The following is a 42433-nucleotide window of genomic DNA, read 5'->3' as shown; positions in this document are numbered from 1 at the left end:
ACCTCCGCTTCACGCAGCTTGCCGATAATCTCTTCCGGGCGATGCTTCTTGCTCGGCATTCCTCGTCTCCTTCGTCATCCAAATATCATCAATTTTGGACCACTCAGAAGGGGGCAGATCAACGAAGCGAGATCGAACCGGAATGGATGATTTTGGGGCGGCGTTGATCGAGGCGAATGCCGCTTAGCGACGTTGACAGGGGCAGCGAGCGTTTGCACCAAGGATTATGAGCGCAATTCATCTATTTATCGACACCTCAACCTTCCTGACGTTCTACGCCTACACGTCAGACGACCTAGAAGAACTGAAAAAGGTCGCTGGCCTGATAAAGACGGACAAGCTCAAGCTCTACATACCGGAACAAGTAGCAGACGAATTTCATCGCAATCGCGAAGGAAAGTTAGCCGAGTCTCTTGGCAAGTTCACTGGCGTTGGCGTGTCCAAAGCTATACCGCGTTTCATGGCCGATTATCCTGAGGCAGCAGCTTTCAGTGAAGCGGCAAAGGCATTCCAGCAAGCACGAGACGTTTTAGCTGCGAAAGCGAAAGTGGATGCTATTGCCCAAGCGTTGCCGGCGGATGATGTTTTCACGAAAATTATCGAAGCCGCTGGCTTGCTGACGGCGAGCGATGCCCTTTTGCTTCGCGCCAACAGACGCCGGCTGAGAGGCAACCCGCCGGGAAAGAAAGATTCGTTTGGTGATCAGATAAATTGGGAAGTGCTGCTTGAAAACGTGCCGAGCGACACAAAGCTGCACATTGTCACCAAGGATGGTGACTATGGTTCAGCTCTCGATCCCGACAACGCCCAGCAGTTCCTCAAAGCCGAATGGACGGCAAGGAAGGGCGGCACACTCCACCTACATCGCGAACTAAAGCCGTTTCTTAATGCGCATTTTGCGAACATCAAGCTTGCCGTGGATATCGAGAAGCAAATCGCTATCGATGCTCTTATTTATAGCGGAAGTTTTTCAGCAACTCACGACGCGATCGAAATCCTAAACAATCTTATTGATGATTTACATTGGAAAGAAGTTGAGCAAATATTCGAAGCTGGCGTGTCAAATAGCCAGATAAACTGGATTGGAACGGACGGTGATGTAAATAGTTTCTTCCGAAAGCTTATGGTAAAGTTCTTCAACAAAGTATCTACCGAGATGGATGAATTGTTAGAAAAATCCTTTCCAAACCCCAACCTGCATGCACACGACCTCGACGACTTGGATGATAACGCGCCATTTTAATATCCAGCTGGCACTACCGATCAAAGGACTGCCCGCCGGTGCTCAGCGAATACGCCCAATCCATATAAGGCAACCGCACGATGATCCGATCAGTTGGACCGCGACCCATCGCCATGCCCCGACACAGCAACGACACGTAGCCGACGCGCTCAAGGCACAGGGCATCAGCGGAGTTGAAGAAAGGCTCGCCAGATTCGCGCCAGACAATTGCCGTGGCACCATCAGGAAGCGCACCGATCGGCTGGACGGTGTAGAAACCGCAGAAGAAATAGAAGGCTGCACAGATTGGCAGGGGTATCAGCCACAACCATCCCCGCCGGCCAGATGCCTTGGGCGCTGCCCATTCAGCTACGCTCTCCATAATCGCCTCCCCCAATCTGATGCGAAGCTAGGGCCTATTTGCGCGCAGTCATGAGAAATTTGTGCCAAATTTGATGCGATATTTCGGCTTGGGTCATCGACGCTGGATCTGCCTCAGCGATTGATCTGGACCTCGAAGTCGTTAGCCGCATCCATGCCGATCCGCATTCGTGGGCGGCTATTCGCGAACTCACGCGCCAACGCGGCAATTCGATCGTCTTTGCGATCGGCGAAAAGAACCTCTTCGGCGTGGGCCGCGCGCATGCGGTTTAACTGCTCGACCTCCCGCCATCCAACTGCAAGGGCGTCACCCTCGCTTGTGCGGCCTCCGATCAAAAGCAGCTTGGTAGAAGAAAGCGGAAGCGTAACTTCCCCCCTTCCGTTCTTGAACCCACCATCGCCATATATCGGGTGCACCGTGTCCGGCGGCACCCAACGATACACAGGATTGTCGCAGGTAATGAAGGCATCGCCAACGGCGGTTACGATGTTCCAATACCGCCTGAACAGGATGGGCGCGAGTTCATCGGCTAAAGCGACGCTTTGCAATCCGAGCTTTTCGCTGACCCCGATGTGATACCGCGACGGATCGTTGACAAACGCCATCAGCGCGTCGCGATCCTCGACCACAAGGCCAGTGTCGCGCTGCATTTCATCCATAAGCCGGTTGAATCTCGCCGGCTTGGTCGCTTGCAGCCGCAGTTCCAACACATTCATCCGCGCCACGCTTTCCGCGTAGCCTCTGACCATGGCCGGCGAACGAGAATAGCAAGTCGCAACGAAGGAAGCGAAGTCGGCGCGATCCTGCCCTTGTGGAATCTCACCGGCAAGTAAGCGCTCATATACCGGAGCTGCCTTGTTCTCGATGTCGCTCAAGGCGTTGTCTAGGTCGTCGTTATACACGCCGTCATCGGTCTGGACCGAGTAGAAGTTGCGCTTGAACCCCGTCTCCTCCACCCGAGAGGGGCGCACGGTCCCCCGGCTCTTGCTGTAGGTCCACACCATGTTCTTTGGTGCTTCGCCGCGAAAGTGTCTCAGGTGGAGCCGCGGGACGTAGTGCTGATCCTTAGTGCGCTTCACGCCCGCTTTGTTATTCATGGGAACATGGTAGCAACATTCAGTGCAGCGGGCCAAACGCAAATCTTCCGGCTAGCCGATAACGCGCGCGCGCGAACATGCCGGCGCCGAACGCGCGTCACCTCCCGTCGTGCAGCGCCATGATCAACCCTCGCCACGGCGGGCCAACTCGCCTCAACGCCACGCGGGCCGTCTCAAAAGTTGTAGCTTTTCAGACCCCCGAAATACCGCACCGATACCGCCTCAAAAGATATCATATTGACTTATGATACAGTCTCGATATGTAAGGGTATCTTTTGAGACTCGGAGGCCACATGACCCGCATTGCCTACTATCGTGTCAGCACTGGCGATCAGAGCGTGGAGGCCCAACGCCAAGCGTTAGGTGGCGGGTTCGATCGGGAGTTCGCCGACGAAGGGATTAGCGGCGCCACGCCGGCTGCCACCCGCCCCGCGTTCGCCAAGCTGCTGTCCTATGTGCGTGAAGGCGACACCATCTATGTCTATGCGCTCGACCGCTTGGGCCGCGATGCGCTGGACGTGCAAGCCACCGTGCGCCGACTACTGGACATGGGCGTGACGGTGGATGTGAGGGGGCTAGGCCCGATAGGGGGGCGGGGGGTAGGCGAGATCATTGTCGCTGTTCTCGCTCAAATTTCCGACATTGAACGTCAACGAATAAAGGAACGCTGCGAAAGCGGTCGCATGGCTGCCAAGGCATCTCTCGCCGCGACTGGACGCACGCACCGGGGCAAGGCGAGCTTGGGGCGTCCGAAAGCAGCGGACGCGGCTGAGGTGGCAACGTGGCGGCGTGAGAATAGCGCGAGCATCCCCGCGACGATGGCGCAGTTCGGGATCAGCCGTGCAACGGTGGCGCGCTATTGCGCATCGGCGTAACGCAGCTCGCGCAGTGCCTCGCCGCAAAATCATCGCCCCTCTCGGCGCCACAGTGGACGTGTGAATCGCGGGCGGGAACTATAGGCGAGACGGGCGCAGCGCCGACGATGTGGTGGCGCTGGAGCGATGCCCGAGCTTTCGACCTCAATTCGAGATCGTGTCAAGCGGTTGCGCTACCTGCCCCGGAAATGGATTGCGCTCCCCACGGCTGATCGAGCCGCCGTGACCAGATGAATGGCTGGGCCAGCTCAACCACCATAACGGCCGCGATCGGCCTGAAGCTATGAGTGGCCTTTACTCAGGCAGAAACCCGAACTCGTAAACCTTGGGCCGCAGCTTGGCCGTCAGCAATGAATAAGCGGCCTTGAACGGATCGAAATCAATCGGTTCGCTATCGCCATAAGCTTCGAGCGCGCGGCGAATCTGATACCATCCGGCGTCGGGGCGCCCAAGCTTGTATTCGTCGCGAATCCTTCGGGGGAAGCTGGCGGCGTGGAAGCGCGCCCAAAGCTTGCGCCCCTCGTCGAGCACCGCTTCCGCCTCGGGCGAGAAGGTTAGACCCGCCATATAGCGGACCATGAAGTCGCTCTCGAACCTCCCCTTGGCGCCGACCTCGACTTCGGTGAAGGGAATGAAGTGATTGACAAGACTCCAATCACGATCGTCCCAGCGCAGCCCGTCGGCACCGACGGTCAGGTTGCTCCCGTTGAACAGCATCCAGACTAGGCAGTCGGACGTGAACTCCTCGGTTATCGGTTCGCTGGGCTGGAGGAACTGGTCGCGGTCGTTGAGCCAAGTCGGCTTGATCAGGCGACGGACGCTGAAGACGATCGCGGAAGGCTCAACATTTTCGGGAAGAACGTATGACCCACCACCATTTCTGCCGGTATAGATGGACGAAGTGAGAGCCGTGCCTGTTGAGGCATTTTGCAGGTCGTTGTTGCCCGCGAACAGATAACCCAGCGCTCCATCACACCAAAGCTTTCGTCGCGGATTTGTGGAAACGCTGAGGGCGTTCGACAAGGGAAGCGCGAGCGCCCCCTTGGCGGGAGGAGCCGAAATCCAAGCGTTGAGCAGCGCGGAGGTTGGTCGCACCGCAATGGTCTTTTCGCCGACCAGTTCGCCTGCGCGATCACGAGCCACGAGCGTAAGGTCTCGCACAATCTCCGGTCTGCTTTGGTCCCAAATCAGAAAACCGATGGGGAAATTGCCATTCAAGCCATCGAAGGCTCGGCTGTGGACTACGAAGCCATCAAGATACTTCGCCTGCCACACCCGCCTGAATGGTTCGAAATTCGGCGCATTGACATACTTGAGGGTGCTGAACATCGCGAGCGTCGCATCGGGTAATTCACGCGCGATGCGGACGAGGAACTGAGCGAAAAGCTCCTTGCTCGCATAACCGAGGTTCATCTCGCGCATCCAACCGTTGATACGAGTCTTCTCGACGCCGATTTTGTTCTCGTCGCCCTTACCGATGCCGGATCCGCTCTCCGCATAAGGCGGATTGATCAGCACCAAGATCGGCTTCGCACCCTTCTTGCAGTCCCTCGCATCGGCGATTGCTTGACGCAGCGCCATCGGCAATTTGTTCGACAGATCATAATCGATTTCACTGAAATCGGTGATGTCGTCGTTCAAATAATCATACTGGAAGATTTCCGCGCCGGCGAAGGCGGGGTTCGACCGCATGATGGTCACATCGGCTTGGTCGAGCGTGGACATGAACACGTTGCGCAGATTGCTGTGCTTGGCCTCCAGATTACCAACGCCCGCGCACATGTCCCAAACCAGATAACGGTCCTGCCAGTTCTCGCCCAGCGTCGCGCGAAGTTGGTCATAGGCTTTGTCAACAATATGCAGCGGCGTGTAATAGGCGCCCTTGAACTTCTGTTCATCGACAGGGAGAAGGCTGTCGCGCCGTTCGAGCAGATAGTGGCGGTGCTTCTGTTCGGGCGGGCGGTGATAGATCGCCCAGAAATTGCGATAGCCCTTGTCGTTCGCCAGCTCATAGGTTTCGCCGTTGAGGAAGAAGGTCGGCCCGGCAGCGGTCATCAGCATCCGGGCACCGGCGGGCTGCTTCATTGCCTCGTGCGTGCCGTCGTGCATGATGTCGGCAAAGAACAGCACGGCGTAATCTGGCTGCGCCGTCACGCCCAGTTCCTCGCCGATCATCGTCACCCAGCGGTCGAACACCTGCCGCAGATTGTCGGGCGTAATTGGCGTGCGGATGATGCGGCGTTCGCGTATGGCGTCCTGCACCGCCTTGACGAACGCCGCCTCGTCATGCGCGATCTCATATTCCACTATGTGTGTCTGAACATAGGGCGCGATCTGCGCGCCCAGTTCCTTGCCCGCGGCAGACCCCGATTTCGGCCAGACGATGCCCTTGTCGTCGAGCAGCGGCAGTGCCCTGTCGGTCGGCATGATCGCCGCCTTGTCGCGGTCGATAACAGCGAGGAAAGCTGGCATCGGCTCGCCCCGCCGTTTTGCCGCGCGAATATAGAACATCAACTGCGCGAACATGATGATCGGCGGTGTGGAAACCGCCTTCGCCTCAAACCAGATTTCCTGTGTCTGGATATCAACTAGATTTTTGGAAACGCCTTTTAGCCCCAAGGCTGAGATATAGGCGTCTTTGACGTCTTCCTCGGTTCGGGCCTTGGCGAGCGACTGTGCCAGAATCATAGAAGGTATCGGCCCCATTCTTTCATTCAAACCAAGACTGGCGGGTATAGGACGGTTCAGTGAATTGGCGATGCCAAAGCGGAGAATCTGCTGCCCCCTAAATTTGCGCGCCTCCGCGCCAGACCGGCTTGAGTCCTTGTTCTCCATATGAGCTCATAGGGTGTGATCCGAATCGCCGAGCCTCCGCCGCCCGTTTCCGATTCGCAACTCGCCGAGTCGATCGCCAAATGGCTGCGCCGAGTGCCGAAGCGGACGCTTGTGGAACTGGCGGATATCGAAGCTCGCGACAGGGCGGCGGCAGCGCTCGGCGAGATGATCGCCGCCGAGATGACTATGGCTTACCCTGAGCTTGTGGAGTCGAGCGCGCCAACGCTGCCGTTCTGATCGAACAGCGCAATTTCGCCTGTATATTTCGCTGTATATTTTCGAGCGTCAAAATTCAGGTAAGTTGCTGAATTTTCGATATTTTCTTGGAATGGTCGGGGAGACAGGATTCGAACCTGCGACATCCTGCTCCCAAAGCAGGCGCGCTACCAGACTGCGCCACTCCCCGACGCGAGCCGCGCGGTTAGGCGCTAAAGGAGGGGGGCACAAGCCCCGGCGCTGCATTTACACGTTAAGACGTGCGCGCATTTCCTTGCCGGGCTTGAAATAGGGCACGCGCTTGGCCTGGACGTCGACCGCTTCGCCGGTGCGCGGGTTGCGGCCGGTGCGGGCGTCGCGGGCGCGGGTCGAGAAGGCGCCGAAGCCGCGAAGCTCGACGCGGCCGTCCGAGATCAGGCGGCTGGTGATTTCGTTGAAGAAGGTGTCGACGATCGATTCGATCTCCGCCGCCGACAGGTCCGGATTTTCGCCGGCCAGCATCTGTACGAGTTCCGAACGGATCATCCCGGGTCCCCAAATGACCGGCCCGAAGCGCCGGAGTCGACCGCGTCGCCCTCGCAGCCACCTTTTCAGGGGCCGGTTTAGGCCGGATTCCTTATCTGCATCAATCGAATCTTGCAGCGTTAACCATGGTTTCGCAGCATTAAGTGCGAAATCCTTGAAATGATTGGCGGGGCGGACGGCAAATCCGCCCGCCCCGCGTGCAATCACTTCTTCTCTTCGCGCGCCTTGAGGGCCTCGCCAAGGATGTCGCCGAGCGACGCGCCCGAATCGGACGAGCCATACTGTGCGACGGCCTGCTTCTCTTCGGCAATCTGCATCGCCTTGACCGAGAAGGTCGGCTTCTTCGAACGGTCGAGGCCGGTGACCATCGCGTCGAACTTCTGGCCGACCTGGAAGCGCTCGGGGCGCTGCTCGTCGCGGTCGCGGCCGAGGTCGGTGCGCTTGATGAAGCCAGTCGCGCCATCGTCGCCGACCTGAACTTCGAGGCCCGCGTCGCGGACTTCGAGCACGGTGACGGTGACGACTTCGTTCTTGTTGACGCGCGAGCCCGCGCCGCCCGGGGTCGCAGCCGCGCCGGTGGCGACGCCGCCACGCTCGAGCTGCTTCATGCCGAGCGAGATGCGCTCCTTGTCCGGCTCGATCGCGAGTACGACGGCCTTAACGGTCTCGCCCTTGCGATGCAGGTTGAGCGCGTCCTCGCCCGAGATGCCCCACGCGATGTCGCTCATGTGGACCATGCCGTCGACGTCGCCGTCCAGGCCGATGAACAGGCCGAATTCGGTGGCGTTCTTGACTTCGCCCTCGACCTCGGTGCCGACCGGATGGGCAGCCGCGAAGGCTTCCCACGGGTTCTGCTGGGCCTGCTTGAGGCCGAGGCTGATGCGGCGCTTGTCCTGATCGACCTCGAGCACGACGACTTCGACTTCCTGCGAGGTCGAGACGATCTTGCCGGGATGGACGTTCTTCTTGGTCCAGCTCATCTCCGAGACGTGGACGAGGCCCTCGATGCCGGCTTCCAGCTCGACGAACGCGCCATACTCGGTGATGTTCGTGACGCGGCCCGACAGCTTGGCGCCGATCGGATACTTCGAACCCGCGCCATCCCACGGATCGCTCTCGAGCTGCTTCATGCCGAGCGAGATGCGCTGCGTGTCGCGGTTGATGCGGATGATCTGAACCTTGACGGTGTCGCCGATGTTCAGGACTTCCGACGGGTGGTTGACGCGCTTGTAGCTGAGGTCGGTGACATGCAGCAGGCCGTCGATGCCGCCCAGATCAACGAACGCACCGTAATCGGTGATGTTCTTGACGACGCCGTCGATCACCTGGCCCTCGGCCAGCGACTGGATCAGGCCCGAACGCTGCTCGGCGCGGTTCTCTTCGAGGACGGCGCGGCGCGAGACGACGATGTTGCCGCGCTTGCGGTCCATCTTGAGGATCTGGAAGGGCTGCGGCAGGTCCATCAGCGGCTGCACGTCGCGCACCGGACGGATATCGACCTGCGAGCCGGGCAGGAACGCGACGGCGCCCGAGAGGTCGACGGTGAAGCCGCCCTTGACGCGGCCGAAGATCACGCCCTCGACGCGGTTGCCCTGGCTGAATTCGAGTTCGAGCTTGTCCCATGCGGCTTCGCGGCGGGCGCGGTCGCGGCTGAGCATCGCTTCGCCATTCGCATTCTCGACGCGGTCGACATAGACCTCGACTTCGTCGCCGACCTTGAGTTCAGCGGGCTGGCCCGGCGCGGCGAATTCGCGCAGCGGCACGCGGCCCTCGCTCTTGAGGCCGACGTCGATGATCGCGAGATCGTTTTCGATGCCGGTGACGGTGCCGATGACGACGCGGCCTTCAAAGCTTTCTGCGCCGCCGAGGGTCTGGTCGAGAAGCGCGGCGAAATCGTCGCGCGTGGGGTTTGCCGAAGTGGCCATAAAGAGTTCAGTCCTAACTTACGTTTTCCGGCCGGCTGGTTGGGTCCAGCGGTCTTGAAGGCCGAAATGCCGTGGCGGCCGACTGCCGGTCACGGCATCCGATGGGCGGGCATATTTGGAGGCAGTGACGCTATCGGATCGAAAGCGAAAATGGCGCGTGAGAATAGATCTCCGCGCCTCCCTCCGCGAGCACCCGCTCGCCGGACCGGGCGCCCTTACTGCGCGGCGGTCGAAAAGGCAAGATTGCGAGTCGCTTATTGACCGTTGCCGTCGGGCGGGCCGCGCCTAATGTGACGGGATGGGTCGCTCACACATCGTCGCACTGGTGCTGGCTATCGCCGGTGCGATGCTGCCCGGCGGCGGCCGGGCGGCACAAGCAGTCCCGGCCACACCGGATGCGGCGGCCTGCCTGATGCTGCCGAGTCCGCCGCCGGGCTGCGTGGACGCGCTGGTCCAAGCCGCTCAAGCGCAACTGACCGGTGATCCCCGCATCGATGAGGCGTACCGGTACGCGATCGGCGAGCGATATGCCCGCAAGCTGCTGCAATTGAGCATGGCAAGCTTTGGCGAAATCCACGAACACACGGCGACAGCGTATAATTTCGTCGCGATCTTCGTGCAAAAACGCGATCCGGCCGAGGCCGAGGCAGCTTATGCGCGCGCCATCGAGATAGCGCGACAAGCGCCGGACAACCGCATCCGGTTGACGATCTATCTGCGCAATTTCGGCATCTTTCTTGGTAGATTGAGTCGGCTTGCGGATGCGGAGGCCGTGCTGCGGGAGGCGCTGGCCGTGGCGACCGTCGCGCGCGATGTTGACCAGCAACTCAAGGCGAGGCTTGAGCTGGGGTGGCTGCTGACCCGGATGGGGCGAACCGACGATGCGCATGAAATACTGCTCGCCGGGGTCGCCCTGGCCGAGGATAAACGCGTCCTTAGCGATGTCAGCGCATCGATCTACCTTGCGCTGGGCGATAATTTCCAGAGTCAATCTCGCTACAGCGATGCGCTCGCTTACTATCGTCAGGCCCTGGCCATGACCGTCAAGGTTTCCGGCGAGAACAGCCGCGCGGCCGCGGACGTATATGTGGTGTTGGGCGAAATCGCAGCAAGGCAAGGAAACAGCGCGGAGGTCAGGCGGATGCAGCGACGGGTCTACAGGATACGGCTGAAAACGCTCGGTCCGCGCCACCCGACGATCGCGGCGAGCCGCTTTAATATGGCGATGACGAAATGGCGGACTCGTGGCGGGAACCCACTGCCTGAGCTCCGCGTCGCGCTCAAGGATATTGAATCAGCCTATGGCGCGGATAGCGAAGAGGCGTTGAACTATGCGCTGGCGCTTACTCATCCGTTGCATTCACAGGGCGCGCATGTGGAAGAACTTGCGATCGAGGCCAAGGCCGTAGGCGCGCTCGAGAAACGGCTGGCTCGCACCGATCCGGGCATGATCTCGAAATGGATCGAGCTTGCGTTGTCATTGCGCAATCATGAGCGGCCGGTCGAAGCGCTGGTCTATTTCCGGCGGGGAAATGGGGCACTCATCGAGCGCATCAGGGACTCGTCGCGTAGCCCGGCGCTGCTCGATGAATATGGTAGGAAACGCGGCTATTTTCGCTGGCAAGTCGCGACGGAATGGGCCGTAGCAAACCCGGAATAAGGGTGCCCGCCGCCTCAGGGAGGGAGGAGAGACGGCGGGCTGGGGGGCAGGCTCGCGCTTAGCGCTGCCAGGTCTGAAAGGGGAGACTGAGCGCTTCGGCCACGGCCTGATGCGTGATCTTGCCCTGATAGACGTTGAGGCCGGCGGCGAGATGCGGATCGGCGGCCATCGCCTTTTCCGCGCCGAGATTGGCCAGCTTCATCACGAACGGCAGGGTCGCGTTGTTGAGCGCGAAGGTACTGGTGCGGGCGACCGCGCCGGGCATGTTGGCGACGCAATAATGGATCACGCCGTCGACCTCATAGACGGGATCGTCATGCGTGGTGGCGTGCGAGGTTTCGAAACAGCCGCCCTGGTCGATCGCGATATCGACCAGCACGCTGCCGCGCTTCATCGTCTTGAGCATCTCGCGCGTGACGAGCTTGGGTGCGGCGGCGCCGGGGACGAGCACCGCGCCGATGACGAGATGCGCGTTCTTCACCGCCGCTGCGATCGCCGCCTTGCTGGCATAGGCGGTCTTGATCTGGCTGCCGAAATGCATGTCGAGTTCGGCGAGGCGGCTGTTGTTGATGTCGTAGATGGTGACGTCGGCGCGCAGGCCGGTGGCCATCTGCGCGGCGTTGATGCCCGACACGCCGCCGCCGAGAATGGCGACGCGCGCCGGCGCGACGCCGGGGACGCCGCCGAGCAGGACGCCGCGGCCGCCCTGCTCCTTTTCGAGATAGTGCGCGCCGACCTGGACCGACATGCGACCGGCGACTTCGCTCATCGGCTTGAGCAGCGGGAGCGAGCGGTCGGCGGCGGTGACCGTCTCATAGGCGATGCATGTCGCGCCCGACTTGATGAGGCCCGCGGCCTGTTCGGGATCGGGGGCGAGGTGGAGATAGGTGAACAGCGTGTGCCGCGCCTCGAGCATCGCCACTTCCTGCGGCTGCGGCTCCTTGACCTTCACGATCATGTCGGCCTGCGCGAACACCTCGGCGGCGGTGCCGACGATGCGGGCGCCGGCGTCGGTGTAGTCCGAATCCTCGAAATCGATGCCCGAGCCGGCGCTGGTTTCCACGATCACTTCATGACCGGCTTGAGTCAGTTCCGACACCAGCGGCGGGGTCAGGCCGACGCGATATTCGTGGTTCTTGATTTCCTTCGGGACACCGACGCGCATGATTCTCTCCGATTTATCTTGTGCGACGGCAATAGACCGGATCGGCGCCGTGAATCTCTGCAAAGGCATGCGCGCTGCGAGATCAAATCGCATGGATATGCTGACATTGATCAAGATATCGCATAATCATGCGTCATGGACCGAATCGACGCCGCAATCCTGAAGTACCTTTCGCTCGACGCTCGGGCGCCGGTGAGTCACATCGCAGGTGAAGTCGGATTGTCGCAGTCGGCTTGCACGCGGCGCATCCAGGCGCTCGAGGCGTCCGGGCATATTCAGGGTTACAGCGCTCGGCTCGGGCTGCGGCATCTGGGGTTCAGCGTGACGGCAATGGTCGACATCACGCTCAATACCGAAGTCGGTGAGGATCTGGCGCTGTTCGAGGCGGCGGTGTCCGAAATCGACGGCATCGTCGAATGCGCGCTGGTCTCGGGCAGCTACGACTATCACCTCAAGATATTGTGTCGCGACCTCGACGACTATGAGCGGCTGCACCGCGAGGAGATGGGGCGGTTGCCCGGCGTACTCAAGATCAGTTCGAGCTTCGTGCTGCGATCGGTGCCGACCAAGAGCGAAGCCGATGCGCTGTTCAAGCCCCGGGACTGAGGGGCCAATGGCGGCGCCCATTGCGGGGCCATGTTGCGCGTGCTAACGGCGCGACCGTTTCAACGGACAGGTAGCCGGTCGATCATGACCACTGCATTGCTCGCCACGGTTCGCAAAGACCGCCTGTGAGCGCCAACGGAAGCCCCGAGCCGGCGACCGACTCGATCTCTCCCGAACACGACCAGCATCATCCGCATGGCCGCGAGGCCGCGCTGTGGAAGCTGGGGCTGGGCGCGATCGGGATCGTCTTCGGCGATATCGGCACCAGTCCGCTCTATGCGTTCCGCGAGACGTTCGCGGGGCACCATCCGCTCGCGCTCGACCCGCCGCACATCATGGGCGTGATCAGCCTGATGTTCTGGTCGATGATGATCGTGGTGACGCTGAAATATGTCACCCTCATCATGCGCGCCGACAACAAGGGCGAGGGCGGCAGCCTGGCGCTGCTGGCACTGATCAACCGCGAGAGCGGACAGAAGCGCTGGACCGCGGGGATCGTGATCCTCGGCGTGTTCGCGACCGCGCTCTTCTATGGCGACTCGATGATCACCCCGGCGGTGTCGGTGCTGTCGGCGGTCGAGGGCCTCGCGGTCGCGGCGCCGGGCTTCTCCAACTGGGTGCAGCCGATCGTCATCGCGATCCTGGTGTTCCTGTTCTCGATCCAGCGCACCGGCACGGCGCGTGTCGGCGCGATGTTCGGGCCGATCATGCTGATCTATTTCGCGACGATCGCGACGCTCGGCGTGATCAGCGCGGCGCAGACGCCCGAAGTATTGTGGGCCTTCCTGCCGACCTATGCCCTGAATTTCTTCCTGATCGATCCGGTCGCGGCGTTCCTCGCGCTCGGCTCGGTCGTGCTGGCCGTGACCGGGGCCGAGGCGCTGTATGCCGATATGGGGCATTTCGGGCGCAAGCCGATCCGCTTCTCGTGGCTGTGGTTCGTGCTGCCGGCGCTGATGTGCAACTATATGGGGCAGGGCGCGCTGCTGATGCGCGACGCCTCGGCGGTGCACAGCCCCTTCTATTTCCTCGCGCCCGAATATCTGCGGCTGCCGCTGGTCGGGATCGCGACGATGGCGGCGATCATCGCGTCGCAGGCGGTGATCACCGGCGCCTTCTCGGTCACGCAGCAGGGAATCCAGCTCGGCTTCATCCCGCGGCTGCGCATCTCGCACACCAGCGCCGACACGGCGGGGCAGATCTACATCCCGCTGATCAACTGGGCGCTGATGATCGCGATCATCCTGCTGGTGCTGACGTTCCAGACCTCGTCCAACCTCACCGCCGCCTATGGCATCGCGGTGACCGGGGCGATGCTGATCGACAATTTCCTGATCGCGGTGGTGCTGTTCACGCTGTGGAAGTGGAAGAAGCGCTATGCGATCCCGCTGCTGGCGGTCTTCTTCCTGGTCGATCTCGCCTATTTCGCGGCAAACCTGACCAAGGTGCCGGACGGCGGCTGGTTCCCGCTGCTGGCGGGCATCGCGATCTTCACGCTGCTGACCACCTGGGCCAAGGGCCGCCGCCTGATGGTCGAGCGGATGCGCGAGGGCGCGATGCCGATCAAGGTGTTCATCCAGTCCGCGGCGAGTTCGGCGACGCGGGTGCCGGGAACGGCGGTGTTTATGACTTCGACGCCGGACGGCGTGCCGCATGCACTGCTCCACAACCTCAAGCACAACAAGGTGCTGCACGAGCGGGTGATCCTGCTGACGGTGAAGATCGCCGACGTGCCGTTCGTGCCCGACGAGAAGCGCGTGAAGCTCGACGATTTGGGGCAGGGCTTCCACCGCATGCTGATGTTCTATGGCTTCATGCAGGAGGCCGACGTGCCCGCCGCGCTCAAGGAGGCCGGGGCGTGCGGGACGGCGTGCGGCGGCACGTTCAACATGATGGACACCAGCTTCTTCCTCTCCCGCCAGACGCTGCTGGCGTCGGACCGGCCGGGGATGCACATCTGGCGCGAAAAGCTGTTCGCGTGGATGCTGCGCAACGCGGAAAGCGCGATGGAGTTCTTCCGGCTGCCGACCAATCGCGTGGTGGAACTGGGCAGCCAGGTCGAAATCTAGCGTGGCATCCGCGCCGATCATCGTGACGGCGCTGCTCGGGCGGCAGGAGCAGGGCTGGCTGGATGGCTTGCGGCGCGAGCATTATCCGCCCGAGCGCAACGTGCTGCCCGCGCATCTGACGCTGTTCCATCATCTGCCGCCGTCGGTCGAGGACGAGTTGAAGCACCGGCTGAACGAAGCGACGCGCGGCCAGCGTGCGCCGGTGGCGAAGGCGGCCGGGCTGATGTCGCTGGGCCGGGGCGTGGCCGTGCGGATCGAGTCGCCGGGCTTGACCGCGATCCGGCGCGATCTGTGCGAGGCGTTCGCCGGGCTGCTGACGCCGCAGGATGCCGGCGGGTGGCGGCCGCATGTGACGATCCAGAACAAGGTCGCACCGTCGATGGCCAAGCTGTTGCTGGGCGCGCTCGGCAAGGATTTCCGCGCGCGCGACGTCGAGATCACGGGGCTTGCGGCGTGGTGGTATCGCGGCGGGCCGTGGGAGCCGATTTCGCGGCACATGTTCGCTTGACCGCTTGCGGAACGCCACTTATGTGCGCCGCTCTCGCTCGCCCCGGAATGGGGACGGGCCGCCTTGGTAGGGCGGAGTAGCTCAGTTGGTTAGAGCACGGGAATCATAATCCTGGGGTCGGGGGTTCAAGTCCCTCCTCCGCTACCATTTTTCATCCTCTGCACATTGCGCAGCATGGCTTGGCAGACGTTCCAAGCTTGAGCGAAATTGTGGGCATGTTGGACCAAGACAGCGGCTGGCGTGGCATGAAATAACGGGCCAAATAGTCTGGCCCGGAGAGTCCGTTCCCCATGAACATGCCCGTCAATCGCCGCTCCCTCCTCGCTTCAGGCGCTGCGGCGCTTGCTTGTGGTCCGCTGTTCGCCGCGACGCGCAAGCTCGACGTCGCGCTGGTCAATGGCCGGGTGTGGACCGGCGTGCGCGGCGGGCGGAGCGATGCGGTGGGAATCGCGGGCGGACGGATCGCCGCGTTGGGCCGGGCTGCGGTCAAGGCCGCGAGCGGGCCGGGGACCAAGGTGATCGATTTGAAGGGCGCATTCGTGATGCCCGCCTTCATCGATTGTCACACGCATTTCCTGCGCGGATCGATCAACCTGTCGCAGCCCGATTTTCTGAGCCTCAAGACCAAGGCCGAGTTCGTCGAGCGGGTCGGCGCGGCGGTGCGCAATCTGCCGGCGGGCCAGTGGCTGACCGGCGGGCCGTGGGACGAGCAGCGCTGGGGCGGCGAGCTGCCGCGCAAGGAGTGGGTCGATGGCGTGACCGGCGGTCGGCCGATCGCGATCCCGCGCACCGACCTGCACTCGCTGTTCCTCAATTCCGCCGCGCTCAAGCTGGCGGGGATCGACCGCAACACGCCCGACATCGCCGGCGGGGTGATCGAGCGTGACGAGAAGGGCGAGCCGACCGGCGTACTCAAGGACAATGCGCGCGATCGCGTGCTCAAGATCATCCCGCCGATGACCACGGCGATGGTCGACCAGCAGATGAAGAACGGCATCGCCTATGCGCTGAGCAAGGGCGTGGCGCAGGTTCACAATACCGAGGTCGACTGGTCGGTCCAGGATTCGGCGCGGCGGTTGCGCGCCAAGGGGCCGACCGGCATCCGTTTCTATTCGATGGTGCCGCTGGCCGACTGGGAGCGGATGGCGGCGCTGGTCAAGGCCGAGGGACGCGGCGACGATTGGGTGCGCTGGGGGACGCTCAAATGCGTGTCGGACGGCTCGCTCGGCGCGCGGACGGCCAAATTCTACCACCCCTATGCCGATGCGCCCGACCAGCGCGGCGTGTGGGCCGTGCCGGTCGACAAGATGAAGCAATGGATCCCGGCGGCGGATGCCGCGGGGCTCAACATGACCGTGCACGCGATCGGCGACGAGGCCAACGACACCGTGCTCGACATCTTCGCCGCGGCGGCACGCAAGAACGGCGCGCGCGACCGGCGCTTCCGTATCGAGCATGCCCAGCATCTCGCGCCCGGTGCGTGGACGAAAATGGCGCGGCAGAAGGTGATCGCGTCGGTCCAGCCCTATCATGCCGCCGATGATGGCCGCTGGGCGGTCAAGCGGATCGGCGAGGAGCGGCTCAACCGCACCTATGCGTTCAAGTCGCTGCTCGATGCAGGGGTGAAGACCTGTTTCGGGTCGGACTGGCCGGTCGCGCCGCTCGATCCGATGACCGGGGTGGATGCCGCCGTGCAGCGGCAGACGATCGACGGCGCGAACCCCAATGGCTGGCATCCCGAGCAGCGCGTGAGCATCGAGGACACGCTGATCGCCTATACCAGCACTGCCGCCTATGCCGGCTTCCAGGAGAACCGGCTGGGGCGGCTCGCGCCGGGCTATCTCGCCGATCTGGTGGTGCTCGACCGCGACCTGCTGACCGTGGCGCCCGACCAGTATCTCAAGACCAGGGTATTGCGCACCTTCGTCGACGGGGTGGAGCGCTACACGGATGCCGCCGCCTGACGACGAAAAAAAGGGGCGGAGATTGTCGCGTCGCGCGTCTTATGGCCGTCTGACAGCGATGTGAGTGCCGCGTGAACGCTGCTTTGGGAAGAGAAGTCGTTGAACTCAGCCGGGAATTTCGTCCCGCGCTGATGGCGTTCTTTTTGCGCCGCGTGCACGACCATGCCGAAGCCGAGGATCTGACACAGGAAGTGTTCTCGCGCATCGCGGCGCAGCCCGACATGCCGGTGCGTTCGGGCAGCGCCTATCTGTTCCAGGTCGCCGCGAACCTGTTGCGCGATCGTGCGCGGCGGCAGCAGGTGCGCCGCAATTATCGCGAGACGCTGGGACAGATCGATGGCGAGGCGATCGAGCTGATCGATCCCTATCGCGTGACCGCGGCGCGCAGCTCGATGGCGGCATTGCGCGCGGCGCTCGACGAACTCGATCCCACCACCTCGGCGATCTTCGTGCTGTATCGCCTCGAACATATGAGCAAGGATGTGATCGCGGAGGGGTTTGGCATCACGGTGCGGACGGTCGAGAAGCATCTGACGCGGGCGATGGCGCGGCTGACGGCGCGGCTGGGAGATGCGATTTGAAGCCGCGTTCGCCCTCGCCCGAGCAGTATCAAGCTGCGGCGGAATGGTGCCTGCAACTGGCCGAGGGTCCGTTGCCGGACGAGACGCAGCGCGCGTTCGACGCATGGCTGGATGCGCATCCCGATCATCTCGTCGCGTTCGAGCGTTCGAGCAGCCTGTGGCGGCAAATGGGGGAGGCGGCGGCCTCGCCCGAGCTGGTCGATGTGCGCGAACGCGCGCTGGCGACCTTCCGCCGCCGCAACCAGTGGCGCTGGGCACGGCGCGCGGTTGGCGGACATGCGGTGGCGGCTGCCGCCGCGATGCTGCTCGCGCTGGCGGGCGGCGCGTGGTGGTGGCAGAGCGCACCGGACATCTACCGCACCGGCGTCGGCGAGCGGCGCGTGGTGATGCTCGACGACGGCTCGCGCGCTTCGCTCGACGCCGCGACCGAGGTCGATGTGCGGATGCGCGGTGACCGGCGCGAGCTGCATCTGGTGTCGGGCCGCGCCAAGTTCGACGTCGCCAAGGACCCGTTGAAGCCGTTCAGCGTGCGCGTCGGTGAAAAGCTGGTGGTGGCGATCGGCACGTCGTTCAGTGTCGAGATGATCAACGGCAAGCTGCGCGTGATCCTGTACGAGGGCCGCGTCGCGGTGCTCGACCGGCCCGAGGGCACTGCGTCTGCGGCGGAAGTCCTGCCCGCGCTGAAGGGCGGCGGCGAGGAAGCGGTGCTGACGCCGGGCCGCGAACTGGTCGTCGGCATGACCGGCGGGGCGGCGGCGCAACTGTCCAGGGCCGACCCCGTGCGGTCGCTGTCTTGGGAAGGCGGCCAGCTGGTGTTCGACGACGAGCCGCTCGGTCTCGCGGTCGGCCGGATCAACCGCTATTCCGCGCGGCGCGTCGAGCTCAAGGGCGCCGCCGGACGGATGCGCGTGAACGGCGTGTTCAACACGGGCGATGTCGAGGCGTTCGCGACCGGTGTCGAGGAAACGCTGCCCGTTCGCGTGACGCGCGAGCGCGATGTGGTGACCATCTCGCCGCAATGAAGTTACGCCTTTTCTGGTCCGTTTGTTTTTTCCGGATTGGCCCGGGCGGCAATTCTGCCGTGGCGCGTCTTACTCCTCCAGGCGCGAAAAACGCCGGCTTCAGGGGGACGTGACGATGATCATGACGCGACACATCAGGGCGGTGGCTTGTTCGGTGGCGGCGATTGCGGTGACGGTGCCGGTGGCGGCGATCGCGCAGGCGCAGACTTACAGCTTCAACATCCCGGCGCAGGATCTCGCATCCGCGCTGCGCCAGTTCGCGCAGACGTCGCGCCAGCAGGTCTCGTTCAACGGCGCCGCGGTGCGGGGCAGGCGCAGCGTGCCGTTGCTGGGCGCGCACAGCGTCGATGGCGGGCTGTCGATCCTGCTGCGGGGTACTGGCCTCAGCGTCCGCCGCGCGGGCCGCGTGCTGGTGATCCAGAAGAACGAGCCGGCGATGTCCGCCGTGTCGACTCAGCCCGCGGTGAGCCGCGCGCAGGACGACGCCGCTGGCGTTCAGGAGAGCGCGGAGTCGGGCGATGCCGAGATCGTCGTTTCGGGCTCGCGCATCGACCGGCCGGGCTTTGAATCGCCGACCCCGCTTACCCGCGTGAGCGCGGAGGAGCTTGGCGTTGGCAGCCGCGCCAATGTCGGCGCCGCGCTGGCCGATCTGCCACAGTTCAAGGCTGGCCAGTCGCCGCAGACCTCGGGCACCAATGCGCAGGCAGGGCGCATGCCGGTCGATCTGCGTGGTCTGGGTGCGGCGCGGACGCTGGTGCTGATCGACGGGCGCCGCTTCACTAGCGACAACGACCTGAGCACCGTGCCGTCGATCCTGGTCAAGAATGTCGACATCGTCACCGGTGGCGCATCGGCGGCGTGGGGGTCGGGCGCGGTCGCGGGCGTGGTCAACATCCTGCTCAATCATGACCTCAAGGGGCTGCGCCTCGGCGCCGAAGCCGGCATCTCGACCTATGGCGACGCCGGGCAGCGGCGGCTGGAAGCGGCGTTCGGCACCGATTTCGACGGCGGTCGCGGCCATTTCATGATCGGCGGCGAATATCTCGAAAATGACGGCCTGATGACCAAGGTCGCGCGGCCGAATACCGGGCGCTGGGTGCTGCTGACGCAGAACGGCGTTTCGACGCTCACGCCCAATGTCGGCTACGCCAATGCCGTCATCGGCGGCATCATCCTGAGCGGGGTGAATGCGAACAAGGGGTTCAACCCGGACGGCACGCTGCGCAACCTGGTGCGCGGCACGGTGGTCGGCGCCAACATGATCGGCGGGGAGGCACCCTCCGACGACGATTACAGCCCGCTCGCGACGCCGCAGACCCGCGTCGCCGGGCTGGTCAACGTCTCCTACGAGCTGTTCGACGACGCCAAGCTGACGATCGAAGGCCGCTATTCGCGCTACTGGGGCAACTATACCTGGTTCGGCGACCATAATCGCGGTGGCATCACGATCCAGCGCGACAACGCCTTCCTGCGCCCCGAAATCCGCCAGCAGATGCTGCTCGCCGGCCAGACCAGCTTCACCATGGGCCGGTTCAACTCGGATCTGTCCTACACGACGATCGATCTGGAGCGCGAAGCCTTCCAGACCACGGTGGCGCTCGATGGCAGCTTCGACGAGGGGCGGTGGCGCTATGGCGTGTATTTCAGCCATGGCCAGTATCAGAACAACATCGACACGCCGGGCTTCCGCAAGACGGTCGAGTTCGCCAACGCGATCGACGCGGTGGTCGGGCCGGCGGGCACGCCGGTGTGCCGCATCGCGCTGACCAACCCGACGACCAACTGTGTGCCACTCAACCTGTTCGGCAATGGCGCGCCGTCTGCGGCGGCCATCGCCTATGTGACGGGCACGCCGAGCCTGCGCTCGACCACACGGCTGCACACCTTCGGCGCCGACCTGCGTGGCGAGCCGTTCGAGCTGCCGGCCGGGCCGGTCTCGATCGCGGTTGGCGTCGAGGGCCGGTGGGAATCGATCAACTCGGTCGCCGGTGCGCTCGACCGCGCGCGGGTGTTCACAACCTTTCAGTTCGGCGATCTGGCGGGCAAGGATTCGGTCAAGGAAGCCTTTGGCGAGATCGTGATCCCGGTTCTCAAGGACGTACCGTTCTTCAACAAGCTCGAGCTCAACGGCGCCGCGCGCTATTCGGATTATCGCAACAGCGGCGGCATCTGGTCGTGGAAGCTCGGAGCGACCAACGAGTTCCTGCCCGGCGTGGTCGGCCGCGTGACGCGCTCGCGCGATATCCGCGCACCCAGCCTCAGCGATCTTTATACCACTCGAACGCAGAGCTATGTCGGCGTGGTCGACGTCAATCCCGTGACGGGTGTGAGCCAGAGCGTGACGGCGCTGATCATCGGCGGCGGCAATGCGAACTTGCTGCCCGAGGCTGCGGATACCTGGACGGCGGGCATCACCACCTCGCCGTTACGCGGCCTGACCGCGTCGCTCGACTATTTCGACATCACGATCAACGGCGTGATCGCGTCGGTCGGCGCGCAGGACGTGATCAACCGCTGCCGGGCCGGCAATCAGGATCTGTGCGGCCGCATCAGCCGCGACGCCGGCGGCAATCTGATCGAAGTGCGGGCGGTTCCGGCCAACCTTCAACAGTACAAGACCAACGGCGTCGATGGCGAGATCGCCTACACGACCTCGCTGGGCGGTGATCCGACGAAGAAGCTCAACTTCCGGCTGGTCGGCACCTGGGTGAACAGCCTGACGATCAACGACGGCATCACCAACGTCGAATATGTGAAGAACACCAGCTATGCCTTCGTCACTGGCATGCCCGACTGGCGGATCAACGGCAGCGTCGGCTATTCGGACGACGGCTTCAACGCGGTCGTTCGAGCGCGCTACATCGGGCCGGGCTATTACAACCGGAACCAGGCCATCACCAACAACCGTGTGCCGGCCTATACCTATGTCGACTTGCAGTTGAGCAAGACGATCGCGGCGGGCGGGCGTGAATTCGACATCTACGCGAATGTGTCGAACCTGTTCGACAAGGATCCGCCGATCGCCTCGCTCTTCTCGCCCTTCTACGATACCGTCGGGCGGTTCGTGACGGTCGGCGCGCGCGTGCGGCTGTAGAGGGGGAGTCGGGCATGCGGGGGCGCCGTTCGCGGGTTCGTTCGGCCATCCTGGGAACGGCGGTGTTCGCCGCCGTTCCCGGCATGGCCCAGGTACCGCCGCCGGTGGAGCGGCTGACCTTCGAGGCGCGCGAGGGAACATGGATGGCCCCGGACGTGTCGCCGGACGGGCGGACGATCCTGTTCGATCTGCTTGGCGACATCTATGCGCTGGATAGTGCGGGCGGCACGGCGCGGCCTGTGTTGACAGGCGATGCGTTCGAGACCCAGCCTGTCTTCTCGCCGGACGGGAAGCAGATCGCCTTCATTTCCGACAAGTCGGGCGCGGCCAATCTGTGGGTCGCCAATGCCGATGGCAGCAATGCGCGCAAGCTGTCGGGGGACACCGAACCGGCGATCTACACGTCGCCCGCCTGGTCGCCGGACGGGCGCTTCGTGTACGTCTCGCGCACGATCCACAACATCCTGGCGTTCGAACTCTACGCCTATGATCCGCGCGGCGGGTCGGGGATCAAGGTCAGCGCGGCGCGACCGACCGGCAACGAGGGCAATGCCGACCGCATCAACGTGATGGGCGCCGCGGCCTCGCCCGACGGCAAATATCTCTATTACGCGCGCAAGACCGGCGGGCTGTGGTCCGACAAGGTGCTGCCGCACTGGGAGATCGTGCGGCGCACGCTGGCGACCGGGGTCGAGGATCGCATCATCACCTCGCCCGGCGCAGCGATGCGGCCGGCGCTGTCGCATGACGGAAAGCGGATCGTCTATGCCAGCCGGTCGGGCGCGCAGACGGGATTGCGGGTGCGCGATCTGGAGACTGGCGCGGATCGCTGGCTGAGCTTTCCGGTCGATCCGGACAGCCAGATGGGCGGTTATTACAACGATCTGGTGCCGCGCGTGGCGTTCCTGCCGGGCGACAAGGAAGTGCTGACCGCGATCGACGGCAAGCTGACGCGCATTCGCGTCGCGGATGGCGTGCGGACGGCGGTGCCGTTCAGCGCGCCGGTCGATCTGGCGGTGCGCAAGAATACGCGCGTGGAAGTGCCGGACGAGACCGGACCGGTGCGCGTGCGAGTGATTCAGGCGCCGCGGCTGTCGCCGGACGGGTCGCGGATCGCCTTTGCGGCGCTCGGCAAGCTGTATGTGCAGGATCGTGCCGGCGGGTCGCCCCGTGCTGTAGCGGGCGTCGATGGCATGGCGTTTCAGCCGGCCTGGTCGGCGGATGGGCGGACGCTCGTCTATGTGACGTGGAGCGGTGAGGGCGAGGGTGGCGGCGCGCTGTGGGCGATTCCGGCGGCGGGCGGCAAGCCGCGGCGGCTGTCACAGGCCTCGGCCTATTATAGCGAGCCGACCGTGTCGCCAGACGGGCGCTCGGTTGCAGTGTTGCGCGGGACCAGCATCGAGCGGTTGCAGTCGGCTTCCGATCTGCAAGCCAGCCGACCGACCGATATCGTCCTGCTGCCGCTTTCGGGCGGCGAGGGACGGGTGGTCGCGAGCAAGTCAGGGATCAAGGCGCTATCGTTCGACGCGAAGGGCGAATGGCTGCGTTACATGAGCGGGCCGTCGGTCGAAGCGGTGGCGGTGCAGGGGGGGGCGCCGCGGCGCGTGTTCGACCTGCGCGTGCCCAACTCGAACCGCTATTTCAACAACATCCAGACGCCGCCCGAGGATATTCGCCTCAGCCCCGACGGCACGCGGATGCTGGTCAAGGCGGCGTCGCAGGCGTGGTTGCTCGATGTGCCCCCGGCCTTCTCCGCCGATCCGCAGGCGCTGGATCTGGCCAAGCCGGCAGTGTTCGGAATGCGGCTGACCGATATCGGCGCGGACTATGTCGACTGGTCGCGCGACGGGCGGACCGTAATGTGGTCGCTCGGCGCAACGGTGCGGACGATCGACGCGGGGCAGGCGGCGGGCTTGGCCAAGGGCGTTGCCGAGAAGCAGGCGACGAAGGTCGAAGCGGTGGTGCAGTTGCCGCGCGACGTGCCGCAGGGGACGGTGGTGCTACGCGGGGGTACCGCGATCACGATGCGCGGTGACGAGACGATCACGGGCGCGGACGTGGTGGTGACCAACAACCGCATCGTCGCGGTCGGCAGGACCGGCGAGGTGACCGTGCCGGCGGGGGCGAGCGTGGTCGATGTGACCGGCAAATATCTGACCCCCGGCTTCGTCGATACGCATGCGCACTGGTTCGAGCTGCCGCGCCAGGTGCTGGAAGCGAACCATTGGAGCCTGCTCGCCAACCTCGCTTATGGTGTGACCAGCGGGTTGGATGTGCAGCCCTTCACGGTCGATGTGTTCGGCTATCAAGACATGATCGACGCCGGCATCATGACCGGGCCGCGCGCCTTTTCCGTCGGGCCGGGGATATTCGTGAACAGCGAGATCAACTCGGCGGCCGAGGCCGAGGCAGTGATGACGCGGTACCGCGACTATTACCGCACGAACAACCTCAAGGCGTATCTCGTCGGCAACCGCACGCAGCGCAAATTCGTGGTCGAGGCGTCGGGCAAGCTGGGGATGATGGCGACGACCGAGGGTGCGAGCGACTTCAACCTCAACCTGACTCACGCGATCGACGGCATGGCCGGCAACGAGCACAACATGCCGATCACGCCGCTGCGCGAGGATGTGGTGAAGCTCTACGCCGGCTCGCGGATCAGCTATTCGCCGACCTTCGGCGTGCTCTATGGCGGGTTCGCGCCTTACGACAATCAGGTGATCGCGGGCGCGATCGACCAGGACGCCAAGCTCGCGCGCTTCATCCCGCAAGGGATCATCGAGGGCAAGCTGCGCAATCGCGTTTGGACGCCGCCGATGGACCGCACGGTCGCGTCATTCGCCGCCGATGCGCTGCGCATCCGCAAGGCCGGCGGGCTGGTCGGGATCGGCAGTCATGCGGTGATTCAGGGCCTCGGTTATCATTACGAGATGCGCGCTTACGCCGAGGGTGGGGCGACGCCGCATGACGTGCTGCGCGCCGCGACGCTCGACAGCGCCGAGGTGATCGGGCGCAAGGGCCAGATCGGCAGCATCGAGCCGGGCAAATATGCCGATATCCTGATCCTGAGCGCGAACCCGCTCGACAGGATCGAGAATGCGGCGCAGATCGACAAGGTGATGAAGAACGGCCGCATCTATGACGCGGCGACGCTCGGCGAGGAATGGCCACGCAAGAAGGCGTTGCCTGAGCCATGGTTCGCAAAGTCGCGGCCGAATTGAGGAAAAGAGGATGAAGATGACCCGGCGCAATCTGCTGGCGGCTGCTCCGGCGGCGGTGATCGCGACTCAGGCGGGCGCGGCACAGCGCCGTGCGGCAGGGAAGGGTAGCGATATCCTCGCGCTGACCGCAGTCGATCTGGCGGCGGCGATCCGGCGGCGCGATGTGTCGAGCCGCGAGGTTATGGCGGCGCATCTGGCGCGGGTCGATGCGCTCAATCCGCAGTTCAACGCGATCGTCTCGCGAGTCGATGGCGATCAGCTGCTGCGCGAAGCCGCAGCGCAAGACGAGGATGCGGCCAAGCGCCGGTTCCGCGGGCCGCTGCACGGCTTTCCCCATGCGGTGAAGGACACCGCGCCCGCCAAGGGCATCGCCTTTACCCAGGGTTCGCCGCTGTTGCGCAACAACATCGCGGCGGCGGACTCGCTGGTCGTCGGCCGGATGCGCGCAGCCGGCGCGATCTTCACCGGCAAGACCAATGTGCCCGAGTTCGCGCTGGGGTCGCACAGCTTCAACCCGGTGTTCGGCACGACGCGCAACGCCTATGACCCGAGCCGGTCGGCGGGCGGGAGTTCGGGCGGCGCAGCGGTGGCGCTGGCACTGCGCATGATGCCGCTGGCCGATGGGAGCGATTTCGGCGGTTCGCTGCGCAATCCGGCGGCATGGAACAATGTGTTCGGTTTCCGCCCCTCGTTCGGGCGCGTGCCCTCGGCACCGTCGAGCAACGTGTTCGGCCAGACCTTCGCCACCTCCGGCCCGATGGCCCGGACGGCGCGTGATGTCGCGCTGCTGCTGTCGGTGCAGGCGGGGTCGGACCCGCGTGTGCCGTTCTCCCTGAAGGATGAGCCGGCGATCTTCGCCCGTCCGCTCGACCGTGAGTGGAAGGGCAAGCGCATCGGCTGGCTGGGCGACCTGGGCGGTGCGCTGCCGATGGAAGCGGGTGTGCTGGAGACGTGCGAGAAGGCGCTGGCCGCATTCCGCACGGTCGGCATGACCGTGGACGCCGCGACGCTGGAGGAGCCGGCCGAGACGATGTGGCGCACCGCCGTAACGCTGCGCCACGGCTCGGTCGGGCCTGACCTGATCGATTTTGCGGACAAGCCCGAGCAGCGCGCTCAGATGAAGCCCGAAGCGCTGTGGGAGGTCGAAGGTTATCGCAGGCTCTCCGCGATCCAGATCAACCAGGCACAGATGGGCCGCACACGCATTTACGAGGCGTTCCGCAAGGCGTTTGCGAGCTTCGATTTCCTGATCCTGCCGACTGCGCAGGTCTTCCCGTTCGACACCGATCTGCGCTGGCCGGCGGAGATCGCTGGCAAGAAGATGGACAGCTATCACCGCTGGATGGAGGTCGTAATGCCGGTGACGATGGCGGGATTGCCGGCATTGTCGGCGCCTGCAGGCTTTGGCGGGGCGCGGAAGCTGCCGATCGGGATTCAGATCATCGGGCCGACGCATGCCGATCTCGCGGTGCTGCAAATGGGGCATGCCTATGAGCAGGCATCGCCGTGGATCGCCACGACGCTGCCGCCGGCGTTGCGCATACGGCGCTGAAAGCGCAGATATCGACGCTTCGCGCTTGCCTCTCGCCGCGCACGCGCCTAGATCGGCGGATGTTACGGCCGCCCGGTGAGGGCGGCCCTTATTGTTTCTGGAGACTTGACGTGGCCCAGCCGCTCATGCCGCACGCGACCGCTTCCTGGCTGGTCGACAGCACCGCACTTTCGTTCGAGCAGATCGCCGAATTCTGCGGACTTCATATCCTCGAGGTGCAGGCGATCGCCGACGACACCGCCGCCACCAAGCTGACCGGCCGTGATCCCGTCCGCGCGCACGAACTGACCATGGAAGAGATCGAGAAGGGGCAGGCCGATCCCGACTATCGCCTCAAGATGATGAAGGGCCCCGAGCAGATCCGCCGCACCAAGGGGCCGCGCTACACGCCGGTGTCCAAGCGCGCGGACAAGCCGGACGGCATTGCATGGATCATCCGCAATCACCCCGAGATCACCGATGGCGCGATCGGCAAGCTGATCGGCACCACGCGCAACACCATCGCCGCGATCCGCGACCGCAGCCACTGGAACATCGCCAATATCGTGCCGAAGGACCCGGTGACGCTGGGCCTGACCAGCCAGCGCGAGCTGGATGCGGCAGTGGCCAAGGCTGCCAAGGCGGCGGGCCTCGAAGCGCCTGTCGATACGCGGCTGGAAGGCGACCGCGAGGCGCTGATCGAGCAGCTGCGCGCCGAGCGCGACGCGGCATCGCGCGAGACCGACGAGGTCAGCACGGGTCTTGGCTTCGAGAATCCGTTCAAGAGCTGACACCCGGACGTTCCAATGCGGGTTTGACGGCGCGGCAGATCCTCGGGTCTGTCGCGCCGTTGCATTTTGCGCGCGGGCGATCGGAACGGCGAACACGCTCTGGCGGGGCGAGGCGCCTCGCGTTAGGCTCGTTGCGGGGGCCGTTGGAGAGTGATGCGATGTGCGATGATCTGACCGACCGCGACAATGAAGGGCTTCAGAATGGCGTCTCGCGCCGTGACTTCGGCGTGATGGCCGGCGCGGCCGGGCTGGCAGCGCTGTTGCCCGCGCCTGCCGACGCCAAGCCGATCAAGGGTCGCGATGTGAGCTTCGCGACGCCGGACGGCACCGCCGACGGCTATTTCGTCGCGCCAGCGGGCGGCAAGCATCCCGGCGTGCTGATATGGCCCGATATCATGGGGATCCGTCCCGCCGCGCGGCGGGTGGCCGACCGGCTGGCTCAATCGGGCTATGCGGTGCTCACGCTCAATCCCTTCTACCGGTCGGTAAAGGGCCAATTCCTCAAGGAAGGCGAGGGCTTCGGCACGGCGTCGGTGCGCGAGAAGATCGGTCCATGGCGCGCGTTGCTGACGCCCGACGCCGTGACGCGCGACGCTGTGGCGAGTGTCGCCTGGCTGGACAAGCAAAGGGAAGTGAACGTCAAGCGCGGTATCGGCACCACCGGCTATTGCATGGGCGGGCCGTTCACGATGCGGACCGCTGCCGCGGTGCCCGCCCGGGTCAGGGCCGGTGCATCGTTTCACGGTGGCGGGATCGGCACGGACAAGCCGGACAGTCCGCACCTGCTCGTCCCGAAGATGAAGGCCGGGTTCCTGTTCGCGGTCGCGCAGAATGACGATCAGCGGAATCCGAACGAGAAGGAACTGGTGCGTACCGCCTTCGCGCAAGCGAAGAGTCCCGCCGAGATCGAGGTCTATCCCGCCAATCATGGTTGGTGCATGCCGGACAGCCCGGCTTATGATCAGGCGCAGGCGGACAAGGCGTGGGGAAGGTTGCTGGCGCTGCTGTCGGCGAAGCTTTGACCCGGGTTGACCGCTTAGCGCGTTTGTTCGATATTTGTTCCTTGCATTGACTGGGAGAGATACGATGTCGCTGACGCTCTATACCAACCCGATGTCGCGCGGCCGGATCGCGCGCTGGATGATCGAGGAAACCGGCGCCGACTATGAGACGGTGGCCGTCGATTGGCGTGCAAAGAGTGCCGACTTTCTAGCCGTCAATCCGATGGGGAAGGTGCCGGCGATCGTGCATGACGGCGTGGTCGTGACTGAGTGCGCGGCGATCTGCGCCTATCTCGCCGGTGCCTTTCCCGAGGCGAGGCTGGCGCCGCCGGTGGATCGGCGCGGCGCCTATTACCGGGCATTGTTCTTTGCCGCCGGGCCGCTGGAGCAGGCGGTGACGAGCCGGGCGATGGGCTGGGAAGCGGCCGATCCGCAGAAACAGGGCATGCTGGGCTTTGGCAATTACGACCGCACGATCGACACGCTCGAAGGGCTGGTGAGCGCTGCCGGAGGCGGCTGGCTGGCGGCGGATCACTTCACCGCGGCGGACCTCTATGTCGGAGCGCATCTGTCGTGGGGATTGCAATTCGGCTCGATCCCGAAGCGGGATGCGTTCGCTGCGTTCGTCGAGCGCGTGACGTCGCGCGAGGCCGCGGTGCGGGCAGCCGCCAAGGACGACGCGCTGATTGCCGAGCAGGCGCAGCCGGCCTGATCAGGCTGCGCAGACGATCCTAAAGGCCGGGTCGCGTGCCGGGTTTGCCAGCTTCTGGCGGGGGCGCCGCTTGGGCGGGAAGATGCGCTCCTTCACCAGCTTGCCGCCGGTATAGGCACGTTGCGCGCGCAATTCGGTGATCCCCGCCTTGCAGTCCATTGCGATCGTGCCGATCACCGAGCCGTTAAGACCGAGCGCGGTCGCGCGGCTGCGGAACACGCGCCACGGTCCTTCGCGCTTGATGCTGTCCAGATCGATCGACAGCGTCGCGTTGGGCGCGCCGGGGATCTGACGCCAGCGCTCGGCGGTGGCGGGGGTGGTCAGGAGGATCGTGGCCAACAGCGCCGCGGCGGCGCGCCTCACAGCTTCTTGCCCTTGCACACGAAACCGAACAGGCGGCGGCCCATCGGATCGTCGAGCTTCATCGGTTTCCGCTCGGCCGGCGGGATATCTATGACCTTGCCGGGCTTGCCGTCCACGACTTCGGTCAGGCGGATCATCCAGGCGCGCCTGGCGGCGCAGGCGAAGGAGACGTCGATCCAGATGTCGCTGGTCGATGGTCCTTCGGACGTGTCGAGCAGGCGGATCACCTTTTCGCCGCTATCGTCGCGGACGCTGGTCGGATCGACGAACACCGGGTTCTGTCCCGGCTTCTGGAACCGCACCCATGGCGCCCCCGGCTCACGGTCAGCGCAGAGGCCGGCCGCGAGGATCGGGAGCACCATGGCCCAATTCACTTGATCAACTTCATTTGGCGAGATTCCGCAGCACGTACTGCAGGATGCCGCCGTTGAGGAAATACTCAAGCTCGTTAACGGTATCGATGCGGCAGCGGGTGAGGAAGGTCTCGGTCGTGCCGTCGGCGCGGACGAGCTTGACCTCGACATCCTGACGCGGACGCAGCTGCGACACGCCGGAGATGGTGAAGGTTTCGTCGCCCTTGAGGTTCAGGGTGTTGCGGTCGATGCCTTCGGCGAACTGGAGCGGGAGGACGCCCATGCCGACGAGGTTCGAGCGGTGGATGCGCTCGAAGCTTTCGACGATCACGGCGCGGACGCCGAGCAGGTTGGTGCCCTTTGCCGCCCAGTCGCGCGACGAGCCGGTGCCATATTCCTTGCCGCCGATCACCACCAGCGGCGTGCCGTCGGCCTTGTGGCGCATCGCCGCGTCATAGATCGCCATGACTTCGCCGTCATAGCTGGTCATGCCGCCCTCGACGCCGTCGAGCATCAGGTTCTTGATGCGGATGTTGGCGAAGGTGCCGCGCATCATGACTTCGTGATGGCCGCGGCGCGCGCCGTAGCTGTTGAAGTCGGCCTGCGAAACCTGATGCTCCTGCAGCCACTTGCCGGCCGGCGAGGTCGCCTTGATCGAACCCGCGGGCGAGATGTGGTCGGTGGTGATCGAATCGCCGAAGATCGCGAGCGGCTTCGCCTCGATGATGTCGGCGATCGGCGCCGGCGTCATCGTAAGCCCCTCGAAATAAGGCGGATTCGCCACATAGGTCGAGCCCGCGCGCCAGCCATAGGTGTCCGAGCCGAGGACGTCGATCGCCTGCCAGCGGGCGTCGCCGGTGAACACGGTCGAATAGCGGCCGACGAACATGTCGCGGGTGAGCGCGCCGTCCATCACCGACTGGACTTCGGCATTCGAAGGCCAGATGTCCTTCAAATAGACGGGCTCGCCGTCCGAGCCGGTGCCGATCGGGGTGGCGATGAAGTCCTCCACTACGGTGCCCTTGAGCGCATAGGCGACCACGAGCGGCGGGCTGGCGAGGAAGTTGGCGCGCACGTCGGGCGAGACGCGACCCTCGAAATTGCGGTTGCCCGACAGGACCGAGGCGGCGACGATGTCATTGGCGTTGATCGCGTCCGAGATCGGCTGGGCCAGCGGGCCGCTGTTGCCGATGCAGGTCGTGCAGCCATAGCCGACGAGGTTGAAGCCGACTTCGTTCAGATAGCTCTGAAGCCCCGCCTTGTTGAGATAGTCGGTGACGACCTGCGACCCTGGCGCCAGCGAAGTCTTCACCCACGGCTTGGGCTTCAGCCCCTTTTCGACCGCCTTCTTGGCGACGAGGCCGGCGGCGATCAGCACGCTGGGGTTCGAAGTGTTGGTGCAGGAGGTGATGGCGGCGATGACGACGTCGCCGTCGCCGATGTCGTGGTCGCGGCCCTCGACCGGGACGCGGACCGCGCCTTCCTTGTGATAAACCTTGGTCAGATCGTTGTTGAACACGTCATCGACCGAGGGCAGCAACACCTTGTCCTGCGGGCGCTTGGGGCCGGCGAGGCTGGGCTGGACGGTGGACAGGTCGAGCTCGAGCACGTCGGTGAACACAAGGTCCGCCTCAGGGTCGATCCAGAAGCCCTGCGCCTTGGCATAAGCCTCGACCAGCGCGACATTCTCGTCGCTGCGGCCGGTCAGGCGCATGTAATCGAGCGTCTTGTCGTCGATGCCGAAGAAGCCGCAGGTCGCGCCGTATTCGGGCGCCATGTTGGCGAGCGTCGCGCGGTCGGCGAGCGACAGCGCGCCGAGGCCCGGGCCGAAATATTCGACGAAGCGGCCGACCACACCCTTGGCGCGCAGCAGCTGGGTGCAGGTGAGCACCAGATCGGTCGCGGTGATGCCTTCCTGAAGCTCGCCGGTGAACTTGAAGCCGATCACTTCGGGGATCAGCATCGAGACCGGCTGGCCGAGCATCGCCGCCTCGGCCTCGATCCCGCCCACGCCCCAGCCGAGCACGCCGAGGCCGTTGACCATCGTCGTGTGGCTGTCAGTGCCGACGCAGGTGTCGGGATAGGCGACCGTCACGCCGCTGGCGTCATCGGACGACCACACCGCCTGCGCGATATTCTCGAGATTGACCTGATGGCAGATGCCGGTGCCGGGGGGCACGACCTTGAAATTGTCGAGGCTCTTGCTGCCCCATTTCAGGAAGTCGTAGCGCTCCATGTTGCGCTGATATTCGAGCTCGACATTGTCCTCGAACGCCTTGGGCGTGCCGAATTCGTCGACCATCACCGAGTGATCGATGACGAGGTGGACGGGAACCTGCGGGTTGATCTTCGACGCATCGGCGCCGAGCGCGTTCATCGCGTCGCGCATCGCGGCCAGATCGACCACGCACGGCACGCCGGTGAAGTCCTGCATCAGCACGCGGGCGGGGCGGTACTGAATCTCGCGCTCGGGCGCGACCGGGTTCTTCTGCCAATCGACGATCGCCTGCGCGTCCGCCGGGGTGACAGTGACGCCATCCTCGAAGCGGAGCATGTTTTCGAGCAGCACCTTCATGCTGAACGGCAGGCGGCTGACATCCCCCAGCTTCGCGGCGGCCCTGGAAAGGCTGTAATAAGCGTATTTCTTGCCGCCCACGTCGAGCGTGTCGCGCGTTCCGAGGCTGTCCTGGCCGATGGCTGTCATTGGTGCGGGTTCCCTTTCCCTGTGTTCAAGCGCCGGTGCGGCGTGGGGGATCGCGGCGTGAAGCCGCACGGGACGCGCCGGTGCTGCGAATGCGAAGATTCGCGAGGGCCGATAGCAGGGGTGGGGGGTGAGGGGAAGGGGAGGGGCGGTTTGCGCCAATGTAGGTTGACTTGTTGGAAAATGTTGCTGATATGTTCTCGCCGCATTTGCAGGGCGAGGGGCGGCAATGGACGTTTTGGCAAGAATAGAGCGGCGGGCGTTTTCACAATGGTTGCGAACCGGATTGTGGCCGGGTGATTCCGGCGCCGGGGGCGTCGAGGTCAAGTTCAATCCCTATCACGATCCGCGCAATGGCCAGTTCACTTTTGCGCCGGGCGGGCCGCGCTCGTTGAGCAGAGTCATCGTTTCGCACCGTCGGCAGACAGTTCAAACCGCTAAAGCTCGGTCCGGTGAAGTTCTGTCACGTTCTGCTGGAAAGGCCACGGATGGCGGTATGCGCGCTGTCGGTATCCGTACCAGCGAAGCGCCTGCGCCAGCGAACGCCGTGTATCGAGCCGATCAGCCTGACGCGCAATTCGTTTCGGCAGGTTCGGCGCGGCAGCCAAGGCGCGGAGGCGGAAGCAACAGCGCGGCGTTTCACGACCCGATGACGCTGGAACAGGCGTTTTCCCGGACTGAACAACAGTCCGGGCGGCGCGATCGTGGCCGCGGGCGAGGCGCTATTCGATCTAAGCGGGCCAGCGCGCGCGGCCACCACCGCGCTGGCGCAGAATTGGACCAATCAGCTGATCGAACAGATCAAGGTGCTGGAGCCAGGGTTCCGATATGATTCAGTGGGCTTCCCGCAGACCTTGCAAGGGCAGATCAATCAGCTGAACGATCTGCGGTGGATGAGAGCGGCGGCGTTCATGCGGAAGGGAGAACTTCGTCCGCTTCAGGTGGAGACGGTTCGGTTCATTCAGCAGAGCGCGGATCGCGCCTATGCCGAGGGTGTCGCGTTGCAGAAGGCCGGCAAGCTTCGCATCCGTCTTTCGGCGCAAGAAGCTTTAGGTAACTTCGTAGATCATCAAGTCCGCCGAGAGCTGCGAGCACATTATCGCAGATATCGCATCGAGGCAGCGGGGACCGGACCGGTGCGAGTAAACCGTCGAGAGAATGACACTGCAGAATCGTCGTATCGACGGCCAGATGCGCGGGTTGGTGATATCGCCTACGACGTGACCCTCACTCGGAAGACGTTGAAGACGCCGCAGGTGCGCGGTTTCTTTATGACAGATTTCCGGCCATCAAATGTAATTATCATCCGGCCCCGGCAGGTAGATGGTCAAGCTACGTACGCTATCAAACGTCCGGAGATGAAACGATGAGCGATTTACCTCCCAACCCTTTTCGAAACGATGACCCCTATATCCCAGCAACATTAAGTGAAATCCAAGACTATCTGGCTGGTACGTTAGGAGGAGCGCCCAAGTTTATTGACGATACGGGCGCGTTTCCAGATAAAAACATCGATACGGAATTTAATGTTCTCGTCGCGGCGTTCGACACAATTCGCGGGAAGCTTGGCGAAAAGCGCTACGTCAAGCTCATCGATTTGAGCGCGCGAACCAAAGCATTGTTCGAGGCTGATCCAAACGACGATAATGGAAAGACCTTGGAGGGCTGCAAGCTCATCTGGGAAATGGAGGATATCATCCAAGACGCTCGCCAGCGTCGCGTCGATGCGAAATTGCAAGACGACGAAGGCGAGATCACCGGGGACTGAGAGGGCCATTAATGAAGCAGCCACATATGCGCTGGATGCAGGATACCGAGACAGCGTTTCTGCTGGCGCTCAAGCAGACGGGCACGGTGCGGGCGGCGGCGGATGCGGTGGGGCGGTGCGTCGGGTCGGCCTATAAGCGGCGGCAGCGGCATCCGGACTTCAAGGCGCGCTGGGAGGCGATGATTGCCGAGTGGCAGGCGCAGTGGATCGCGCAGCGCGGGCAGAAGATCGAGGACACCGCGCCGCGTGAGCGCTGGGACGGGTGGTCGGCGGTGCGCAAGCGCGCCTTTCTGCGCGCACTGGCCGAGACGGGCGAAATCCGCAAGGCGGCCGAGCGGGTCGGGATGTCGCGCAGTGCGGTCACGCGGCTGAAGGCGCGGTCGCCCGAGTTCGCGGCGGCGTGCGAGGCGGCGCTGGCGCGGTCGCTGCCCGCGATCGAGCAGATCGCTTACGAGCGCGCTGTCGAGGGGTGGGACGAGGAGATCGTGGTCGGCGGCGAGGTGGTGGGGACGCGGCGGCGCTGGTCGGAGCGGCTGCTGGCCGATCTGCTCAAGGCCGAACTGGCGGCGCGGCGGGTCGAGCGGGCCGAGGAAGCGAAACGCGCGCCGGTCGGGCGCGTGGTGTCACCGGCGGAGGTCAACCGGCGGCTGAACGCGAAGCTGGATGTGCTGGCGCGGCGGAGGAAGGCGGAGCGGCGCGCCGAGGCGCTGGCGGGGGTGGAGCGCTGGGAGGCGCAGAAGCGGGCGATGGGGGGTCGGGCCGAGCTGGGTTTGAGGGGAGTAGGGGAAGGAGCGGGACCCCGGAACAAGTCCGGGGTGACGGTTATGGGGTGGGCTGCCTTAGTAACGCGCCCGAAGGGTAGCGAAGAGCGAACGGCCTTGTTCGGGGAAGCCGTCGGTCACCGTGTAGCCGGCGTCGAGCAGGTTGCGGACGCCGGCGCCGAGCGTGACCTGGGGCAGGATCGCATAGTCGATGCGCAGGCCGGCGATGACGTAATCGCCGGTCTGGTAATAGACTGGCGCGAGGCCGTTGGCGGAGGCCAGGGTGACCGTGGTGCGGTCGGACGCGAACTCGATGCTGGGGACGAATTCGACGCCGGCGAGCGGTGCCCATGACAGCCAGGCAAAGCCCTTGTGAGCGGGGACGTCGGTGAGGCGGAAGGGGCGGATCAGGCCGCCGGCGGGGGGCGTGCCGGTATCGAAGTCGCGGTGGATATAGCCGCAGTTGAGGCCGGCCTCGAGGCTGGGCGTGAGGGTGGCGTCGAGCGAGACTTCGCCGCCATAATAGTCGGCCGTGCCGTAATTTTCGCGGCGGTTGAGGTTGGCGGCGGTGCGGACCGAGACGAGCGCGTCGTTAAGGCGGCTGTAGAAGAGCGCGCCGGAGAGGCGGACGGGGCCGCGGCTGTGGGTGCCGCCGAGCTCGAAATTGGTGGCGCGCTCGGGGCGCAGATCGGGGTTGGACTCGGCGGTGCCGAACTGGCTGCTGAACCGCTCGAACAGCGTCGGGAAGCGCGCGCGGGAGGAGACGCTGGCGTGGAGGCGGGTGGCGCCCGCGGTCCAGTCGAGCCGGCCCTGCGCGTTCCATGCCTCGGCGTTGCGCAGCGGGAAGCTGAAGAGGCGGCTGGCGCCGGTGCCGCCGGGGGGAACGCCATATTCCTGCGCGGCGTCGAGGTCGCGCCAGTCATAGCTGGCGCCGAGCGTCAGGGTGAGTGCGGGGGTGAGGGCGAGGCGGTCCTCGAGCGCGATGCTCCAGTTGCGTTCGGCGCTGCGCTGGACGGGTTCGGGGGTGGCGCCGGCGAGGCCGGGGCGGCTGGTCTGGGACTCGTTGTGCTGGTCGTGGCGGTAGTGGACGGCGAGCGCGAGGGTGTTGGCGGGGCCGGTGCGGACCGCGAGCTCGGCCGAGCCGCCATAAGCGGTGTCGTCATAGGGGCTGTCAAAGGCGCGGGCGAGCGTCTGGGTGGTCTGGCTGCGGTTGTCCCACGAGCGGAGCAGGTTACGGTATGCGTTGTAATAGGCGCGGGTCTTGAGCGTGGCGGCCTCGCCGAGCGCGGTGGTGGAGAGGAAATAGGCGCCCTCGATGTTCCAATAGGGCCAGCTCCAGTTGCGTAGGGAGACGTTGCTGGTGTCGGTGAGGTGGAGCGGGGCGTTCTTGCTGCCCTCCTGACGGGTGTAGCTCAGGGCGTATTCGTCGGTGGCGTTGGGGGTGAAGCCGGCCTTGGCGTTGACGCGCCAGTCGCGGGTGCGGCTGAAATCGCGCGCGCCGCCATCCTCGTTGACCGTCGGGGTGAAGCCGGCGGGGAGGTCCCAATGGTCCTGGAAATTCTGCGCGAAGCTGGCCTGGGCGTACCAATCGTCCTGCCGCGTGCCGAGCAGGGCGAAGGCAGTGTAGCCGCTATAGCCGCCGTCGCGGCCGAGGTTGAGGACGGCGCGGGCCTCGGCTTCGAGCGGTTGGCCTGGCTTGCGGGTGACGAGGTTGACCGCGCCGCCCATCGCGCCGGGGCCGTCGAGGACCGAGGCATAGCCCTTGGCGACCTGAATTCCGGCGATGTCGGGGGTGAGGAAGCGGCCGTAATCGAGGCGGTTGTCGGCGGGGAGATAGACTCGGATGCCGTCGACCGAGAGCGGGACCTGAAACCGGTCGAAGCCGCGGACGAACAGCAGGCGCTCGTTGCGCGAGCCGCCGCTGTTGCCGGCGGTGACGCCGGGGATGAGGCTGGCGGCGTCGTCGAGCGTGTTGCGGTTGAACGTCTCGATCGCCTGCTGGCCGGCGCTGTCGTCGCCGATCGCGAGGCCGGCGTCGGGCGGGGTGCCGGTGACGATGATCTGGCCGAGTTCGAAGCGGGTGTCGGCGCTGTCCTGCGCGGCGGCGGGCAGGGCCGCGATGACGGTGGTGGCAAGCAGAATGGCGCGCATCGATATCCCCCGACTGGCGGCTGGGTGCCGCTCGATTCGGGCGCCGTATAGGGGCGGATATAGCGTGCCGTATATATGCGAATATAGCTAACCCGATAGACCTGCGGCATCGACCCGGGTCAGGGTTCAGGCGGCGTCGGGGGTGCGGAGCAGGGTGCTGAGCTGCTGGAGCGGGCTGTCGGTTAGCGCGCTGTCGAGTTGATGTTCGATCTCACGATAGGCGCCTAACACCTTGCGCCCGAACGGCGTCATGCGCGCGCCGCGGTCGCCGGCGCCGCCGGGGACGGTCTCGACCAGCTTGTCGACCCAGCAGCGATTCATCTCGTCGACGAGCAGCCAGGCGCGGCGGTAGCTCATGCCCATCGCGCGGCCGGCGGCGGAGATCGAGCCGGTGCGGTCGATCGCTTCGAGCAGGTCGGCCTTGCCCGGCCCCATGGCGATGGCGTCGCCGCAGAGCAACTGCGCCTTGAGCTTCAACGGGCCGATTTGCATGCTGTTACCTGCGCTCCAATGTGCGGAGGGTAGCAAGTGGCGGCTCGCGCCGGAAGTCTAGCCGGTGCGGGCGACCGGCGGCTCGGCGAAGAAGCAGGAGACGACCTCGTCGGGCAAGCGCGCCGGGCGCATCGTGGCGGTGTCCATGCAGCACCAGCGCGAGCTGATCTCGGCGAGGATCTCGTCGCCGCGCTGGATGCGGGTGACGTAGAAGGCGCTTTCGCGGCGGACGCTTTCGAGCGTGACGCGCGCGACGATGGCGTCGCCGAGAAACGCCGGGCGGCGATAGGTGATGTCGTGGCGGATCGCGACCCACTGGAATTCGTTGACGGCGCTGGGCGGCGCGGTGCGCTGCCAGTGCGCGACGGTCGCGTCCTGCACCCAGCGCAGATAGATCATGTTGTTGACGTGACCGAGCGCGTCGATGTCCTGCGGGAGCACTGCGATCGGCTGGCTGTGTTGCGCGCTCACGGGCGGTTCTCCACGAGCGAGTCGGCGAGCTCGAGGTAGAAGGCGCAGATATCGGCGAGCTCGGCCTGGGTGATAGTGAGTTCTTCGCCGAGCCGGGCGCGGCGCGGGCGGTCGCGCGGCCAGCCGAGCGTGAGGAGCGGGCTGTGGCGCCGGTCGCCGCGGCGGACGCGCCCGCCGCAATAGTACAGGCAGTTGCGCGCGCCGCGCAGCGCGTCGAGGCGGGGTGAGGAACAGGCGAGGCCGGTGTCGAGCTGGCTGAGCTTGTCGCCGGTGCGGCGGGCCGTGCGCAGCGCGGGCCGCGCGGGGGCGGGGGTGATCGCCTCGATCAGCGTGCGCAGGAAGCGGTCGAGCTCACGCAGATGGTTGCCGAGCGAGCGGGCGCGGTAATAGCGCGCGGCGGCGGAGACTGGCCCGGCATAGTCGGTGGCGGCCAGCGTGTGCGCGGCGCGTCGGAGGGTGAGATGAGCCTGTGCGGCGGGGGCCGGCAGGGGGTGGATCGGAGGGATGCTCACGAACGCTCCGGTGCTTTGGGCCGGCGCGCATGTCGCCCAGTCGCAGCAGCCCAGGACGATCGTCCGCGATAGGCTCTGACTAGGGCAATTTTTCGGGCGAAGATATGGGGGTCGTGCCCGCCGGGTCAGGCCGGCTGGCGCAGATGCAGAAGCTCGCGCGCGCCAAGCGGCCGCAACGCGTCGATCCGGCCGGCGTAGAGCGTAGCCATGCCGTGATGCGCGATGCGGGCTTCCGGGCAAGACGCAGCGCTGGCGCTCATGAGCGAGATCTGGTGGCGGTAGAGTAGCTGGTTGAGGTCCATCGAAAACGCCCCTGCATGTAAGCCAGAGCGCATTTGGTCTCTCAGCCGCTGAAGCCTACGATCGTTGTTTCAGCGATGGACCGGATATGGGGAGCCGAGGGGCGATCCGCAAGGCGGGGGATGGCTCAGTCGGAGTGGGCAGTGCCGGCGTAACCGGGGCGGAACTTGCGTCCGGTGATGCACGCGACGAGGCGCGGAACCGGGGCGTTTCGCTCCATCCATTCGCTATACGCGCGATAGTCGGGATCGGCGCCGAGATGGCGTTCCTCGGTCTTGGCGCGGATGTAATAGACGCCGCTGACACAGGCCAGCAGCACCGTCGCGCGGACCGCGTCGTAGATGCTGCCGGTGGTGACGAGCAGCGGACAGGTGCTGAGCCACCAGAACAGGTTCTTCGACAGGTACGCCGGGTGGCGCGTCCAGCTGTACGGGCCGTGGGTGATGATGCCGCGATGGGTCAGGTTGGAGAAACGGAAGCCGAATGCGAGCGTCGCCCAGGCGTAGATGGCGGTGAGCGTGACGAGGATGGCGCCGGTGATCCACAGCAGGATCGTCTGGCCGGCGAGCCAGTGCGTCCAGTCCGAGGTGCCGGGGTGGTAATCGAGCGGGCCGCCATTGCCCATCAGGATGAACGGCGGATAGCAGATCAGCGCGAACGCCCAGCCGGCCATGTACGGGTTGGCGCTGCGGATATGGCTGTCGAGCGGGCGGAAGGTGAGGATGTAGCCGACGGTCGCGAAGGCGACGTCGATCATGAACATGCCGGTGATCAGCCAGTTGGCGAGCGCGATCGGGTTGCCGAGGATGCCGTCGCTGCTGGCGCGGATAAAGCCGCCGAACCCCGGCGGGACGATCGCGAGCATGAAGGCGAGGAAGAAACCCTTCACCGCCCAGCTGCGCAGATGGCTGTGGATCGCGGACTCGTCGTGCGGCTGGTTGCCGAGCAGCCAGGCGCCGAGGTGCCAGGCGCCGTCCTTCGGCTCGATCAGGCGGCGATCGAGCCACAGGACATAGGGCACCGAGAGGATGAACAACGCGGGCGCGGCGACCTGAAAGCACCACATGGCGAAGGCGAAGTTGCCGGTCCAGTAGAAGCGGCACACGGCATAGATGGCTGCGATCCCGCCCCAGGTCAGCCACAGCCCGGCGATCTTGGTGATCGAGATGTCGAGCGTGTCGCTGAGCGGTTTAGGGGCGCTCCAGTCGATGCCGGTGCTGGGGTTGCGGTGGACCTTGTCGACGATGACCGCCCACAGGACCATCGGGATGCCGCAGGCGAGCAGGTTGATCAGCGCGGAATAGGGGCCGTCGAGGCCGTAGCTGCGCGCGACGGCGAGCCATGCGCCCATGCCGACGAGACCCGCAATGCCGGTGCCGGTGCTGACCGCGGATTTGGGACGCGGATCGGACGCTGGATCAGACTGGGTTTCCCGGGCGAGGGCGGGGTCGTGATACATGACGCCCGCATAGCGCGGGAATGGTAAGCAACTCGTTAGCCGGGCGGAGATCGGTGCGTCGTGCGTCTTAAACGGAACAAGGGTTTACGCACTGCGTATTGGTTGCTTAAGTAACATTATATCCCGTTTCATGGAGTCCTGAATGCGCCGTGTTTTCGCGCTGACCGCCCTGTTGCTTGCCTCGGCTGCCGCCGCCCAGAATTCCGCACCCCAGCCGCTGCCGTTCGAAGACAGCATTCCGGCGGCGCGCGACGTCGATTATCCCGGCACGATGACGTTGAAGGTCGATGCGACCGACGTGCAGCGGGCGATCTATCGGGTGAAGCAGACGATACCCGTCGCCGATGCCGGGCCGATGGTGCTGCTGATGCCGGCGTGGCTGCCGGGCAACCATGCGGCGCGCGGGCAGGTTGAGAAGCTGACCGGGCTGAAGATCACCGCGAACGGCAAGCCGGTGACCTGGAAGCGCGATCCGGTCGATGTGTGGGCGTTCCATGTTGAGGTGCCGGCGGGTGCGCGCGAGCTGGACGCCAGCTTTCAGTTCACATCGGCGACCGACGCCGATCAGGGGCGAATTGTGATCGCGCCCGCCATGCTGAACCTGCAATGGGAGCAGGTGAGCCTGTATCCCGCGGGCTATTTCACGCGGCGCATCCCGGTGCAGGCGAGCGTGACCTATCCCGAAGGCTGGACCGCGGCGTCGGGGCTGCCGGCGAAGAAGCAGGGCCGCGACTATGTCTATGACAGGACCAATTACGAGACGCTGATCGACTCGCCGGTGTTCGCGGGGCGCTATTATCGCGAGTGGAAGCTGTCGGACCGGGTCGATCTCAACGTCGTCGCCGACAGCCCGGAGGAGCTGGCGGCGAGCGAGGCGCAGATCGACGCGCACAAGAAGCTGGTCGAGCAGGCGGTCAGGCTGTTCGGCGCGCAGCATTACGACCGCTATGAATTCCTGCTGGCGATCACCGACGAGCTGGGCGGGATCGGCCTCGAGCATCACCGCAGTTCGGAAAATGGCGTGAAGCCGGGCTATTTCACCAAGTGGAGCGAGGGGCCGGGGCCGCGCAACCTGTTGCCGCACGAATTCGTCCATAGCTGGAACGGCAAATACCGCCGCGGCGCGGACAGCTGGACGCCCGACTACCGCACGCCGATGCGCAACTCGCTGCTGTGGGTCTATGAGGGGCAGACGCAATTCTGGGGCTATGTGCTTCAGGCGCGGTCGGGAATCGTGAGCAAGCAGGACACGCTCGATATGCTCGCCAACATCGCCGCCGGGCTCGACAACCGCGCGGCGCGGCAGTGGCGGCCGCTGGAGGACACCACCAACGACCCGATCATCAGCGCGCGGCGGCCCAAGGGCTGGGTGAGCTGGCAGCGGTCGGAGGATTATTACAATGAGGGCCTGCTGATCTGGCTGGAGACCGACGCGATCCTGCGGCGGCTGTCGGGCGGGCGGAAGTCGATGGACGATTTCGCGCGGGCGTTCTTCGGGATGCGCGACGGCGACTGGGGCGTGCTGACCTATCGCTTCGACGATGTGGTCGCGACGCTCAACGGCATCGAGCCCTATGACTGGGCGAAGTTCCTGCGCGCGCGGCTCGACAATGTGTCGCAGCGCGCGCCGCTCGCCGGGTTCACCGACAATGGCTATCGCCTGATCTATACCGACGAGCCCACGCCGGCGTTCAAGAACGCGCAGAAGAGCCGCAGCCAGACCGATCTCAGCTATTCGCTGGGTCTGGTGATGGGCAAGGCCGGCGCGGTTTCGCAGGTGGCGTGGGATTCGCCGGCGTTCGAGGCGGGACTGGATGTCGGCGATTCGGTCGTCGCGGTCGGCGGCCGCGAATATTCGGACGATCGGCTGATCGACGCGGTCAGGGCGAAGGCCCCGGCAAAGCTGCTGGTGAAGAGCGGTACGCGATATCGTGATGTAACCATCGACTATCGCGGTGGCCTGCGCTATCCGCGCCTCGAAAAAATAGGCGCCGGAGAGGGTGGCCTGGACAAGCTCCTAGCTGCTCGCTGAAGCGAGCGGCGGCGGCACCAGCCCGCTCCCCCACCCGGCCACCCATCAGGATACACTGGTGTGGGTGG

34 protein-coding genes and 2 tRNA genes are annotated in these 42433 nt (G+C 64.8%); 20 read left to right on the top strand and 16 right to left on the bottom strand.

Going from position 1 to position 42433, the window contains the following annotated elements; translation table 11 throughout:
- The first annotated feature begins 226 nt into the window (after nucleotides 1–226).
- Nucleotides 227–1243, top strand: coding sequence for a PIN domain-containing protein (locus M9978_RS21555; RefSeq protein ID WP_254297010.1), 1017 nt, complete (start codon nucleotides 227–229; stop codon nucleotides 1241–1243).
- Nucleotides 1244–1256: 13 nt separating this feature from the next.
- Here the strand turns inward: M9978_RS21555 and M9978_RS21550 are convergent, their stop codons facing one another.
- Both M9978_RS21550 and M9978_RS21545 read right to left on the bottom strand, forming a co-directional pair.
- The gene (locus M9978_RS21550; RefSeq protein WP_254297008.1) at nucleotides 1257–1604 is read right to left on the bottom strand and encodes a hypothetical protein; all 348 of its coding nucleotides are present in this window, start codon (nucleotides 1602–1604) and stop codon (nucleotides 1257–1259) included.
- Nucleotides 1605–1717: 113 nt separating this feature from the next.
- A complete protein-coding gene (locus M9978_RS21545) occupies nucleotides 1718–2701 on the bottom strand; it encodes a DUF4238 domain-containing protein (protein WP_254297006.1) in 984 nt (327 codons plus the stop codon).
- Between the two features lie 293 nt (nucleotides 2702–2994).
- Between M9978_RS21545 and M9978_RS21540 the strand changes: the two genes are divergently transcribed.
- Nucleotides 2995–3576 (top strand): recombinase family protein, encoded by a 582-nt coding sequence (locus M9978_RS21540; RefSeq protein ID WP_254297004.1) that lies wholly within the window; start codon nucleotides 2995–2997, stop codon nucleotides 3574–3576.
- A 294-nt stretch (nucleotides 3577–3870) separates the two neighbouring features.
- On the opposite strand, the gene M9978_RS21535 is transcribed toward M9978_RS21540, so the two are convergent.
- The gene (locus M9978_RS21535; RefSeq protein ID WP_254297002.1) at nucleotides 3871–6411 is read right to left on the bottom strand and encodes a hypothetical protein; all 2541 of its coding nucleotides are present in this window, start codon (nucleotides 6409–6411) and stop codon (nucleotides 3871–3873) included.
- 15 nt (nucleotides 6412–6426) lie between these two features.
- Between M9978_RS21535 and M9978_RS21530 the strand changes: the two genes are divergently transcribed.
- The gene (locus M9978_RS21530) at nucleotides 6427–6648 is read left to right on the top strand and encodes a hypothetical protein (RefSeq protein WP_254297001.1); all 222 of its coding nucleotides are present in this window, start codon (nucleotides 6427–6429) and stop codon (nucleotides 6646–6648) included.
- A gap of 92 nt (nucleotides 6649–6740) precedes the next feature.
- Here M9978_RS21530 and M9978_RS21525 read toward each other — a convergent pair.
- The 3 genes from M9978_RS21525 to rpsA form a co-directional block, all read right to left on the bottom strand.
- Nucleotides 6741–6817, bottom strand: a tRNA-Pro gene (locus tag M9978_RS21525).
- A gap of 56 nt (nucleotides 6818–6873) precedes the next feature.
- Complete coding sequence (locus M9978_RS21520; protein WP_254296999.1) at nucleotides 6874–7152, bottom strand: integration host factor subunit beta; 279 nt, start codon at nucleotides 7150–7152, stop codon at nucleotides 6874–6876.
- A 203-nt stretch (nucleotides 7153–7355) separates the two neighbouring features.
- Nucleotides 7356–9077, bottom strand: coding sequence for a 30S ribosomal protein S1 (rpsA, locus tag M9978_RS21515; RefSeq protein ID WP_254296998.1), 1722 nt, complete (start codon nucleotides 9075–9077; stop codon nucleotides 7356–7358).
- A gap of 298 nt (nucleotides 9078–9375) precedes the next feature.
- Between rpsA and M9978_RS21510 the strand changes: the two genes are divergently transcribed.
- Entirely contained in the window at nucleotides 9376–10737 is a 1362-nt protein-coding gene (locus tag M9978_RS21510) for a tetratricopeptide repeat protein (protein WP_254296996.1), read from the top strand.
- Nucleotides 10738–10795: 58 nt separating this feature from the next.
- Here the strand turns inward: M9978_RS21510 and ald are convergent, their stop codons facing one another.
- Nucleotides 10796–11902, bottom strand: coding sequence for an alanine dehydrogenase (gene ald, locus M9978_RS21505; RefSeq protein ID WP_254296995.1), 1107 nt, complete (start codon nucleotides 11900–11902; stop codon nucleotides 10796–10798).
- Nucleotides 11903–12037: 135 nt separating this feature from the next.
- Between ald and M9978_RS21500 the strand changes: the two genes are divergently transcribed.
- From M9978_RS21500 to M9978_RS21440, 13 genes are all read left to right on the top strand, one after another.
- Nucleotides 12038–12508, top strand: a complete 471-nt coding sequence (locus M9978_RS21500) for an Lrp/AsnC family transcriptional regulator (protein WP_254296994.1) — start codon at nucleotides 12038–12040, stop codon at nucleotides 12506–12508.
- A 125-nt stretch (nucleotides 12509–12633) separates the two neighbouring features.
- Entirely contained in the window at nucleotides 12634–14577 is a 1944-nt protein-coding gene (locus M9978_RS21495; RefSeq protein ID WP_436977212.1) for a potassium transporter Kup, read from the top strand.
- 1 nt (nucleotide 14578) lies between these two features.
- Nucleotides 14579–15085: a 2'-5' RNA ligase family protein gene (locus M9978_RS21490; protein ID WP_254296992.1), complete on the top strand. Its 507-nt coding sequence runs from the start codon at nucleotides 14579–14581 to the stop codon at nucleotides 15083–15085.
- A gap of 70 nt (nucleotides 15086–15155) precedes the next feature.
- A tRNA-Met gene (locus M9978_RS21485) sits at nucleotides 15156–15232 on the top strand.
- Nucleotides 15233–15375: 143 nt separating this feature from the next.
- Complete coding sequence (locus tag M9978_RS21480; protein WP_254296991.1) at nucleotides 15376–17049, top strand: amidohydrolase; 1674 nt, start codon at nucleotides 15376–15378, stop codon at nucleotides 17047–17049.
- A gap of 71 nt (nucleotides 17050–17120) precedes the next feature.
- On the top strand, nucleotides 17121–17630 hold the full coding sequence (locus tag M9978_RS21475) for an RNA polymerase sigma factor (RefSeq protein WP_367305141.1): 510 nt from the start codon (nucleotides 17121–17123) through the stop codon (nucleotides 17628–17630).
- Complete coding sequence (locus tag M9978_RS21470) at nucleotides 17627–18652, top strand: FecR family protein (protein WP_254296988.1); 1026 nt, start codon at nucleotides 17627–17629, stop codon at nucleotides 18650–18652. Before M9978_RS21475 ends, M9978_RS21470 begins: the two co-directional genes overlap by 4 nt.
- Nucleotides 18653–18767: 115 nt before the next feature.
- Nucleotides 18768–21746 carry a TonB-dependent receptor gene (locus M9978_RS21465; RefSeq protein WP_254296986.1) on the top strand — a complete coding sequence of 993 codons (2979 nt, stop codon included), beginning with the start codon at nucleotides 18768–18770 and terminating at the stop codon, nucleotides 21744–21746.
- Between the two features lie 14 nt (nucleotides 21747–21760).
- The gene (locus M9978_RS21460; RefSeq protein ID WP_254296984.1) at nucleotides 21761–24967 is read left to right on the top strand and encodes an amidohydrolase family protein; all 3207 of its coding nucleotides are present in this window, start codon (nucleotides 21761–21763) and stop codon (nucleotides 24965–24967) included.
- Between the two features lie 10 nt (nucleotides 24968–24977).
- On the top strand, nucleotides 24978–26519 hold the full coding sequence (locus tag M9978_RS21455) for an amidase (protein ID WP_254296982.1): 1542 nt from the start codon (nucleotides 24978–24980) through the stop codon (nucleotides 26517–26519).
- A gap of 110 nt (nucleotides 26520–26629) precedes the next feature.
- Complete coding sequence (locus M9978_RS21450; protein WP_254296980.1) at nucleotides 26630–27289, top strand: cell cycle transcriptional regulator TrcR; 660 nt, start codon at nucleotides 26630–26632, stop codon at nucleotides 27287–27289.
- A gap of 158 nt (nucleotides 27290–27447) precedes the next feature.
- Complete coding sequence (locus M9978_RS21445; RefSeq protein WP_254296978.1) at nucleotides 27448–28311, top strand: dienelactone hydrolase family protein; 864 nt, start codon at nucleotides 27448–27450, stop codon at nucleotides 28309–28311.
- 64 nt (nucleotides 28312–28375) lie between these two features.
- The gene (locus tag M9978_RS21440; RefSeq protein WP_254296976.1) at nucleotides 28376–29002 is read left to right on the top strand and encodes a glutathione S-transferase family protein; all 627 of its coding nucleotides are present in this window, start codon (nucleotides 28376–28378) and stop codon (nucleotides 29000–29002) included.
- On the opposite strand, the gene M9978_RS21435 is transcribed toward M9978_RS21440, so the two are convergent.
- The 3 genes from M9978_RS21435 to acnA are packed head-to-tail and all read right to left on the bottom strand — an operon-like array spanning nucleotide 29003 to nucleotide 32422.
- A complete protein-coding gene (locus tag M9978_RS21435; RefSeq protein WP_254296975.1) occupies nucleotides 29003–29365 on the bottom strand; it encodes a hypothetical protein in 363 nt (120 codons plus the stop codon).
- Complete coding sequence (locus M9978_RS21430) at nucleotides 29362–29727, bottom strand: hypothetical protein (protein ID WP_254296973.1); 366 nt, start codon at nucleotides 29725–29727, stop codon at nucleotides 29362–29364. The genes M9978_RS21435 and M9978_RS21430 overlap by 4 nt, the downstream gene beginning before the upstream one ends.
- A gap of 22 nt (nucleotides 29728–29749) precedes the next feature.
- Nucleotides 29750–32422, bottom strand: coding sequence for an aconitate hydratase AcnA (acnA, locus tag M9978_RS21425; RefSeq protein WP_254296971.1), 2673 nt, complete (start codon nucleotides 32420–32422; stop codon nucleotides 29750–29752).
- 701 nt (nucleotides 32423–33123) lie between these two features.
- On the opposite strand from acnA, the gene M9978_RS21420 reads away from it, so the two are divergent.
- A complete protein-coding gene (locus tag M9978_RS21420; RefSeq protein WP_254296969.1) occupies nucleotides 33124–33789 on the top strand; it encodes a hypothetical protein in 666 nt (221 codons plus the stop codon).
- Nucleotides 33786–34187 (top strand): hypothetical protein, encoded by a 402-nt coding sequence (locus tag M9978_RS21415; protein ID WP_254296967.1) that lies wholly within the window; start codon nucleotides 33786–33788, stop codon nucleotides 34185–34187. The genes M9978_RS21420 and M9978_RS21415 overlap by 4 nt, the downstream gene beginning before the upstream one ends.
- Nucleotides 34188–35026: 839 nt before the next feature.
- On the opposite strand, the gene M9978_RS21410 is transcribed toward M9978_RS21415, so the two are convergent.
- The 6 genes from M9978_RS21410 to M9978_RS21385 form a co-directional block, all read right to left on the bottom strand.
- On the bottom strand, nucleotides 35027–37099 hold the full coding sequence (locus M9978_RS21410; protein WP_254296965.1) for a TonB-dependent receptor plug domain-containing protein: 2073 nt from the start codon (nucleotides 37097–37099) through the stop codon (nucleotides 35027–35029).
- A 126-nt stretch (nucleotides 37100–37225) separates the two neighbouring features.
- Entirely contained in the window at nucleotides 37226–37591 is a 366-nt protein-coding gene (locus M9978_RS21405; protein ID WP_254296963.1) for a winged helix-turn-helix domain-containing protein, read from the bottom strand.
- A gap of 57 nt (nucleotides 37592–37648) precedes the next feature.
- Entirely contained in the window at nucleotides 37649–38062 is a 414-nt protein-coding gene (locus M9978_RS21400; RefSeq protein WP_254296961.1) for an acyl-CoA thioesterase, read from the bottom strand.
- Complete coding sequence (locus M9978_RS21395) at nucleotides 38059–38574, bottom strand: hypothetical protein (protein WP_254296959.1); 516 nt, start codon at nucleotides 38572–38574, stop codon at nucleotides 38059–38061. The genes M9978_RS21400 and M9978_RS21395 overlap by 4 nt, the downstream gene beginning before the upstream one ends.
- A 125-nt stretch (nucleotides 38575–38699) precedes the next feature.
- Nucleotides 38700–38876, bottom strand: coding sequence for a hypothetical protein (locus M9978_RS21390; RefSeq protein WP_254296957.1), 177 nt, complete (start codon nucleotides 38874–38876; stop codon nucleotides 38700–38702).
- A gap of 125 nt (nucleotides 38877–39001) precedes the next feature.
- A complete protein-coding gene (locus tag M9978_RS21385) occupies nucleotides 39002–40333 on the bottom strand; it encodes a methyltransferase family protein (protein ID WP_254296955.1) in 1332 nt (443 codons plus the stop codon).
- Between the two features lie 142 nt (nucleotides 40334–40475).
- On the opposite strand from M9978_RS21385, the gene M9978_RS21380 reads away from it, so the two are divergent.
- Nucleotides 40476–42365: a M61 family metallopeptidase gene (locus M9978_RS21380; RefSeq protein WP_254296953.1), complete on the top strand. Its 1890-nt coding sequence runs from the start codon at nucleotides 40476–40478 to the stop codon at nucleotides 42363–42365.
- Nucleotides 42366–42433 lie beyond the last annotated feature (68 nt).

Origin of the sequence: Sphingomonas tagetis (assembly GCF_024211275.1) — a bacterium.
GTDB lineage: Bacteria > Pseudomonadota > Alphaproteobacteria > Sphingomonadales > Sphingomonadaceae > Sphingomonas > Sphingomonas tagetis.
This window is presented reverse-complemented; position numbering and strand designations above follow the sequence as displayed.

Excerpts from the sequence above, each read along its gene's own strand:
- M9978_RS21555 (WP_254297010.1), top strand. The coding sequence starts at position 227 with ATGAGCGCAATTCATCTATTTATCGACACCTCAACCTTCCTGACGTTC.
- M9978_RS21550 (WP_254297008.1), bottom strand. The coding sequence starts at position 1,604 with ATGGAGAGCGTAGCTGAATGGGCAGCGCCCAAGGCATCTGGCCGGCGG.
- M9978_RS21545 (WP_254297006.1), bottom strand. The coding sequence starts at position 2,701 with ATGAATAACAAAGCGGGCGTGAAGCGCACTAAGGATCAGCACTACGTC.
- M9978_RS21540 (WP_254297004.1), top strand. The coding sequence starts at position 2,995 with ATGACCCGCATTGCCTACTATCGTGTCAGCACTGGCGATCAGAGCGTG.
- M9978_RS21535 (WP_254297002.1), bottom strand. The coding sequence starts at position 6,411 with ATGGAGAACAAGGACTCAAGCCGGTCTGGCGCGGAGGCGCGCAAATTT.
- M9978_RS21520 (WP_254296999.1), bottom strand. The coding sequence starts at position 7,152 with ATGATCCGTTCGGAACTCGTACAGATGCTGGCCGGCGAAAATCCGGAC.
- rpsA (WP_254296998.1), bottom strand. The coding sequence starts at position 9,077 with ATGGCCACTTCGGCAAACCCCACGCGCGACGATTTCGCCGCGCTTCTC.
- M9978_RS21510 (WP_254296996.1), top strand. The coding sequence starts at position 9,376 with ATGGGTCGCTCACACATCGTCGCACTGGTGCTGGCTATCGCCGGTGCG.
- ald (WP_254296995.1), bottom strand. The coding sequence starts at position 11,902 with ATGCGCGTCGGTGTCCCGAAGGAAATCAAGAACCACGAATATCGCGTC.
- M9978_RS21500 (WP_254296994.1), top strand. The coding sequence starts at position 12,038 with ATGGACCGAATCGACGCCGCAATCCTGAAGTACCTTTCGCTCGACGCT.
- M9978_RS21480 (WP_254296991.1), top strand. The coding sequence starts at position 15,376 with ATGAACATGCCCGTCAATCGCCGCTCCCTCCTCGCTTCAGGCGCTGCG.
- M9978_RS21465 (WP_254296986.1), top strand. The coding sequence starts at position 18,768 with ATGATCATGACGCGACACATCAGGGCGGTGGCTTGTTCGGTGGCGGCG.
- M9978_RS21460 (WP_254296984.1), top strand. The coding sequence starts at position 21,761 with ATGCGGGGGCGCCGTTCGCGGGTTCGTTCGGCCATCCTGGGAACGGCG.
- M9978_RS21455 (WP_254296982.1), top strand. The coding sequence starts at position 24,978 with ATGAAGATGACCCGGCGCAATCTGCTGGCGGCTGCTCCGGCGGCGGTG.
- M9978_RS21445 (WP_254296978.1), top strand. The coding sequence starts at position 27,448 with ATGTGCGATGATCTGACCGACCGCGACAATGAAGGGCTTCAGAATGGC.
- M9978_RS21440 (WP_254296976.1), top strand. The coding sequence starts at position 28,376 with ATGTCGCTGACGCTCTATACCAACCCGATGTCGCGCGGCCGGATCGCG.
- M9978_RS21430 (WP_254296973.1), bottom strand. The coding sequence starts at position 29,727 with ATGGTGCTCCCGATCCTCGCGGCCGGCCTCTGCGCTGACCGTGAGCCG.
- acnA (WP_254296971.1), bottom strand. The coding sequence starts at position 32,422 with ATGACAGCCATCGGCCAGGACAGCCTCGGAACGCGCGACACGCTCGAC.
- M9978_RS21415 (WP_254296967.1), top strand. The coding sequence starts at position 33,786 with ATGAGCGATTTACCTCCCAACCCTTTTCGAAACGATGACCCCTATATC.
- M9978_RS21410 (WP_254296965.1), bottom strand. The coding sequence starts at position 37,099 with ATGCGCGCCATTCTGCTTGCCACCACCGTCATCGCGGCCCTGCCCGCC.
- M9978_RS21405 (WP_254296963.1), bottom strand. The coding sequence starts at position 37,591 with ATGCAAATCGGCCCGTTGAAGCTCAAGGCGCAGTTGCTCTGCGGCGAC.
- M9978_RS21390 (WP_254296957.1), bottom strand. The coding sequence starts at position 38,876 with ATGGACCTCAACCAGCTACTCTACCGCCACCAGATCTCGCTCATGAGC.
- M9978_RS21385 (WP_254296955.1), bottom strand. The coding sequence starts at position 40,333 with ATGTATCACGACCCCGCCCTCGCCCGGGAAACCCAGTCTGATCCAGCG.
- M9978_RS21380 (WP_254296953.1), top strand. The coding sequence starts at position 40,476 with ATGCGCCGTGTTTTCGCGCTGACCGCCCTGTTGCTTGCCTCGGCTGCC.